At 57.9% G+C, this 54,438-nt stretch carries 64 protein-coding genes, 1 tRNA gene, 1 pseudogene and 1 riboswitch; of the genes and pseudogenes, 15 read left to right on the top strand and 51 right to left on the bottom strand.

Annotated elements, in window-relative coordinates; genetic code table 11:
* Window positions 1-10: 10 nt before the first annotated feature.
* The 3 genes from AC2A6O_RS24165 to AC2A6O_RS24155 form a co-directional block, all read right to left on the bottom strand.
* Complete coding sequence (locus tag AC2A6O_RS24165) at window positions 11-604, bottom strand: hypothetical protein (protein ID WP_498930927.1); 594 nt, start codon at window positions 602-604, stop codon at window positions 11-13.
* Between the two features lie 220 nt (window positions 605-824).
* Window positions 825-911, bottom strand: a tRNA-Leu gene (locus AC2A6O_RS24160).
* Window positions 912-1,043: 132 nt separating this feature from the next.
* Window positions 1,044-1,310, bottom strand: coding sequence for a FliM/FliN family flagellar motor switch protein (locus AC2A6O_RS24155; RefSeq protein ID WP_148586647.1), 267 nt, complete (start codon window positions 1,308-1,310; stop codon window positions 1,044-1,046).
* Between the two features lie 98 nt (window positions 1,311-1,408).
* On the opposite strand from AC2A6O_RS24155, the gene lipB reads away from it, so the two are divergent.
* Window positions 1,409-2,116 (top strand): lipoyl(octanoyl) transferase LipB, encoded by a 708-nt coding sequence (gene lipB, locus AC2A6O_RS24150; RefSeq protein ID WP_148586646.1) that lies wholly within the window; start codon window positions 1,409-1,411, stop codon window positions 2,114-2,116.
* A 55-nt stretch (window positions 2,117-2,171) separates the two neighbouring features.
* Here lipB and AC2A6O_RS24145 read toward each other — a convergent pair whose 3' ends face one another.
* The 8 genes from AC2A6O_RS24145 to AC2A6O_RS24110 all read right to left on the bottom strand — a co-directional run bounded on the left by AC2A6O_RS24145 (window position 2,172) and on the right by AC2A6O_RS24110 (window position 11,054).
* Complete coding sequence (locus AC2A6O_RS24145; RefSeq protein WP_498930925.1) at window positions 2,172-3,056, bottom strand: NAD-dependent epimerase/dehydratase family protein; 885 nt, start codon at window positions 3,054-3,056, stop codon at window positions 2,172-2,174.
* Window positions 3,056-3,922 carry a glycosyltransferase gene (locus AC2A6O_RS24140; RefSeq protein ID WP_498930923.1) on the bottom strand — a complete coding sequence of 289 codons (867 nt, stop codon included), beginning with the start codon at window positions 3,920-3,922 and terminating at the stop codon, window positions 3,056-3,058. Before AC2A6O_RS24140 ends, AC2A6O_RS24145 begins: the two co-directional genes overlap by 1 nt.
* 8 nt (window positions 3,923-3,930) lie before the next feature.
* Window positions 3,931-5,151, bottom strand: a complete 1,221-nt coding sequence (locus tag AC2A6O_RS24135) for an NAD-dependent epimerase/dehydratase family protein (protein ID WP_498930921.1) — start codon at window positions 5,149-5,151, stop codon at window positions 3,931-3,933.
* Window positions 5,152-5,295: 144 nt separating this feature from the next.
* Complete coding sequence (locus AC2A6O_RS24130; RefSeq protein WP_498930919.1) at window positions 5,296-5,583, bottom strand: acylphosphatase; 288 nt, start codon at window positions 5,581-5,583, stop codon at window positions 5,296-5,298.
* Window positions 5,584-5,653: 70 nt separating this feature from the next.
* Window positions 5,654-6,544, bottom strand: coding sequence for a DMT family transporter (locus AC2A6O_RS24125; protein WP_498930917.1), 891 nt, complete (start codon window positions 6,542-6,544; stop codon window positions 5,654-5,656).
* Window positions 6,545-6,630: 86 nt separating this feature from the next.
* A riboswitch (FMN riboswitch) is annotated at window positions 6,631-6,804 on the bottom strand.
* A gap of 76 nt (window positions 6,805-6,880) precedes the next feature.
* Window positions 6,881-8,173 (bottom strand): sensor domain-containing diguanylate cyclase, encoded by a 1,293-nt coding sequence (locus AC2A6O_RS24120; protein ID WP_498930915.1) that lies wholly within the window; start codon window positions 8,171-8,173, stop codon window positions 6,881-6,883.
* 113 nt (window positions 8,174-8,286) lie between these two features.
* Window positions 8,287-8,937, bottom strand: coding sequence for an HAD family hydrolase (locus AC2A6O_RS24115; protein ID WP_498930913.1), 651 nt, complete (start codon window positions 8,935-8,937; stop codon window positions 8,287-8,289).
* Window positions 8,938-9,041: 104 nt separating this feature from the next.
* On the bottom strand, window positions 9,042-11,054 hold the full coding sequence (locus AC2A6O_RS24110; RefSeq protein WP_498930911.1) for an acetyl-CoA carboxylase biotin carboxylase subunit: 2,013 nt from the start codon (window positions 11,052-11,054) through the stop codon (window positions 9,042-9,044).
* Window positions 11,055-11,279: 225 nt separating this feature from the next.
* On the opposite strand from AC2A6O_RS24110, the gene AC2A6O_RS24105 reads away from it, so the two are divergent.
* From AC2A6O_RS24105 to AC2A6O_RS24095, 3 genes are all read left to right on the top strand, one after another.
* A complete protein-coding gene (locus tag AC2A6O_RS24105; protein WP_498930909.1) occupies window positions 11,280-11,753 on the top strand; it encodes a YfjT/YkfB family phage-associated protein in 474 nt (157 codons plus the stop codon).
* Window positions 11,754-11,873: 120 nt separating this feature from the next.
* Complete coding sequence (locus AC2A6O_RS24100; protein WP_498930907.1) at window positions 11,874-12,344, top strand: YfjT/YkfB family phage-associated protein; 471 nt, start codon at window positions 11,874-11,876, stop codon at window positions 12,342-12,344.
* A gap of 163 nt (window positions 12,345-12,507) precedes the next feature.
* Complete coding sequence (locus AC2A6O_RS24095) at window positions 12,508-12,819, top strand: hypothetical protein (protein WP_209001290.1); 312 nt, start codon at window positions 12,508-12,510, stop codon at window positions 12,817-12,819.
* A 119-nt stretch (window positions 12,820-12,938) separates the two neighbouring features.
* Here AC2A6O_RS24095 and AC2A6O_RS24090 read toward each other — a convergent pair whose 3' ends face one another.
* The gene (locus AC2A6O_RS24090; RefSeq protein WP_148586635.1) at window positions 12,939-14,471 is read right to left on the bottom strand and encodes an acyl-CoA carboxylase subunit beta; all 1,533 of its coding nucleotides are present in this window, start codon (window positions 14,469-14,471) and stop codon (window positions 12,939-12,941) included.
* 321 nt (window positions 14,472-14,792) lie between these two features.
* Between AC2A6O_RS24090 and AC2A6O_RS24085 the strand changes: the two genes are divergently transcribed.
* The 7 genes from AC2A6O_RS24085 (at window position 14,793) to AC2A6O_RS24055 (ending at window position 22,261) form a co-directional block, all read left to right on the top strand.
* On the top strand, window positions 14,793-15,743 hold the full coding sequence (locus tag AC2A6O_RS24085; RefSeq protein WP_148586634.1) for an OmpA family protein: 951 nt from the start codon (window positions 14,793-14,795) through the stop codon (window positions 15,741-15,743).
* A 468-nt stretch (window positions 15,744-16,211) separates the two neighbouring features.
* Entirely contained in the window at window positions 16,212-17,636 is a 1,425-nt protein-coding gene (locus AC2A6O_RS24080; protein WP_148586633.1) for a circularly permuted type 2 ATP-grasp protein, read from the top strand.
* Window positions 17,637-17,645: 9 nt separating this feature from the next.
* Window positions 17,646-18,596, top strand: coding sequence for an alpha-E domain-containing protein (locus tag AC2A6O_RS24075; protein ID WP_148586632.1), 951 nt, complete (start codon window positions 17,646-17,648; stop codon window positions 18,594-18,596).
* Between the two features lie 28 nt (window positions 18,597-18,624).
* Window positions 18,625-19,449 carry a transglutaminase family protein gene (locus AC2A6O_RS24070; RefSeq protein WP_498930904.1) on the top strand — a complete coding sequence of 275 codons (825 nt, stop codon included), beginning with the start codon at window positions 18,625-18,627 and terminating at the stop codon, window positions 19,447-19,449.
* A 131-nt stretch (window positions 19,450-19,580) separates the two neighbouring features.
* Entirely contained in the window at window positions 19,581-20,312 is a 732-nt protein-coding gene (locus AC2A6O_RS24065; RefSeq protein WP_148586630.1) for a proteasome-type protease, read from the top strand.
* A 77-nt stretch (window positions 20,313-20,389) separates the two neighbouring features.
* Window positions 20,390-21,814: a magnesium transporter gene (gene mgtE / locus AC2A6O_RS24060; RefSeq protein ID WP_498930902.1), complete on the top strand. Its 1,425-nt coding sequence runs from the start codon at window positions 20,390-20,392 to the stop codon at window positions 21,812-21,814.
* A 144-nt stretch (window positions 21,815-21,958) separates the two neighbouring features.
* Entirely contained in the window at window positions 21,959-22,261 is a 303-nt protein-coding gene (locus AC2A6O_RS24055; RefSeq protein WP_498930900.1) for a GIY-YIG nuclease family protein, read from the top strand.
* A gap of 100 nt (window positions 22,262-22,361) precedes the next feature.
* Here AC2A6O_RS24055 and AC2A6O_RS24050 read toward each other — a convergent pair whose 3' ends face one another.
* Both AC2A6O_RS24050 and AC2A6O_RS24045 read right to left on the bottom strand, forming a co-directional pair.
* Window positions 22,362-23,135 carry an ATP12 family chaperone protein gene (locus AC2A6O_RS24050; RefSeq protein WP_498930898.1) on the bottom strand — a complete coding sequence of 258 codons (774 nt, stop codon included), beginning with the start codon at window positions 23,133-23,135 and terminating at the stop codon, window positions 22,362-22,364.
* On the bottom strand, window positions 23,135-23,815 hold the full coding sequence (locus AC2A6O_RS24045) for an HAD-IA family hydrolase (protein WP_498930896.1): 681 nt from the start codon (window positions 23,813-23,815) through the stop codon (window positions 23,135-23,137). Before AC2A6O_RS24045 ends, AC2A6O_RS24050 begins: the two co-directional genes overlap by 1 nt.
* Before the next feature lie 401 nt (window positions 23,816-24,216).
* Here AC2A6O_RS24045 and AC2A6O_RS24040 point away from each other — a divergent pair, with 401 nt between their 5' ends.
* From AC2A6O_RS24040 to AC2A6O_RS24030, 3 genes are all read left to right on the top strand, one after another.
* Complete coding sequence (locus tag AC2A6O_RS24040; RefSeq protein ID WP_498930894.1) at window positions 24,217-25,503, top strand: DUF2778 domain-containing protein; 1,287 nt, start codon at window positions 24,217-24,219, stop codon at window positions 25,501-25,503.
* A 164-nt stretch (window positions 25,504-25,667) separates the two neighbouring features.
* Window positions 25,668-25,838 carry a hypothetical protein gene (locus tag AC2A6O_RS24035; RefSeq protein WP_498930892.1) on the top strand — a complete coding sequence of 57 codons (171 nt, stop codon included), beginning with the start codon at window positions 25,668-25,670 and terminating at the stop codon, window positions 25,836-25,838.
* Window positions 25,839-25,885: 47 nt separating this feature from the next.
* A complete protein-coding gene (locus tag AC2A6O_RS24030) occupies window positions 25,886-26,389 on the top strand; it encodes a P-loop nucleotide/nucleoside kinase family protein (RefSeq protein WP_498930890.1) in 504 nt (167 codons plus the stop codon).
* A 24-nt stretch (window positions 26,390-26,413) separates the two neighbouring features.
* Here AC2A6O_RS24030 and AC2A6O_RS24025 read toward each other — a convergent pair whose 3' ends face one another.
* The 6 genes from AC2A6O_RS24025 to AC2A6O_RS24000 form a co-directional block, all read right to left on the bottom strand.
* Window positions 26,414-27,433, bottom strand: a complete 1,020-nt coding sequence (locus tag AC2A6O_RS24025) for an RluA family pseudouridine synthase (protein WP_148586624.1) — start codon at window positions 27,431-27,433, stop codon at window positions 26,414-26,416.
* A 123-nt stretch (window positions 27,434-27,556) separates the two neighbouring features.
* On the bottom strand, window positions 27,557-27,940 hold the full coding sequence (crcB, locus tag AC2A6O_RS24020; protein WP_148586623.1) for a fluoride efflux transporter CrcB: 384 nt from the start codon (window positions 27,938-27,940) through the stop codon (window positions 27,557-27,559).
* 157 nt (window positions 27,941-28,097) lie between these two features.
* Window positions 28,098-28,886, bottom strand: a complete 789-nt coding sequence (locus AC2A6O_RS24015) for a sterol desaturase family protein (RefSeq protein ID WP_148586622.1) — start codon at window positions 28,884-28,886, stop codon at window positions 28,098-28,100.
* 56 nt (window positions 28,887-28,942) lie between these two features.
* Complete coding sequence (locus AC2A6O_RS24010; RefSeq protein ID WP_498930887.1) at window positions 28,943-29,725, bottom strand: sterol desaturase family protein; 783 nt, start codon at window positions 29,723-29,725, stop codon at window positions 28,943-28,945.
* Window positions 29,722-30,507, bottom strand: a complete 786-nt coding sequence (locus tag AC2A6O_RS24005; protein ID WP_148586621.1) for a sterol desaturase family protein — start codon at window positions 30,505-30,507, stop codon at window positions 29,722-29,724. The genes AC2A6O_RS24010 and AC2A6O_RS24005 overlap by 4 nt, the downstream gene beginning before the upstream one ends.
* Before the next feature lie 102 nt (window positions 30,508-30,609).
* Entirely contained in the window at window positions 30,610-33,003 is a 2,394-nt protein-coding gene (locus AC2A6O_RS24000; protein WP_498930884.1) for a patatin-like protein, read from the bottom strand.
* 467 nt (window positions 33,004-33,470) lie between these two features.
* Here AC2A6O_RS24000 and AC2A6O_RS23995 point away from each other — a divergent pair.
* A pseudogene (locus AC2A6O_RS23995) lies at window positions 33,471-34,307 on the top strand (adenylate/guanylate cyclase domain-containing protein); the annotation flags it as partial.
* Window positions 34,308-34,327: 20 nt separating this feature from the next.
* On the opposite strand, the gene AC2A6O_RS23990 reads toward AC2A6O_RS23995, so the two are convergent.
* The 31 genes from AC2A6O_RS23990 to AC2A6O_RS23840 form a co-directional block, all read right to left on the bottom strand.
* Window positions 34,328-35,632 carry a replication-associated recombination protein A gene (locus tag AC2A6O_RS23990; protein WP_498930882.1) on the bottom strand — a complete coding sequence of 435 codons (1,305 nt, stop codon included), beginning with the start codon at window positions 35,630-35,632 and terminating at the stop codon, window positions 34,328-34,330.
* A gap of 8 nt (window positions 35,633-35,640) precedes the next feature.
* Window positions 35,641-37,092, bottom strand: coding sequence for a DegQ family serine endoprotease (locus tag AC2A6O_RS23985; RefSeq protein WP_498930880.1), 1,452 nt, complete (start codon window positions 37,090-37,092; stop codon window positions 35,641-35,643).
* Between the two features lie 127 nt (window positions 37,093-37,219).
* Window positions 37,220-39,322 (bottom strand): methyl-accepting chemotaxis protein, encoded by a 2,103-nt coding sequence (locus tag AC2A6O_RS23980; RefSeq protein WP_498930878.1) that lies wholly within the window; start codon window positions 39,320-39,322, stop codon window positions 37,220-37,222.
* A 261-nt stretch (window positions 39,323-39,583) separates the two neighbouring features.
* Window positions 39,584-40,009, bottom strand: a complete 426-nt coding sequence (gene rplQ / locus AC2A6O_RS23975) for a 50S ribosomal protein L17 (RefSeq protein WP_055654713.1) — start codon at window positions 40,007-40,009, stop codon at window positions 39,584-39,586.
* An 81-nt stretch (window positions 40,010-40,090) separates the two neighbouring features.
* The gene (locus tag AC2A6O_RS23970; protein WP_006936426.1) at window positions 40,091-41,113 is read right to left on the bottom strand and encodes a DNA-directed RNA polymerase subunit alpha; all 1,023 of its coding nucleotides are present in this window, start codon (window positions 41,111-41,113) and stop codon (window positions 40,091-40,093) included.
* Window positions 41,114-41,203: 90 nt separating this feature from the next.
* Entirely contained in the window at window positions 41,204-41,593 is a 390-nt protein-coding gene (rpsK, locus tag AC2A6O_RS23965) for a 30S ribosomal protein S11 (RefSeq protein ID WP_006936427.1), read from the bottom strand.
* 71 nt (window positions 41,594-41,664) lie between these two features.
* Window positions 41,665-42,033: a 30S ribosomal protein S13 gene (gene rpsM / locus AC2A6O_RS23960; RefSeq protein WP_148587328.1), complete on the bottom strand. Its 369-nt coding sequence runs from the start codon at window positions 42,031-42,033 to the stop codon at window positions 41,665-41,667.
* Window positions 42,034-42,211: 178 nt separating this feature from the next.
* Entirely contained in the window at window positions 42,212-42,808 is a 597-nt protein-coding gene (locus AC2A6O_RS23955; protein WP_148586616.1) for an adenylate kinase, read from the bottom strand.
* On the bottom strand, window positions 42,805-44,136 hold the full coding sequence (secY, locus tag AC2A6O_RS23950; RefSeq protein ID WP_148586615.1) for a preprotein translocase subunit SecY: 1,332 nt from the start codon (window positions 44,134-44,136) through the stop codon (window positions 42,805-42,807). Before secY ends, AC2A6O_RS23955 begins: the two co-directional genes overlap by 4 nt.
* A gap of 47 nt (window positions 44,137-44,183) precedes the next feature.
* A complete protein-coding gene (rplO, locus tag AC2A6O_RS23945) occupies window positions 44,184-44,651 on the bottom strand; it encodes a 50S ribosomal protein L15 (RefSeq protein ID WP_148586614.1) in 468 nt (155 codons plus the stop codon).
* Between the two features lie 22 nt (window positions 44,652-44,673).
* On the bottom strand, window positions 44,674-44,871 hold the full coding sequence (gene rpmD, locus AC2A6O_RS23940; RefSeq protein WP_148586613.1) for a 50S ribosomal protein L30: 198 nt from the start codon (window positions 44,869-44,871) through the stop codon (window positions 44,674-44,676).
* Window positions 44,872-44,912: 41 nt separating this feature from the next.
* Complete coding sequence (gene rpsE / locus AC2A6O_RS23935; RefSeq protein WP_148586612.1) at window positions 44,913-45,479, bottom strand: 30S ribosomal protein S5; 567 nt, start codon at window positions 45,477-45,479, stop codon at window positions 44,913-44,915.
* Window positions 45,480-45,520: 41 nt separating this feature from the next.
* Window positions 45,521-45,883: a 50S ribosomal protein L18 gene (gene rplR, locus AC2A6O_RS23930; RefSeq protein ID WP_148586611.1), complete on the bottom strand. Its 363-nt coding sequence runs from the start codon at window positions 45,881-45,883 to the stop codon at window positions 45,521-45,523.
* Window positions 45,884-45,895: 12 nt separating this feature from the next.
* A complete protein-coding gene (rplF, locus tag AC2A6O_RS23925) occupies window positions 45,896-46,429 on the bottom strand; it encodes a 50S ribosomal protein L6 (RefSeq protein ID WP_148586610.1) in 534 nt (177 codons plus the stop codon).
* A 41-nt stretch (window positions 46,430-46,470) separates the two neighbouring features.
* Window positions 46,471-46,869 (bottom strand): 30S ribosomal protein S8, encoded by a 399-nt coding sequence (rpsH, locus tag AC2A6O_RS23920; RefSeq protein WP_006936438.1) that lies wholly within the window; start codon window positions 46,867-46,869, stop codon window positions 46,471-46,473.
* A gap of 12 nt (window positions 46,870-46,881) precedes the next feature.
* Window positions 46,882-47,187 carry a 30S ribosomal protein S14 gene (gene rpsN, locus AC2A6O_RS23915; protein WP_006936439.1) on the bottom strand — a complete coding sequence of 102 codons (306 nt, stop codon included), beginning with the start codon at window positions 47,185-47,187 and terminating at the stop codon, window positions 46,882-46,884.
* A gap of 21 nt (window positions 47,188-47,208) precedes the next feature.
* Window positions 47,209-47,766 (bottom strand): 50S ribosomal protein L5, encoded by a 558-nt coding sequence (gene rplE / locus AC2A6O_RS23910; protein WP_148586609.1) that lies wholly within the window; start codon window positions 47,764-47,766, stop codon window positions 47,209-47,211.
* Window positions 47,759-48,076 (bottom strand): 50S ribosomal protein L24, encoded by a 318-nt coding sequence (rplX, locus tag AC2A6O_RS23905; protein WP_006936441.1) that lies wholly within the window; start codon window positions 48,074-48,076, stop codon window positions 47,759-47,761. Before rplX ends, rplE begins: the two co-directional genes overlap by 8 nt.
* The gene (gene rplN, locus AC2A6O_RS23900; protein ID WP_148586608.1) at window positions 48,076-48,444 is read right to left on the bottom strand and encodes a 50S ribosomal protein L14; all 369 of its coding nucleotides are present in this window, start codon (window positions 48,442-48,444) and stop codon (window positions 48,076-48,078) included. The genes rplX and rplN overlap by 1 nt, the downstream gene beginning before the upstream one ends.
* Before the next feature lie 68 nt (window positions 48,445-48,512).
* Window positions 48,513-48,743: a 30S ribosomal protein S17 gene (rpsQ, locus tag AC2A6O_RS23895; RefSeq protein ID WP_148586607.1), complete on the bottom strand. Its 231-nt coding sequence runs from the start codon at window positions 48,741-48,743 to the stop codon at window positions 48,513-48,515.
* Between the two features lie 10 nt (window positions 48,744-48,753).
* Window positions 48,754-48,954, bottom strand: coding sequence for a 50S ribosomal protein L29 (gene rpmC, locus AC2A6O_RS23890; protein WP_006936445.1), 201 nt, complete (start codon window positions 48,952-48,954; stop codon window positions 48,754-48,756).
* 21 nt (window positions 48,955-48,975) lie between these two features.
* The gene (gene rplP, locus AC2A6O_RS23885; RefSeq protein ID WP_148586606.1) at window positions 48,976-49,389 is read right to left on the bottom strand and encodes a 50S ribosomal protein L16; all 414 of its coding nucleotides are present in this window, start codon (window positions 49,387-49,389) and stop codon (window positions 48,976-48,978) included.
* Between the two features lie 47 nt (window positions 49,390-49,436).
* Window positions 49,437-50,165: a 30S ribosomal protein S3 gene (rpsC, locus tag AC2A6O_RS23880; RefSeq protein ID WP_148586605.1), complete on the bottom strand. Its 729-nt coding sequence runs from the start codon at window positions 50,163-50,165 to the stop codon at window positions 49,437-49,439.
* On the bottom strand, window positions 50,165-50,545 hold the full coding sequence (gene rplV, locus AC2A6O_RS23875) for a 50S ribosomal protein L22 (RefSeq protein WP_006936449.1): 381 nt from the start codon (window positions 50,543-50,545) through the stop codon (window positions 50,165-50,167). The genes rpsC and rplV overlap by 1 nt, the downstream gene beginning before the upstream one ends.
* Before the next feature lie 2 nt (window positions 50,546-50,547).
* Window positions 50,548-50,826, bottom strand: coding sequence for a 30S ribosomal protein S19 (rpsS, locus tag AC2A6O_RS23870; RefSeq protein WP_006936450.1), 279 nt, complete (start codon window positions 50,824-50,826; stop codon window positions 50,548-50,550).
* 12 nt (window positions 50,827-50,838) lie between these two features.
* Window positions 50,839-51,669, bottom strand: coding sequence for a 50S ribosomal protein L2 (rplB, locus tag AC2A6O_RS23865; protein ID WP_148586604.1), 831 nt, complete (start codon window positions 51,667-51,669; stop codon window positions 50,839-50,841).
* Between the two features lie 18 nt (window positions 51,670-51,687).
* Entirely contained in the window at window positions 51,688-51,981 is a 294-nt protein-coding gene (locus AC2A6O_RS23860) for a 50S ribosomal protein L23 (RefSeq protein ID WP_148586603.1), read from the bottom strand.
* The gene (gene rplD, locus AC2A6O_RS23855) at window positions 51,978-52,598 is read right to left on the bottom strand and encodes a 50S ribosomal protein L4 (protein ID WP_148586602.1); all 621 of its coding nucleotides are present in this window, start codon (window positions 52,596-52,598) and stop codon (window positions 51,978-51,980) included. The genes AC2A6O_RS23860 and rplD overlap by 4 nt, the downstream gene beginning before the upstream one ends.
* Window positions 52,598-53,308 carry a 50S ribosomal protein L3 gene (gene rplC, locus AC2A6O_RS23850; protein ID WP_148586601.1) on the bottom strand — a complete coding sequence of 237 codons (711 nt, stop codon included), beginning with the start codon at window positions 53,306-53,308 and terminating at the stop codon, window positions 52,598-52,600. The genes rplD and rplC overlap by 1 nt, the downstream gene beginning before the upstream one ends.
* 23 nt (window positions 53,309-53,331) lie before the next feature.
* A complete protein-coding gene (gene rpsJ, locus AC2A6O_RS23845; protein ID WP_006936455.1) occupies window positions 53,332-53,640 on the bottom strand; it encodes a 30S ribosomal protein S10 in 309 nt (102 codons plus the stop codon).
* Between the two features lie 73 nt (window positions 53,641-53,713).
* Window positions 53,714-54,438, bottom strand: a 725-nt coding sequence (locus tag AC2A6O_RS23840; RefSeq protein ID WP_498930866.1) for an EF-Tu C-terminal domain-related protein, incomplete at its 5' end; no start/stop codon positions are given.

The following is a 54,438-nucleotide window of genomic DNA, read 5'->3' as shown; positions in this document are numbered from 1 at the left end:
GACGTCCGGATCATTCCACCTCGCACTCCGGCGGTTTTGTTTCCATCGTCCAGTCCTGGACCGGCATGGCCTTCAGAGACGTCTTGAAGGTCTTGTCGTTCAGAACCCCCTTTCCCGTCAGAAGGTTGACGTCGCATTGCCCGTTGGCATCGGGGTCTATCGTATCGTAGTAGGAATAAGTGTAACCAGCGACCTGAAAGACACCTTTGCGATACGCGATGGTCAGGACCTGTTCCCACCGGTTGCGTCCGACAACCGAATTCTCCGAATAGATTTTCAGTGACCCGTGTTCTGTCGCCTCCATCCATGCTTCCTGACCATACATGGCACCGCGCCAAACCATGTCCTTTGCATGGGCAACCTGTTTCCAGCCCTCTCCGGCGTCGGCGAAGACGTAGAGATCCACGCCCTCCTCCGTCTCGACGAGGACTGCACGGAAGCGATTGATGTCACCGTCGACGGGAGACGTCACCACTCCGGCAATCGCGCCAGCCGGGACCATTGCCTCCCCCTGCTGATCCTGTGCCTGGACCGAAACGGACAGGGCAATCGAAGACAGCAAGGCGGCACTGGCAAGGCTGAAGATGGAACGGAACTTGGACACGGCGGCTTCCTTCGATTTCGCGTGGATGTGCCAGCCATTTTTTTGCCGGCGGACCCCTGAGGCCTGTTTCGTGCAGAAAAGCACATCGCACCAAGCCCCAAAAGTCGATATCTGAATTTTCCCAGAGCAATCAGGTATTTTGCAGGCAAGGGCTCAAAAGCAAAAAGGCCGCCCTAAGGGGCAGCCTTTTGAGGAAGCATCGGTAGGAATGCTTCGAATATGGTGCGGTCGAGAAGACTCGAACTTCCACGGGTTTTACCCCACAGCGACCTCAACGCTGCGCGTCTACCAATTCCGCCACGACCGCATATTCGATTGTTCCCGGCGCCTGTCAGCGTCGAGGCGCTCCATGTAGCAAAAGGAATTTAGGGGCGCAAGAGGCCTTTTTGCAATAATTCACAGGCACGCGATTTTTCTTATGCAGAAATGCTTTAGCCGCTCAAAGAGGGCCATCGGTGCGCATGGGACGGATGTCCGGCGGACGCATCAGAACTTCCGTGATCGAAATGCCGATCCGTTCCCCCAGAAGAACCACCTGCCCTTTGGCGACAAGGGTGTTGTTGGCATAGATCTTTACGTCGTCGTCTTCAGACACATCCAGGTCGATCACTGCGCCACGGCCCATGCGCAGCAACTGGTGGACAGGCATCTCGTTTTCGCCGAGAACGACGGAAATATCGACTTTGATTTCATCGAAGGTAGTCATCGGACGCCTTGATCCTTAAATAGGGCTACTGACCCGCCAGCGCTTAACCATATCACGTCATGGCAAGCCAGCTCAAAAAACAATGAAGTGTCATCCACATGTCACCCGCTGATAGAGACGCCCTCTCCCTAAGTTTTCTGCCAGTTTCCGGCTCCCGGCCGGTCGAATGGCGGATTTCCGACGAATTGGTCGATTACGAAACCGCCCTGCGGGAAATGGATGAAAGGGTGCAGAGAATCATTGCCGGCGAAGCGGACGAACAGGTCTGGCTGCTGGAACACCCCCCGCTTTACACTGCAGGTACCAGCGCGAAGGACAGCGATTTGGTCGCTCCCGACCGGTTTCCGGTCCATCGGACCGGGCGCGGCGGACAGCACACGTATCACGGCCCCGGCCAGAGGGTTGCCTATGTCATGCTTGATCTGAAGCGTCGTCAGCAGGATGTGCGTGCTTTTGTGTCTGCTCTTGAAGCCTGGCTCATCAGCACGCTCTGGCACTATCACATCCGCGGAGAACGCCGGGAAGACCGTGTCGGCGTCTGGGTGCGCCGGCCGGACCGCGGGGCAACGGTTGAGGACAAGATCGCCGCCATCGGCATTCGGCTGCGCAAATGGGTCACCTTCCACGGCATCAGCTTCAACGTGGAGCCGGAACTGGATCATTTTGACGGGATCGTTCCTTGCGGCATTACCGAACATGGCGTGACCAGCCTCGTCGATCTTGGCCTGCCTGTTACCATGGCCGAAAACGACAGCGTTCTCCGCGCAGAATTCGAGAAGATATTCGGCCCAACAGTGTCGGTCTGAGTCGCCCTGCCATAGCCATAGCCGCAGACGGCGCCTGACCAGCAGTCGCAGCGGGTCAGGTGCCCGCTCCGCCCCGTCTTGCGAGCAAATGTACAAAAGCCTTCAACCTGTCCCGACCACCAGGTGCCCAGCCGAGCGCGCGCAGCCTGTCTGTCGTCATTTCGCCGGGCGTTGTCGCTGACGCCGCCGGACCGTCAAAGCTCAAGCCTGCTTCCGCTGCATAAAGCGCAAGCAACTCCTGTCGGTCGAGCAGGAGATCGGAGACGTTATAGACCTGGAACGGCGTCCCCAAAACTCCCGTTTTCTCCAGAACAAGAGCGACGGCGGAAGCCAGGTCTTCGCCGTGAACTTCCGTCGCCTTGCGCGGTCCAATAGGGACACCCGCCGCAAAGTTCTGGAAGAGGCCAGACCATTTGTGGTCTGCAAGACCTGGACTAAGGCCGTAAACACCGGTTGCCCGCAAGACGGTGCCTGTGATGTCCGGACCACACAGAACCTCAAGCGCCTGTTCCCCGGCCAGCTTCACTTCGCCATATAGCGTATCGGGTGCCGGTACATCGGCTTCTGCCAACATCTCACCACGACGATGATCGCCATAAACGGCCCGGGTGGACAGGAACACGATGGCGCGGCATCCAGCTTTCCCGGCGGCCTCAAAAAGACGCCGGGTTCCATCTACATTCAATTTGGTGAACAGCTCCGGGTCATCCCCCTCACCGCCCCGGAACTTTCCCGGCACATGAACCAGCGCACAATGAACAAGCGCGTCGGCGGGCGGAAACCGAGGATCCCCATCAGCCAGATCGAAAGCGCAAAAGCCTGTCCGAAAGCCCTCAACCGGGCGCCTTCCCAGAACCGTGACCCTGCAGCCATCGTCAAGCAACCGCTTGAGCACGAACCTGCCGACCACTCCGCTCGCGCCTGTCAGAAGCACATGCATCAGGACGCCTGCTTTGCAGACCACTCCTGCGGACCGGGAAGGCCTGCGATATCAGCCGGTATACCGTCACCGGTCGCAAAAGCCTGCCAGAGATCGATCAGCGGGCGCAGCCTTGCGGCCTTTTCATGGCCCGTCTGCCAGGGCTTTTCATACTGGTAGTGCAGCACATGGATCTGCTTCCAGTTCCATAGGTCCGGCAGGTTGAACCAGACGTACTGGAGCGTGTTGAAAACCACCGGCAAGCCATGCCAATCGGGAAAATAATGTTCCAGAAATGTCTGGTCCGTGCGCCGCCAGAATGCGTCAGGCTCGTCAAGACGCGTCAGCATGGCCTCGAAGGTCCGGGTATCAGGGCGCGCGGTAAAGACACCGCTGTTCAACCGGTGAAAGTCCTGCATGCTCTCGTAAACATTGGGCGCTGCACAGAATTCCGGATACCCGAACAGCTTGTCGCAGTTCTGAAGCACAAGGGCATCGGCATCGATGAAGACGACCCGTTCATAGTCCGCGAGTTGCCACAGCCGCAGTTTGACGAAATTGTCCAGCGGTGTGTGAAAGACCGGCTTGCCGCCTTTCGTGAACGGAGCCGCCTTGTGCAGGCGGCCGCGCTCATGGCGCTCGTTGAAAGCATCGCTTGTCGGCAGTCGTTCACACCGGCCGAGCCGGGTACCGAAAACCGCAAGCGCGGCTAGATCCTCCTCACGAACCCCGGGCGTATAGAGAACCACGAGATCGGCGTCGGTTCCCGAATGCCGGAGCGAGCGCAGCAGCGCTGTCGCCCCAAGCACATAGTCCGGGTTGGTCACCAGCGTTACATAGGCGCACGTACTGCTGGGCGCACGGTCGAACTGAGGAGCATCTTGCATCACTGGCCTCAGGAGACCGACTTCAACCGAGGATGTTCGGGGTCCCGTTCAATCCCGTCAGCAATTTCCTTGGTCCAGGCAGATACAGCCGGTACACGGCTGCGGTCGACCCGGTAGGCATAATTCTTGGCGACATCCACGACTTCGCTCAACAGCCCCTCTTCCAGCGTGATCGGGTTGAGACCCAGTTCCAGGAATTGCGTGTTCTCGACAACCAGATCGTTTTCGGCTGCTTCCTTGCGCGGGTTCGGCAGATAGGCAACCTTGGCACCTGTCAGGCGGGAAATAAGCTCCGCCAGATCCCGCACCCTGTGGGTCTCGGTCATCTGGTTGAACACTTTGACCCGATCACCTTTTTGGGGCGGGTTCTTCAGCGCCAGTTCAATGCAGCGGACCGAATCCTGAATGTGAATGAAGGCCCGTGTCTGCCCGCCAGTGCCATGCACCGTCAGCGGATAGCCGATGGCTGCCTGGATCAGGAAGCGGTTCAGGACGGTGCCATAATCGCCGTCATAATCGAATCGGTTGATGAGCTGTTTGTGGCGCAGGGTCTGTTCCGTGTGCGTGCCCCACACGATCCCCTGGTGCAGATCGGTGACCCGAAGCCCGTCGTTCTTGGCATAGAACTGGAACAGCAGCTGATCCAGGCACTTGGTCATATGGTAGATCGAACCGGGATTGGCAGGATAAAGGATTTCCTGGGACGCCTTGGAGCCGCTGAGGGTTTCCACGTCAACCGAAAGATAGCCTTCCGGAATGGCTGCGCCGACGCTCGAATAGCCATAGACGCCCATGGTGCCGAGGTGGACCAGATGCGCGTCAAGATCGAGTTCCACCATCGCGTTGAGCAGATGGTGCGTCGCATTGACGTTGTTATTGACCGTGTAGTTCTTGTGCTGATCCGATTTCATCGAATACGGCGCGGCCCGCTGTTCGGCGAAATGGATGATCGCGTCCGGACGGTTTTCGGCCAGCCAGGCTTTGAACACCTCGTAGTCACGGGCAATATCGATCAGGTGGAAGCGAATGGTGTTACCGGTTTCCTGCTTCCAGATCCGCGTGCGCTCCTGGATCGAATCCATGGGCGTCAGCGATTGCACGCCAAGCTCGGCATCGATCCAGCGGCGGCTCAGATTGTCGATGATATGAACTTCATGGCCCTGATCCGAAAGATGCAAGGATGTGGGCCAGCCGACAAAACCATCACCACCAAGTATCGCAATCTTCACTGAAAATCTCCCCGTTTACACTTTTCGGACCATCTGCACGGCACCGATTGCTGCATCTGAAAAATCAGAACATTGCGATATTTCCGTGACAACTCAACTGCCAATGTGACGATTGATATATAAAAGACGATTGGCCACAGGTGTTTAAGCCGTGTCGCGCACTTCAAAGGTGCCTGAGCAGGGCTCTACCGGTTCCAAGTCTTTCACCAGGTTCACTCTTGCAAGCGACGGCCCCTGCCAAAGCGCATCAAGCATGTCGACCACAGTATCGGAAGGGCCGGAAAACACGGCCTCAACTCCGCCAGACCCGAGATTGCGCACCCAACCGGCCAGCGCCCTGTCTTCAGCTTCGCCCGCACACCATGCCCGATAGCCAACACCCTGGACTCGGCCCTCAATCAGCACATGAACGGTCAATGGATCTGCGGTCATTCAGGTCTCCGAGGGTCGCGTGGCTAGAAAGCCTAGAGCAAATACGCCTGTTCGCAAATGCTTAGGCGCTTCAGGCTGTGGACACCTGCGTACCACGCTTCTGCTCGTCCAGCATCACCAGCAGCGACGCACCGACAATCACCAGAGCACCCGGCCAGAAGGCTCCATTCGGGGCAAACCCGAAAGCGAAGAAACCGACGGCAATATTCAGCGGCAGCTTCAGATGATCAAATGGCTGGACAAAGGCGGCATCGGCTTTTTGATAGGCAAGCGTCAACAGATAATTCGCCAGCACCGTCAACACTCCCGCCCCAACAAGCAGCCAAAGCGCTGGCCCGGTCGGCACGATGCCGCCCTCGCCCAGTGCCAGCAAAGCATTTACGGGCGTCAGAAGAAGCAGCAGATAAACGGTGATGGAATCGGCGTTTTCAGTTGCGGTCAGTTTCTTGGTGACCAGAGAAGTTCCGGCCCAGAAAGCTGCAGCCCCAACCGGCAGAAGCGCAGCCAGGCTGAAAGCATCCGTCCAGGGTTCCAGGATCACCATGCCTCCGGAAAAACCCGCGAGTGTCGCAAGCCACCGAACCATCCCGACCCGTTCCCTGAAGAAGACCTTGGCACCGACGATCACGAAGAAAGGTGAGGTCATCACCAGAGCAATTGCCTGCCAGATCTCAACCCTTGCAAGGCCGGCAACCCACATCTGAATGCCGATGACAGCCAAACCGCCACGGATCAGATGCCAGCCGATCTGCCTCGTCTTCAACGCCGACAGACCGCGCCGCAGGACAAATGGCAGCGCCACCAGCAGGCCCAGCGCATATTGCCAGAAGGCAGCGGATGTCGAAGGCACTCCCAGCCGCATGGTGGAGGCCTGTAGAGCACCGTTCACAAGCGCAAAGCAGGCCCCTGCACCGACCATGGCAAGCGCGGCGAAAATGGGTTTCTTGAAGGTGGTTGGCATGGGCGTCCTATCCGCGATCCGTTCTGTCAACTTTCAGAACAGTCTCAAAAGACACACGCCCACCGGCCTTCATCTGAAGGCAGCGGTCAAGTTCTCTCTCATCCGGACTTTCAGGCGGCGTCGCCAGACACCACCTCAACCGTCGGCTCCGGCCTCTCACCGGATCTGCTGACCTTCGGACTGTCCGTCCGAAGCGCTCGCGGGCTCCGGGTTACCCCGATACCGCCGGTGGGGAATTTCACCCCGCCCCGAGAACTGCTCTCTAACAGTTTCAGTATCCCTGAAATGATCCGGATGCAACAAAGGAAGAAAGCCGCCCGCTACAGCGAAGGCTCATCAGGCCATGCAGACCCGGTTCCTGCCAGCCTGTTTGGCGCAGTAGAGCGCCCCATCGGCCCTTGCAATGGCCTGGTTGATTTTCTCACCATCAGCAACGCTTGCCCCCCCTATGCTGACACGCATCGGGATGAGCTGTTGTCCGTGCTTGTGGGGCGTCGTGTTGACGGCCTCGCGAATGCGCTCGGCAATGTTAAAGGCCTCATCGAGGCCGCACCCTTCCAGCAGGCAGTAAAACTCCTCGCCACCCGCTCTTGCAAAAATGTGAGGTGCTTGAAGAACGCTTTTCAGCAGCCCGACAATATGATTGAGCGCATCATCACCGCAGGCGTGCCCATACTGGTCATTGATCTGTTTGAAATGGTCGACGTCCAGGACGAGGATGGAGAGACTTGTCGACGTTTTCTTCGCCCTCTCCTCAGCCAATGCCGCCAGTTCAAAAAAACGCCGGCGATTATAGGCATCGGTCAGAGCATCGCGTTCAGCTGCCCGCTTAAGCTGATCTTCCAGACGCTTGCGCTCGGTAATATCGAGCATGGAACCGGCAAGTCCATTCACCTCGCCGGAAACCGGATCCAGCGTCACAGCCTTGTGGAAAGTCACCGTACGGTATTCGCCGTCCGCGTAACACACCTCAGCTTCGTAGATCTGAACGCCGCCCTGCTGCATCAACTCTTCGTCGGCGACTTCGTAGATTTTTGCCAATTCAGACGGTGCCACGTCGTGAACACTGGAACCGCGCACCTTGCTGGCCGGTAATCCGATAAATGCCTCGAAGGCCTTGTTGCAGCCCCTGTAGATGCCAGCCCGGTCTTTGAAAAAGATAGGCGACGGCAGGTTGTCGATCGCGGATTGAAGGTTATCCCTTTCAATTGCAAGGTCCCGGCACTTGCGGAACAAGGCCGTTTGCCGTGCAATCACGAGTTCGGCACGCCTGAGCGAAAGCAGCAAAAGGTCTGCATCGCTGGTGTCAACCACCTCATCAACGCCGCTATCCAGCAAGTGCAGTTGATCGGCTACTGGGAGTTTCCGGTCTGCACAGGCAATGATGAACGTCGACTCGCGAATTCGGCGCAGGTCGCAGTCTGGTAATTCGCCCGTAGCACCGACATCCAGAAGGCAAATCTGGAACGGACAAGCAGTCAGAGGCCGGACCGTCACCTGATGCAGGGCATAGCCGGCCGGGACTGGTGGCGGGGGCCTGTTTGCAGGTGAGTAATACCCGACATCAACCACCGTTTCAGGCGGCACCGCCGTATCTTTGGTATCCGTTGCATGAATCCGTTTTGCCAAGGCCCGCTCCTCTTGAACCTAACTTACGGAAAATCGTTAAAATCCGTATTAATAAAGTATTTTTCTCAGCAACACGCCACTCGCGCTGCAACGCCTTGAACGCAAAGGCTTTATCAGGCGCCAAAATGCGCGGCTATGTCCCCTGGAACCTCGGCAATCAGTACCGGATGCTCGGCGGCCAGTTCTTCCCGGCTGCCATAGCCCCACAGGACACCAATTCCTGCCACGTCATTGGCATTGGCCCCGACAAGGTCATGCTTGCGGTCACCCACCATGACCGTTTCCGAAGATGCAATGTTTTCCTCGCGTAGAATGTGGGCAATCAGCTCTGCCTTCGCGGATCGGGTGCCGTCCAATTCAGAGCCATAGACCTTGCCGAAAAATTCGATGAGGCCAAAGTGCTCAACAATGCGGCGCGCGTAGCTGTGAGGTTTGGACGTGCAAACATGCAAGGCCATCCCGTTCTTGCGCAGCGTTGTCAGCAGTTCGGGGATACCCTCGATCAACGAATTTTCGAAGAGGCCCGAAACCGTATAGCGTTCCCGGTAATACGCTACCGCGCGGTCCAGCTCTGCCTTGTCCTCTGTCTCAAGCAGAACCTTGAAGCTGTCCCAGAGTGGCGGCCCGATACACCAGCGCAGGTCTGTCGTGTCCTGTGCCTGCCCACCCATCTTTTCAACCGCATACTGGATCGAACGCGTAATACCTTCGAAGGGATCCGTCAGGGTTCCGTCGAGGTCGAAAAGAATGGTGGAAATTGTCATAATGCCTCGTAACCCATTGAAAAAGAAAGCGGCCCGGACCGGGAGGTCGCAGGCCGCTAAGTATCGGCAGCGTCAGATAACTGTCAATCAGACTTTGACAGAGATCAGGAAAACTCCATGATCACGGCATCTACGGCAAGACTATCGCCGGGGGTTGCCTTGATTGCAGTCACCATACAGTCGCGCTCCGCCCTCAGGACGTTTTCCATCTTCATGGCTTCGACGACGGCAAGCTGCTCGCCCGCCTTGACTTCCTGGCCTTCTGCCACCGCGATGGACACCACGAGACCCGGCATCGGACACAGCAGCATCTTGGACGTATCCGGCGGCAGCTTTTCCGGCATCAAGGCATCCAGTTCGGCAATCCGCGGCGTCATCACCTTGGCGATCACAGAATAGCCCTGCCAGTCCAGACGGTATCCGCCGCGCAGGGTCCGCACCTGCACGGTCACCTCCTGTTCGCCAACCTTGCCGGACCAAAGCGGATCGCCCGGAGCCCATTCGGATTCCACGTTGACCACCGGACCATCGCCTATTGCGACGTCAATTTCGACGGGCGTGCCGGGATATCCGGCCACAAGGCGGATCGGAACATAGGTCTTGTCGAGCTTGATCACCCAGTCTTCGCGGATAGCGCCGGAATGGGCCCGAAGTCGGTCGGGCAGATGATCCAGACGCTCACGCTGCAGTGCGCCCATCGACAGAGCAACGGCGGCGAGAATCGAATAGGCCCCGTCATCGGGAACCGCCGGTGCGAACCCATCGGGATACTCATCAGCGATAAAACTGGTCGACAAATCGCCGGAGCGCCAGCGCGGATGGTTCATGAGCGCGGTCAGGAACGGTACGTTGTGCTGAATCCCGTCGACGTAAAAAGCGTCCAGCGCCGAGCTCATCGCATCGATCGCTTCCGCACGGGTCGGCGCATGGGTGATCAGCTTCGCGATCATCGGATCGTAGAACATGGAGATTTCCGAGCCCTCGACGACACCGGTGTCGTTGCGAATGGTAATCCCGTTGCTGATCTCCTCCTGAGGCGGCCGGTAGCGTACAAGCCGCCCTATGGACGGCAGGAAATTGCGGTAGGGATCTTCCGCATAAATACGGCTTTCGACCGCCCATCCGTGCAGCTTTACGTCTTCCTGGGCGAGTTCCAGCTTCTCGCCGGCAGCAACGCGGATCATCTGCTCCACCAGATCGACACCGGTGATGAGTTCTGTCACCGGATGCTCCACCTGCAGACGGGTGTTCATCTCAAGGAAGAAGAAGCTCTTGTCCTGCCCGGCAACGAACTCAACCGTCCCGGCACTGTCGTAGTCGACGGCCTTGGCAAGCGCGACGGCCTGCTCACCCATCTTGCGGCGCGTTTCCTCGTCAAGCAAAGGCGATGGTGCCTCCTCGATGACCTTCTGGTTTCGCCGCTGGATCGAACATTCACGCTCGCCCAGATAAATCGCATTACCGTGTTTGTCGCCCAGCACCTGGATTTCGATATGGCGCGGATTTTCAATGAACTTCTCGATGAAAACCCGGTCATCCCCGAAGGAAGATGCGGCTTCGGATTTCGAGCGGGTGTAACCGTCTCGCACCTCGTCCGCACTCCATGCGATGCGCATGCCCTTGCCGCCACCGCCGGCTGACGCCTTGATCATGACCGGATAGCCAATATCCTCGGCAATCTGAACAGCCTGCTCCGGGCTTTCGATGACACCGAGATAGCCCGGAACCGTGCTGACCCTGGCGTCGTTGGCAAATTTCTTGGACTCGATCTTGTCGCCCATCGCCATGATGGCGCGCGGGTTCGGACCGATCCAGACAATGCCCTCTTTTGCCAGTGCCTCGGGAAAACTGGCCCGTTCGGACAGGAAGCCATAACCCGGATGCACGGCTTCGGCACCGGTCTGCTTGCAGGCCGCGATGATCTTGTCGGCAATCAGATAGGATTCCGATGCGGCTGCCGGACCGATGTGAACCGCCTCGTCTGCCATTTCCACATGCAACGCATCACGATCGGCGTCGGAGTAAACCGCCACCGTCTTGATGCCCATGCGGCGGGCCGTCTTGATAACACGACAGGCGATCTCACCACGGTTAGCGACTAGTATTTTGGAGAACATGAATTTCCACCCAGCTGGACGATTTTCCATTTTGTAGGCTGCACCACAGTGGCACGCAACTTATCCAAAGGACGAGGCGTGATTTTGCGGATAGGTCACACCAGCGGTCATCACCGGCACTTTTATTACTTCTAGGCAGGAAATGCGCCCATTGAAGAACAAAAGCTTATCCGAATTTTAAGAAAATTATTGCAGAAAATACCTAGGCAATGGGGAAATAAATATATGCAACGCATCCTTTCGGCAGCAGTGATTGCAAGTGTTTTACTGCCAACCTCAGTGTTGGCGGACACTGCAGGAAAATGGAAGAGCGGCGAGATCAACGGTTTTACGCGTTACTGGACCACCAATAGCGATGGTGCGAATTTCGTCGTCTGGTGTCACCCGAAACGCAGCATCAACGGCACCCTGCTTCATATAGACATCGACGGGAAAATGCCCCCTGCCCACACCAAGGTCAAAGTGATCCTGGATCGGGAAGTCATGGAACTGCCGATCAACGAGCAGGGATATGTCGAGACCAGCTGCGCCGCCTGTTCCGACAGTTTTGGCTATGTCTGGCACAGATTGCGATCTTCCCATTCCCTGGTGGTCAAATTCCAGGACGACCGCTACGCGGGTTTTTCCCTGCGCGGTGCCCAGAAGATCATCCCCGGCGATGTCTGCCCCACGGACTGGCAGAAACTGCACCCAAGGTGAAAACACAAGCTTCCGGGGTGACCCCGCCCCGGCCAGCGAGACATTGAACGTATTCCCGACCAAACGGTTTTTGACTGACACCTGTAATTTTCGTCGGTGACAAATTACGGAAACAGCTCGATGCGGATCGCCTTCCCGTTTTTCGTATTCCTGACCCTGGCCGCGCCTTTCCAGGCAGTCGCCGCCGATCACGGCAAATGGCACACAGACACCGCCCACGGTTACGAGCGCTACTGGATCGAAAGTTCGACAGGAGCACAGTTCACGATCTGGTGTCCTCCCAGCCATGCCATCAAGAACACCCTGATCGACATCCGCATCAAGGGCCGCCGACCGGACCCCGGCACCACGGTTCTGATCGAACTGGATCACAAACTTGTAAAGTTCAGAGCCGCAGACGACGGCTTCATCTACAACGACTGTCCCGCCTGTTCGGACAACATGACCTATTTCTGGCACCGGCTTCGTTCCGCGGTCAAATTTGCCGTCCAACTGGAAGACAGACGCTACTCCGGCTTCTCGCTGAACGGAGCCCGGGAAGCCTTGGCGGGGTCAGTCTGCTCCAGACAGATAGCCCAAAACCGCCGGTAAGCCCGGGCGAATGTGTCTCAGATGTGTTTTTTGTGCTCGCAATCACAATTGCGTCCCGCAGCATGATGCACACTGCTGCCATCACCCAACTTCCGGACGGTTCTGCTAAGCTGAGAACGCAAAGCGTCCCCTCCCGGAGGCGATGGCACGTCAGGAGACCCTCATGCGGAAACTGTTTCTTTGCGCTGCAGCGCTTGCCCTTCCCGGTCTGGTTATTTCGACCGCGGCCGAGGCTCGTCCGGATCTTCGCAAGATGACCTGTGCCCAGGCGCAGAACATGGTGCGTCAGCACGGTGCCGTGGTCTTCACCACGGGCCAGTACACCTATTCGATGTTTGTTTCGAACCTAAGTTACTGCGATCGCAATCAGGTCTTGTTCACGCAGTACGGCCCAACCCGAGACACGCCACGCTGCCCGGTGGCGTTCGAATGCAAGGAACCATTGTTTCCTCGCGGTCTGTCCCGCTGGGATTGACCCCGGAGACATGACACAGGCCGGAAAATCCGGCCTGTCGCGTTCTCGCATATCATAGCCTCGACCCAGCATTCACCCATCCGGAACCAAAGCGAATGAATGCCAAACGGCTCTATTTGTCAGAGCGGAATATTGTCATGCTTTTTCCATGGCATATCCGCCTGCTTGGATCTGAGCAGCGCCAACGCCTTGGACACACGCCTGCGTGTGGAATGCGGACGAATGACATCGTCGATATACCCGCGCTCAGCGGCAACGAAGGGATTGGCGAAGCGGTCTTCGTAGTCTTTGGTTCGCTTCGCGATCTTATCCTTGTCGGCCAGCTCGGACCTGTAAAGGATTTCGACGGCCCCCTTGGCGCCCATGACCGCAATTTCCGCGGACGGCCAGGCGTAGTTGATGTCGCCGCGAATATGTTTCGAGCTCATCACGTCATACGCACCGCCGTAGGCCTTGCGGGTGATCACGGTGATCTTGGGCACGGTTGCTTCCGCATAGGCAAACAGAAGCTTGGCCCCATGCTTGATCAGACCGCCGTATTCCTGCGACGTGCCAGGCAGAAACCCTGGAACATCGACAAAGGTCACGATCGGGATGCCGAAACAATCACAGAAGCGGACAAACCGTGCCGCCTTGCGGCTCGCATCGGAATCGAGCACGCCGGCCAGCACCATCGGCTGGTTGGCAACGATGCCGACAGTCCTGCCCTCGATCCGGCCAAAACCGGTAAGGATATTGCCGGCGAAGCTGCCCTGTATCTCGAAGAAGTCGCCCTCGTCCAGCGTCTTCAGGACAAGCTCCTTCATGTCGTAGGGCTTGTTCGGATTGTCTGGAATAAGCGTATCGAGACTGGTGTCGATCCGGTCCGGATCGTCGTAGTTCGTCAGCTCCGGCAAGTCTGCGCGATTGTTCATCGGCAGGTAATCGATCAGCCTTCGCATTTCCTGCAGGGCTTCGACATCATTGTCGAACGCTCCGTCCGCAATGGAGGACTTGGTGGTGTGGATCGACGCCCCGCCCAGTTCCTCGGCCGTGACCGTTTCATTGGTCACCGTCTTCACAACGTCCGGTCCGGTCACGAACATGTACGAGGTGTCACGCACCATGAAAATGAAGTCGGTCATGGCCGGCGAATAAACGTCACCGCCTGCGCAAGGCCCCATGATCAGCGATATCTGCGGAATGACGCCCGACGCCAGAACATTGCGCTGAAACACTTCGCCATATCCACCAAGCGCCGCGACCCCTTCCTGAATTCGGGCACCGCCCGCATCGAACAGACCGATGATCGGTGCGCGGTTCTGCAGGGCCATATCCTGAAGCTTGGTGATCTTTTCCGCATGCGTTTCCGAAAGAGACCCGCCGAAGACCGTGAAGTCCTTGGAGAACACGTAAACGGTCCGTCCATTGACCGTTCCCCAGCCGGTGATCACACCATCGCCGGGGATATGCTGTTCTTCCATGCCGAAGTCGGTGCAACGATGCTGCTTGAACATGTCGAACTCTTCGAAGGACCCTTCGTCCAGCAGAATTTCGATCCGTTCGCGTGCAGTGAGTTTGCCCTTGGCATGCTGTGCATCGATCCGGCGTTGTCCGCCGCCCAGCCTTGCCGTTTCGCGGCGTTGTTCCAATTCGGCCAGAACTTCTTTCATCCGGTCCTCCAAAAACTTGAGCTTGGATCACGCCGTAGCATGATCCCCCGACAGAGCCTAGTCAGCACATGGGCTTATGGGGAAACTACGCGCCGTAATCCTTCCCGGCAAATCGGGCTGGCAGACCAGAGGCTGTGTTTGGCAAGACGGGCGGTCAAGCCTTCCACAATCGGCTTTGCCCGCCGACCTCTTTCCCTAAAACTCACCTTACGGCAGTATAGACTTGTATCGCTACGGCGCATGCCTTATGCCGCCCCCCGGAATTCATCGACCCGATTTAACGTTTCAGTTTCAGAACACTTTTTATGATGGAGTTTATTGATGTCAGGAAATTTCGTTGTTGATCACCGTGATGGCGTCATCACGCTCGCCCGCCTGCAATATTTCGATGTCAGCCAGGCAAACCTCAAGGAAGAGCACAAGAACTGGCTGCGACGGAACGTTGTTCCGCTGCTGAAGGGCAACGGCAGCATCAGTATCGTCGGACTTTCCAGCCGAAGCGGCAAGGCGGCTTTCAACAAGGCCTTGTCGATGAAACGGGCCAACGCCGTAAGATCGTTCCTGGAAGAATGCCTCCTCTCCTGCTTCCCTTTCGACCTGGTCGACGGTCTTGGCGAATCCCTGGCGGAGGAAATGGGCCAGGAAGATGGTGTTGAGGACGGACAGTTCCGCGCTGTCATGATTTACGTGCACTCACTGCCGACACCGCCCAACCCGAAGGTCATCAAAACGCCCAAGAAGATGAAGCCCAAACCAAAGAAGGCGTCCACCTTGTGGGTTGGCATCGGCGAGAGCCATTCGGGTGATCTGGTCGCCGTCGGAAGATACAACTGGAATGGGCGCCTCTACCGTGCCAGTGCCGACGACAACGGCTATGTGGACTATGTCGACCTCATGGCCGATGGCTGGAAACTCGGCGGCGGACTGGGCGGCAGCGTCGGCGGCATCGTCATCGTGGCCCATGGCGTCAAAACGGCCAGCGAACTCAACAAGAAGGGCGAATGGTCCGATTGGGATCTCGACCTCGCGATTGCAGGCAAGCTGGGAGACGTTCTCAAAGGGATCAAGGGCATCGGCAAGATCATCAACACGATGGAGAAATACGAGGAATTGAGTCACGCCGCGATCGAACTCACCAAAAACAAGGGGTTCGTCAAGAAAGGTCTCTACACAATTCCCATGCTTGGTGTTGGCGCGGGCCTGCATGTCTGGACGGGACGAAAATACGGCGACGTTTCGGTGATGTCCGTTGGCAGAACCTTGATGCGGTAACGCTCGCTTCCCTGCCTCCCTATCGCTCCGTTGCCGCATAGCAAACCGGGCAGCCGGCGCGATGGACCAAACTGCACACTGTCTGTGCGGGCTGGGCCGGGAAACCCAACAAAGCGGGCCGGACTGAGCTAAATAGCTGCTCCGGCCGGCTTGATTGCAGGAGACAGAACGGCTGCGAACCAGTGTCAAAAGCCACCTGAATTTGCAGGCCTTCACGACCTCAAACCGTGCATTTCAGCCTGTAATTTCGTAGAAGTGTGCTGCTTTGAGCGCCTCGAAACACCTACGTTACTGTGCTTACAATTAGACGAAAAAAATATATTCTACTTGAGGGAACCCAAGGATATTTCGACGGATTTCAGCCTCTTGCCTAATTTGTAGGCAGTGACGCCGCGACATTGAACTTTGACACCTTTCAGAATTTTGCCATGATTGCCCAAGAACGAAGCACCGGTAAAAGGGGAGGCAATGTCGGACGAACGCACTTTCTTCAATGAAATGCTCGACGAGGCTAACACGCCGCGACAGCCATATGCCCGGCTCGCCAAATGGCTGGAAGACAAACCAGCCAACTTTCTGACAAAGAAGGGCCGCGACGCCGAAACCATTTTCCGCAGACTTGGCATCACATTCGCCGTCTATGGGACGGAAGAGGCAACCGAACGGCTGATACCGTTCGACCCTATCCCACGCATCATCTCCGCACCGGAATGGCGGCGTCTGTCCGCCGGCATCGACCAGCGCGTTCGCGCCCTGAATGCCTTCCTGCATGACATCTATCATCGTCAGGAAATCCTGCGCGCCGGCAGGATACCGGCTGATCTCGTGTTGCAGAACGAAGCGTTCCTGCCGGAGATGGCCGGGTTCACCCCTGCCCGCAAGGTCTATGCCCATATCATTGGGACCGATCTGGTAAGGGTGTCGGAAAACGAATTCTACGTGCTGGAAGACAACACTCGTACCCCTTCAGGCGTCTCCTACATGATGGAGAACCGGGAGACGATGATGCGGCTCTTCCCCGACCTCTTCCAGAGTCATCGGGTCGCCGCCGTCGAACAGTACCCAGAGAATCTGTTGCAAACGCTGGAAAGCGTCGCTCCGGATCCCTCCAAGTCTTCCCAGACAATCGTGGTCCTGACACCCGGCATCTACAATTCCGCCTATTTCGAACATGCCTTCCTGGCCGATTCCATGGGCGTTGAACTGGTGGAAGGCCGCGACCTGTTCGTCGATGCCGGCCATGTGTTCATGCGTACCACGCGGGAGCCGAAGCAGGTCGACGTCATTTACCGGCGGATCGATGATGCCTTCCTGGATCCGCTCACCTTCAATCCTGGCAGCATGCTTGGGGTACCGGGCCTGTTCGACGCCTATCGCGCCGGCAATGTCACGATCTGCAATGCGCCGGGCACGGGTATTGCCGACGATAAGGCGATCTACGCCTATGTTCCGGACATCATCGAGTTCTATACCGGCCAGAAGCCGATATTGAACAACGTTCCCACCTGGAACTGCTCACGGCCGGATGACCTTGCCTATGTGCTGGACAATCTTGAGGAAATCGTCGTCAAGGAAGTCCACGGATCGGGCGGCTACGGCATGCTGATCGGACCAACCGCGTCCAAACGCGAGATCGCCGAATTCCGGAAAGTGCTGGAAACCAATCCTTCCAACTATATTGCCCAGCCGACCCTCGCGCTGTCTGCCTGTCCGACGCATGTCGCTTCGGGTGTTGCCCCGCGTCATGTCGATCTTCGCCCCTATGTGCTGATCGGTGACCAGGTCCGCATCACTCCCGGTGGTCTTACACGGGTTGCCCTCAAGAAAGGCTCGCTCGTCGTCAATTCCAGTCAGGGTGGCGGCACAAAAGACACCTGGGTACTTGAGGACTGAGAGAACCAGATGCTCGGAAGAACTGCCTCTTCGCTGTTTTGGATGTCGCGCTACCACGAGCGTGCCCAGAATGTTTCCCGCCTCCTGGAGGTCGCCTGTCGCGGCGCCATCATTTCCCATTCCGGTCAGGAGGACGGCACTCACTGGACCTTTGCCCTCGCCTGTTCGGACTGTGAAACCGGGTTCAAGCAGAAATACGAGGAATTGAACGCCCGCAATGTAGCGGCGCATATGATCTTCTCAAAGGAAAACACCTCCAGTATCCGCAGCAGTCTTGAGCTTGCCAGGAACAATGCGCGTGCCGTTCGCACCGGCATCACGGCGGAACTCTGGGAAGCCATCAACACGACGTGGATCGAATTCACGGATGTGAGCCCGCAATCCGTGACCTTGGAAAAACTGCCTGATTTTCTTTCCTGGGTGAATCAGCGCGCGCATCTGTTCCGTGGCGCATTGCTCAACACAATTCTCCGCGACGATGGCTATTTCTTCAGCCAGATGGGCAATTTCGTGGAGAGGTCGGACAACACGGCCCGCATCCTCGATACCTATTACTGGACCTTGCTGCCGGATAGCGACATCATCGACGATGGATCTCTGGAACACTATCAGTGGTCCGCGATGCTTCGGGCACTGTCAGGACGGCGAAGCTATCGGTTTGCCTATCCGAATGCGCGGCTGAAGGCTTTCAACATCGCTGAATTCCTGATCTTGAGAACGGAAATGCCCCGGTCCCTTGCCCATTGTTATGACTGGATAGCCGATACCGCGGAAGACCTGGCCCAGTTCTACGGTTCGCGCGAACCGAGCCTGGACATGGCGGCTGAGATGGCAAGAGATCTGGCGGAAAAACAGATGCACGAGATCTATCAGCAGGGGCTACACGACTTCCTCTCTGACTTTATCAGCAAAAACAATCTTTTCGCTCATCAGCTTGGTGAAGACTATAATTTCGCCTGACCCTGGAACCCCGCAGAATCGGTGCAGCATGCGACTGACAGTCAGACACACGACCCGATACCGCTACGAGGCGCCGCTTGCCAATGCCATGCAGCAGCTGCGGCTGACGCCCGAGAATGGCCCGAGCCAGAGAGTTGTCGAATGGTCCATTGACGCGCCCGGCATCGAACGGGCGACAACCTACAAGGACGCTTTCGGCAATCAGGTTCACATGGTCTCGCGCAGCGAGCCGATCGAGGATGTCGAGATCACGGCCAGCGGCATTGTCGAGACGACCGACACCAACGGGATCCTCGGTCACGAACCCGATGCCGGCATCCCTCCGCGCATTTACACCCGGATTACTCCGCTCACCCAATCGAACCAGGCAATCCGCAGACTGGCAGCCCATGCCGAAGCGGATGACAAGATCGCCGGCTTTCACGCCCTCATGCATGCCATCCGGGACAAGGTCGACTACAAGGTCGGCGTCACCGAAACCCACGCGACGGCCACCTCGGTTCTGGCTGCGGGGGAAGGCGTCTGTCAGGATCACGCGCATATTTTCATCGCTGCCGCGCGCGAGATTGGCGTGCCTGCGCGATACGTTTCCGGCTATCTGCTGCTGGAAGACGAGCAGGAATCCGAAGCCCATCATGCCTGGGCGGAAGTGATGATTAACGGTCTCGGCTGGACCGGATTCGACATATCCAACGCAATGTGTCCGACTGATCGCTATATCCGCTTGACGGTGGGCCTGGATTCCCGTTCTGCTGCCCCTATCAGGGGGATCCGGTTTGGCGGCCTTGAGGAAAATCTGCATGTTGAGGTCGACGTGGCGCAGGCCGCGCTTCAGCAACAACAGCAGCAGTAACCGTCCTCTCCAGACGCCCGGACCGGCTCACCCAGGACGACGACGTTTAAGGGCACACTGCGGCCCGCCGATGGGTGTCTTCACCACGAAGGCATCTGTGACAGGTCGAAGTGCAGTCTGAGGACTTGGGAATGACTTATTGCGTTGGGTTGAAACTGGATCGCGGACTGGTCTTTGCCGCGGACACACGCACCAATGCTGGTGTCGACAACATTTCCACCTTTAAAAAACTCCACGTGTGGGAAGAACCTGGCGAGCGGGTGATTACCTTGCTGTCTGCCGGCAACCTTGCCGTCACCCAGGCTGTGGTCTCCCTGCTGAGCGAACACATCACATCGGCAGAAAACGACCGGGCAACGCTGATGACAGCAAAGACCATGTTCCAGGTCGCCCGGCTGGTCGGCAGCGCGGTTCGCGAAGTCAAGGCAATCGATGGCGAGGCACTCGCAACCAGCGCGGAAAATTTCTTCGTCACCTTCATTCTGGGCGGCCAGATCAAGGGCGAAGCACCGCGCATGTTCCAGGTCTATGCAGCCGGCAACTTCATCGAGGTCGGCGAAGACACGCCCTATCTGCAAATCGGTGAGCACAAATACGGCAAACCGATCCTTGACCGGGTGACACGGGCAGACATGCGCCTCGGCGAAGCAGCCAAGCTGGTGCTTCTGTCTTTCGACAGCACCGTCAGATCGAACCTGTCCGTCGGCATGCCGATCGATATGCTGCTCTACAACACCGATACCTTTTCGACCGATCGCCAGGTGCGCATTGAGCAGGACGACGAGTACTTCCAGAAGCTGTCGCGGGGTTGGTCCGACAAGCTACGGCAGGCCTTTGCCGATATTGAGGAATTTGAGGTCTGAACCGGCAGTCAACTGTCAGGCTGACGTCACAAAACATCCGTAAAAGCGGTCCGGCCCTTTCCGGAAAGTGAGTATCCATGAGCAATTCCAGCGATGTCGCAGAGCTTGCCCCAACCGCATGGACCAGGGAGCCGGCCAACGAACCGCTGGAAGTCAACGACGATGCGCAGAAGGCCGTCCGCGAGATGATCAAGGCGGGGCAGCGCACGCAACTGGTTGAGCTGCTCAAACGCTGGGACCCGGTCGACGTCATGCAACTGCTGACGCGGATGCGACTGAAACATGCCCGCAAACTGTTTCAATGGCTTCCGGCCAACCCATCCATCAAGGTGATTGCCGAGCTGCGCCCGGAATTCCGGTCCATCCTGATGGAAGAATCCACGCTGGATCAGTTCCGCGACATTCTCGCCGGCCTTGACCCGGAAGACGCGACCGAAATTCTCAACGAATTTCCAGACGATGTCGCGGACGAACTGATCGCACGCCTGCCCGACGTGGAAGACATTGCCACGCGCGGTTCCTACGCAGACGACACGGCCGGCCGCGTCATGGCACGCAAGTTCGTTGCCCTGCCAGAAACCTGCACCGCGGGCGAGGCTGTCACGCAGATGCGTGCGGAAGCCAGCCGCATCCGCAAGGTCTTTACCGTTTATGTGACCGATGCCGAAGGCAAGCTGACCGGCACTGTGGAAGTAGGGAAACTTCTGCTTGCCCCGGCAGATGCCCCGTTGTCGAGCTTCATGAACCGGGACGTGCTCGCAGTTTCCACCGACACCGATCAGGAAGAAGTGCTGCGGATCGCCCGAAAACGCGATATGCGCACGGTGCCGGTGGTCAGTGGCGAAGGCCACCTGATCGGCCGGATCACGCCGAAGCAACTGACCCGCATTGCCTCGGACGAGGCGAATGAGGACATGCTGCTGATGAGCGGCGTTTCGGCAGAATCCCGGTCGGATGACACGGTACTGCGCATCGTCCGCCGCCGCCTGCCGTGGCTGCTGGCCGGTCTTGGAGGCGCCAGCGTCGCAGCAACAGTGGTCGGTTCTTACGAGGATCAGCTCGCCGAAGCCGCCATTCTGGCCGCATTCATTCCCGTCACCATGTCCATGGCGGGAAATGCCGGCCTGCAGGCCTCTGCCGTGGCTGTTCAAGGCATAGCGACCGGCGCCCTCTGGTCGGGCGACATCTTCTATCGCCTGCTGAAGGAACTCATGGCGGCTCTCTTTAACGGCGCAATCGCCGGCACCATCCTCGGCTGTCTTGTGCTGGCGGCATCTCTGGTCGTACCGCTGGAAGCCCCCCTTCATCTCGCGCTTGCCACATCGCTGTCACTGCTCTGCGTCACCACCCTCGCCGCCATGGTCGGCGCTACCGTGCCCATCGTTCTCGACAAGATCGGCATCGACCCCGCCATGGCCATCGGCGTCTTCATCACCTCATCCAACGACGTCCTAGGCGTTCTCATCTTCTTCCTGATGGCAACAACGTTCTATCTGGGGTGAAGTCTCTTCCTTGGAAAAGCACGCCGAATTGCATAGCTCAAGCGGCCTCCCAAGTCTCTGACCATGATGGTTACTGGGCCCCTGCCTCCGCAGGGGCGGCCACTTCGGGAAAATGTGGTTCTGAAAACAAGCTTAGGAAGCCCGATGAGGCAGAGGAACCCGTTTGCCGTATACATTCTCGCCAGCAAGACCGGTGGAACTCTGTACGTCGGCATGACCAACGATCTGCTCAGGAGGACTTGGGAACACCGAAACGGCCTCGGCAGCAGTTTCACCAAGGCATACACCGTCAACCGCTTGGTTTATTTCGAACTCTTCGAACGTCCAGAAGAAGCTTATCAGCGGGAGCGCAATATCAAACGCTGGAAGCGGGCCTGGAAAATCAGGATGATCGAAGAAGCAAATCCTGACTGGATCGATCTCTTCCCCGGCCTAACTGCAACCTGACCCGTGCCGCCCCTGCGAAGGCAGGGGCCTAGTAGCCACCGCGTTCAGTCGTACTTTCCGCACAAAGTATACGTTGCTTCCTTTTGCGAAAAGTCAGAACTCACCCTTCCCTAACGATCAGCACCGCCGCGTCGAATTCCTTGCGTTTGTACGCTCTGACGAGGGCAGCTTCCGCGTCTTCGCCCCAGCGTTCGATGTTGAAGTCTTCTTCCACATGCGCGGCTGTCCAGGCCGCATCAGCGTCGAGGTAGTCTTCCAGGAGGCCGAGTGCCAGAAGGGCAGATCCGGTCAGACTGGTGATCGTGTGGAGCGCGGCGAGGCGCATCGGGGTCAGGTTTGAAAGCCTGGCCCGGTAAGCGGCCAGCAACGGGTCAGGCTGGGCGGCGTGAATGACGCCTTCGATCAGAACGAAACGACCGCCAAGCAGCCCTCCTGCCCAATCCACCACAGGGTCCCACAAACGCCTTTGGCTTTCGACCAGGCTCTGAGGATGGTCGGCCCGGTAACACAGCGCATCGTTACCGGCAAACCGGGTAATGTCGTCGGCCACTTCATCGAACCGGACACTCACTGCATCGAGCGCCGAATTGGAAATCCGCGTCAGCGGCATGCTGGCCGGGTTGATTTCCTTCTCCTGCGCCTGCCACTCGGCTGCGACAGCTTTCGCCAGAACTTCGCTCGGCAGCAGCAAGGCCGCCTTGCCCGGGGTCTTGACCGGTCTGCCGTCCAGGTGAATTGCAAATCCGCCGTCTGTGGCAACATGTGTTGCTTCCGTGTAGAAACGCTTCGGCAATTCACGGCGCGAAAGCTCGCGTGCCCGCAGTTCCGGATCCTTGGATTCATCTTCCTGCGAAGTTTCAAGAAAATCGCGCATCACATTGTTTCCTTGTCGAAATCCAGAAGTTCGCCAAGCGCATTATCCAGCTCGGCATAGGACTGAACGATCCTGTCCGCACCATCGGCCGTCAGCCGGTCGTGGTCATGATAGCCCCAGGAGACACCCAGAGCATGTGTCCCGGCAACCTTGGCCATCGCCATGTCAAACCCCGTATCACCAATCATGAGTGTGCGGGATTTGTCCGCCCCCGTCTCCGCCATCGCCCGCAGCACCATATCCGGATGCGGTTTGGAAGGTGAGGTGTCCGCAGTTTGAATTGTCACGAAGCGACCATGCAGATCCTGGGTATCCATCATATGCTTGACGCCGCGCATCGCCTTGCCGGTGGCAATTCCAAGCAGGACGTCATCTCGCAGAGACAGTCTGTCGATAGCTTCGCGTGCGCCCGGATAAAGCGGATCAAGGTCCAGCCCTTCCCGCCTGCGAGACCACTTCGCCTGCCTGTATGCCTCTGACATGACCGGGATCTTGTCGCTGTGTTCAGGTCCGACGAGATCCAGAAAGGCTTCGTCCAGCGATCGCCCGACAATCGACAAGGCCGTTTCGCGGTCCGGCATGGGCAGACCCACGGCTTCGAAGCCGACTTGCAGCCCCTGCAAAATGGTTTGCTGACTGTCGACCAGCGTGCCGTCGACGTCGAAGATGATCAGATACATGGGCATCCTGTGCCAAGGGAACGGAAGTCAGCCCGCATGTGCCGGGTTTTCACTCGTGGGTCAAGAGCACATTTGGCACCGCCCCATCTTGCAAGATCTGGCGACATTTACGTTATTGATTGGTAATTTCAACAATAGGCAAAGACTTCCACACTCTGCGGCAAATTGACGTTCAATCTTTGGATATCGCTCATTTTGGAAAACTGCCCGAAAATTGCCTCTTTAAAGTGGTTAGCGATCTCATTGTCGTTTGCATATTCGTCGTAAAGGTCTTGGTTACCATGTTCGATGATACTGCTGCAGGCGGGTGGGCATGAACGTTTGGGGCAAATTTGTCACCAAAGGATACAGATTTGGAGCGCGGTTGAACACGACCGGCGCAAAAGAGTGGTTTTGTCTGAATGCTTCAGAAGAAACAAAAGTCCGGCCTGAAGGGTCACACAGCGCCCCGGAAGACCAACCGGACTTTTTACACGATCCTCGCAGGGGCAACTTTGGTGATATCCGGCCTGGTCGGAACCGCCACCTATCTGGGAACCTCAATCGCCCCGTCTCATCTCGTCGCGAACGGCACCGAGCCAGAGAATAAGCTGACGCTTACGCAGGTCCCCCCTGCTGCAGCTTCTCTGGGGCTGGCACCGACTGCGCTGATGCCGAAAAAGCAACAAGCTTCCGAAGCGCTGGCAATGGAAAAGGCCGCCCTTGAGGCCGAGGAAATTGCCGCTAAAGCAGAGGCCGCTCTGGAGGCGGAAGCCGCAGGCCTTGAAGCCGAAGCCAAAAAGGCAGCGAAAGTCGCGCTTGCCGCCAAGCTCGCCCGGCTGAAACTCACCCAAACGCTTATGGCCCGCCAGGCAGCCGCCAAAACGACAAGCGTCGCGGCGCTTGGTGACGCAGCAACAGAGAGCGCTGCTCCCGATGTTGCAATGGCTGGTTTACAGGGCGCTGGCGCTGGCACTGGCGCCGAGGCAGAGACGAGTGTCGCAGCAACACCCGACCAGACAGCCGTGACCGTTGCCCTTGCAGCGGACGAGACAGCGAACCCCGGCGCTGTTCCGCCACCGACTCCGGGCATGAAACCCGAACCGCCCCGTCGCAGCGCACCGGTGGTCGCGCAAAACCGTCCTGAAGGCAGGGAAAAGCCCGAACAAGCCTCGCCTGTTCTGGCCTACGCAACACCTGGAAATCCCGAAGACGATGAAAACGGCGTTTTCGGCGGCCTGGGCAAGCTTTTCGGCAGCACCAAGCCCGGCCTTCCCGGCAAAGGCAGCAAGGTCGCCGTATATGACATCAGCTCGGCAACCGTTCACATGCCGGACGGCACCAAGCTGGAGGCACACTCCGGCATCGGTCACCGGATGGACAATCCGAAGTTCTCTCACGTGAAGATGCTCGGCCCGACACCGCCCAACGTCTATACCTTGAGAATGCGCGAGCGGCGTTTCCATGGTGTGGAGGCCATTCGCATGCTGCCGCAAGACCGTGCGGCCATGAAAGGCCGCGATGGCATGCTGACACACACGCGCCTGCTGCGGCGATCAATCGGATCCCATGGCTGTGTGGCTTTCAAGAACTACGACAAGTTCCTGACTGCGTTCAAACGCGGTCACGTCAAGACGCTGATCGTCGTTCCGTCGATGGAAAAGCTGCCGACCTACATGGCAAAACTTCAGCGAAGCACCGGCGCCTGACCTTGCAGGCTTCCGCCGGATTGGCTATGCCCTTGAGACATTCCGTTTTCAGTCGAAAGCGGGATGTTTCAACGTTTTGGAGCCGCTGTCACAATCGTGTCTGACGGAGCCTCTCAGGCACCTGCCGACCCTGCATAGCGCGCCCTGCCCGCCCGGAGCTTTTCTTGACCAAGATCATCCTGTTGCTGCTGTTTCTGGTTGCCGCGATCCAGGTGATCAAACCGCTTGGCTGGCCCGGCCTCAAGAAGCGTAAGGACGCCTGGAAGCTGGTGGCCGGCGTCATATGCGTCACATTTGCCTCGGTGATACTGAGCGCCCTGTTTCAGGGCGTTTGAAGGACGTCCTCAAGACAGCAAACATCTGACAGCGAGCTGATCTTCGAATGTTACCGCCTGACGCCGCCCCTACTCTGCATCTGTTTTGCGGCAAACCTGCCTCGGGCAAGTCGACGTTGGCAGACGGCTTTGCTGAACGTCCGGGCAGCATTCTCCTTCGCGAAGACGCCTGGCTGTCCGGCCTCTTCGGCGATCAGATGTCCACCCTCGCCGATTTTGTGCGCTGCTCTTCACTCTTGAGAAAAACGATAGCGCCGCATGCCGTCACTCTGCTTCGAAGCGGCCTGTCAGTCGTGCTGGACTTTCACGCCAACACAAAAGAAAGCCGACAATGGATGCTGACCATTGCCGAGACGGCGCAATGTGCGCACCAACTGCATTTTTTTGACGTGTCGGATGAGGTCTGCAAGGCAAGGCTGCGACAGCGCAATCTGTCCGGCAAGCACGAATTCTCGGTATTGGAGGCCGAGTTCGATCGCATCGCAAGCCATTTTCAGCCGCCCGCGGAAGATGAACTCCTCAATCTGAAGATCCATTCCGCAGGCCATTAGGCTTTAGCTAAAAAAAGACCGCTTTTAGCGCTTGTTGAGCGCGTCGTCCGGATCATCCACTTCCGGATCATAGTCCGTTGCGTCAAATCCAAGCAGGTTCCAGGTCTGCTGCATATGCGGCGGCAGCGGGGCCGACACATCAATCGTGCCATGGCCCGAGGGGTGCGGGATCACGATCCGGCGTGCCAGCAGATGCAGGCGGTTCTGGATGCCGCCCGGCAATTCCCAGTTCTCGATGTTGAAATACTTGTCATCACCGATAATCGGATGGCCGATATGGGCCGCATGGGCACGCAGCTGATGCGTCCGGCCCGTAACCGGCTTCATCGTGACCCAGGAAAGCTTCTGGCCGGATTTTTCAAAAACCGAATAGAGCGAGACCGCGTGCTGGGCTTCGTCTTCACCCTGACGGACGACCTGCATCCGCTCTTCGCCTTCGTTCCGGGCAAGGAAGGTGGAAATACGGCCCTGGAACGGCTTCGGAACCCCCGCCAGGATCGCCCAGTAGATCTTGCGGGTATTGCGATGGCGGAACGCCTTGGTCAGCTCCTGCGCGGCCTGGCGCGTCCGTGCCACCAGAATGATACCGGAGGTCTCGCGGTCGAGACGATGCACCAGACGCGGCTTGTTGCCTTTCCTGTCGGTGTAAGCGTCCAGCATGCCGTCCAGATGACGTTTCAGCCCCGAACCGCCCTGCACGGCAAGACCGGCCGGCTTGTTCAGCACCATCACCTGGCTGTCTTCAAACAGCAGCATGTCTTCGATGGCCTTGCGGTCGTCGGCAATCAGCTTGCTGGACTTCGGCTTAGCATTTTTCTTGTCGTCCGCCGGCAGCTCCACCCCGAGTGGCGGGATACGGATCATCTGCCCCTTGGCGATGCGGGTGTTGGTCTCGGCACGTTTGCCATCGACACGGACCTGCCCGGTGCGCAGGAGTTTCTGCAGATGACCAAAGCCAAGCCCCGGGAAATGGGACTTGAACCAACGGTCGAGGCGCATGCCCGCCTCATCGGCGGTCACTTGTTTCTGTTCAATCGCGGACATGTTTTTCTCAAATTGGGCGTCAGGCCAGCCGCCGTGACGCGCATCCACCGCCCCTACATCGAGGCGTCGGGAAAATTCGTTCCGCTGCGTATAGGCGGAATCGGCAGCAAAGGGAAGGAATTCTTAGGTTGCAACCTGACGCATCAGCATCAGTCCGGCAAAAACCGCAAGAATGGACAAGGTGACAGAAACAAGCACGTATATCAGCGCCAGATGCGTATCGCCACGCTCCCACAGAACCGAGGTGTCCAGTGAAAACGCGGAGAACGTTGTAAAGCCGCCAAGAAACCCGGTAGCCACGAAATAGCGCAACGTCTGCAAGTTGCTGGTTTCATGATGCACCAGCCAGCCAACGAAAAGCCCCATGATCAGCGATCCAACGACGTTGACCGTCAGGGTGCCGATCGGAAAACCGAAACCAAACAGGCGGAGTGACAAGAGAGACACGAGATGCCGCCCCCCCGCGCCCAACCCGCCGCCGAGCATCACCAGAAATAGATGTTTCAATCCAAAGCCCCGTTACTCATTCCACCTTGGCATTTCAGCAGACACGGGACACCGGTTTAAACGGACAATCCTTGTTTTTGCTGAAACACCGCAAGCAATTGGTCCCGCGGTCAGATTGCAGTGCATCCGGCAGGACCTGAAAACCACCTTCTTCGCCTTACTCGCCAGGAGCTGCCGGCTTTGCAGCCGCTTTGTCATCCATCTGTTCGAACACCTTGACCTGGTCGTCATATTTCGGATCGATGGTGCCGCACACCCGATCCCAAAACGAAAAGAAATTGGCAAAGTTGTAGCGGAAGCGCGAGTGGTGCTGATCGTGGAAGGTCACGCAGACCATTGGCGAGGGCATGCGAGACATGGGCGACGCCCAGAACTCGAACCCGGAGTGGCCGATGGTGCCGTTGAAATGGTCCCACAGCCTGTGAACGATGAGCACAGGGATCGGGATCGGCAGAATGATGACCGCCCAAAGGTAATAGCTCTGCATGACAAAGGCATCGACCAGATCATCGGAATAGGTGCTCCAGACGGTCGGCGCGACGGAGCGATGATGCTCCGCGTGAAAGCGGTACATCGCCTTCGTATGCATGAACCGGTGGCCCCAGTAGAACCAGGTATCGAAGGCCAGAATGGATACGACGAACATCAGGATCGCCGACCACCAGGTCAGTTCCAGCGGAGCGACCAGCGTCCAGCCCTTCATTGACAGGAAGATGCCACCGGCAAGACAGCCTGCGGTGACGGTCAGCGAATAGACGCTGGCGCGGATTTCCTTCCACATGCGCTTTTCGCCGCGACGGTTCTGCTGGATACGCCGTTCGGGATGACGGTCCTGTATTTTCACGAGCACCCAGCCGGTGGCGAAATACAGAAACACGTTCACAGCGTAGCACGCTGCATAAATTGGCAGAAATTCAAGCAATGTCGTCAGCGCCTGATCAAGCATATCTCTTCACACATCCATTTGGTCGGTTGGCTGACACACGTGAGAACGGTGCGGGCTTACCCGGTTGCCTTGACTTTGGTTTCTTCTGAATCCGGAATTTCCCCGGTCTCTTCCATGGAACGCACCAGAACATCGTACTTCGGATGCACGGTCCCGCAGATCCGGTCCCAGAACGAGAAGAAGTTACCGTAATTATAGTGAAACTGCGAATGATGCAGATCATGGAACGTCGTACAAATCAGCGGCGACGGGAATCGCGACGACTTCGAGGCGAAATATTCAAAGCCCGAGTGACCGACCATGCCTGAAATCTGGTCGAACAGCCGCAGCGCAAAAACGCTCAACGCAGGCACCGGCAGTACGAACCAGACCAGAAAATAGAAGAAATGCTCGATCAAGGTGTCAACGGTGGTCGAGCTGTCATTGCTCCAGACGGTCGGTGCAATCGAGCGGTGATGCGGCACATGGAACTTGTAGAGCGAAGGCCAGTGCAGAATCCGGTGTCCCCAGTAGAACCAGGCATCGAACAGAACGAAGCAGACGGCGAACATCAGCGGAAACGACCACCAGCTCAACTCCAGCGGCGCGACCAGGGTCCAGCCCTGGGTCTGTGCGAAATAGCCGGAGGACAGCAGCAGGGAGGATGTCGCCAGCGCCTTCATGGAAGCGCGGATTTCCTCCGCCTGGCGCTTCATGCCATCGCGGTGTTTCTGGATCCGCCGATCAGGATGGCGGGCATTGATCGCGATGACTGTGAAGCCGGTCGCGAAATAGACCACCACCATGGCCGCATATGTCAGCGCCAGAACGATGAGGTAATCGACGAGAAGCCCCATCATGACTTTTCCTGCTTGCCGGTGCCCGCATAAATCGCCTCAAAGCCTTCCACCCGTTCGTCATAAGTCGGGTGAATGGTGCCGCAGAACCGGTCCCAGAACGAAAAGTAGTTGGCATAATTGTAGACGAAGTACTGGTGATGCTGGTCGTGGTAGAGCGTACACAGCAAAGGCCAGGGCTTGCGGGCACTCGGGCTCGCGAAATGCTCATAGCCGCAATGACCAATCGCAGCCGACACCTGATCGAACAGCCGGTGACCCAGGAATACCAACGGCGGAATGGGCACGAAAAACAGCACCAGTGCATAATAGGAATGGGCGAACAGCGTATCGACACTGGAGCCTGCATCGTTGGACCAGACTGTCGGCGTCACCGTCATGTGGTGCGGTTTGTGGAACCGGTAAAACATTTTGGTGTGCAGGATCCGGTGTCCCCAATAAAACCAGGTGTCGTGCAACGCGAGCGAGATCACGAAGAACAGCGGTACGGACCACCAGGACAAGGCGACAGGTTCGAACAGCGTCCAGCCACGCAACTGGCAGTAAAGGCCGATGGAAAGACAGCAGCTCGTTATCGCAAGCTGGCGCATGGAGGATTTGATATCGCGCAGGGCGTCATGCGTCGGCTGGCGTTTCTGGATCTTGCGGTCGGGATGGCGACTGTTCATCGCCGTCATGATCAGACCGGTCGTGAACAGCACGATCAAGCTGGCAGCATAAAGCACCAGAATGAAACCCAGAAAAACCTCTGGTCCGGTTCCAAATCGTTCGGCAACGAAAGTCATCAACTCAAAATTCCACGCGCATTTCCTCGGCCACTTTTGTGCGTAGCGAAAGAGCAGTCCTCACGTCAAGGAATCACTTGCCAAATAATGACCGTCAGCCGCTCAAACGCTCGCCACTACATGGGCGAAGTCGGGATAGATCGAACGGATCAGCTTGTCGATACGCTCAATTTCCTCAGGTATTTCAGAAAGTTTGCCGCGCTCTTCTTCCAAAACCGCCAGAAAGATCCGCGCACGCGCCTGATTGATCTGAATCTGCGGCAAAGTGCCCTCACCTGCTGCAGACAACACGATACTGACCAGCCTGTCTGCCGCGTTGAGGCGGCCCCACAAATAGTCATGTTCCCGCCACCCCCGATTGAAGAAGGCGCCGAAGGTATTCAGGGCTTTGCCCTTGAGGTCGAAACCCTCCGTGTAAAGGCTGGCTGCGTCCGTAGGGCTGATCCGGTCAACCAGAATTTCGGTGACCTCTGAAAAGTCGTTCCGCTGCAACACCGGAAAGGTGATCAGATCGAAAAACCCGAACCCGATATAGGTGCCCATCAGGGAGGTGTGCCGCTTTTTGTCGAGCAGATTGCGGGCCGTATCGGCGAAAAGCTCGTCCTGCAAGCGGTCCAGGTCGGCAAGCCCCATCATCTGCGTCAGCGATGCAAGCATGGGCCCCACATGCTCGGCAACGTTCGAGCTGCCCGCCTCAACCGCACGCACGAAGGCTTCCGCCAACTCCCGGCTGCGACCGCCGAAGAACCCGTCGGTCCAGCGCCACCCAAGGTGGTCGATCTGCTCGTAGAGCAGCCCCTTCATCTGATCGAGCGCCTCGAAATCGGGAGGCGGCAGATCGGAGCCGGAGCGATAGCTGTAAAATCCGTTGAGCTTGCGAACTGCAAAGCGCAGCCGGCGTATCCGGTAATCGACATCAAGTCCACGCAGGAAGGCAACCACATGCGGATCGGTACGGCCCAGCACATCCTTGCTCTCGGTGGTCAAACGGCTGATGTGACGAGAATAGAGCCCCAAGATTGCCTCTTCCTGGTCCCGCACCTTTGGCAATCCGCTGAGCCGCGCCGTTAGACCGGCCAGTCGCTCTGCCAGGGAATACAGCTTCAGGGACTGATAATTGAGAAAGGCGAATCCTGCCTGCTCGAACGCGGCCACGGTTGCCCGCTTGCGGCAGTTTGACAGAATGTCCGGCGTTACGCGCCGTCGCTTGGGCAAAATGCCGGAGACGGCCTTTTCGACCATCGGGCCGGCGTCATCGATCAACTGCGACAGCCAGCGGCTGCGCCGGTTATTCTGTTCCAGCTCTTTCAGATCGTCGCCGATGGGCTCGTTGCGCGGAATATGGGCGAGTGACGCCAGGATCACGCGAAAGAAGCCAGGTAACTCGGAAATGGTGCTGTCCGTTTCCACCGGAACAACGGGCGACGGATCCACATAGATGAGCCGCCGGGCCACTTCCCGCGCAGCCGGACGATCCTGAATAACGTCGATCACGGGAGCAAACGGCTTGTTCATCACCACACTGCCGTCGACAAAACAGTGGTGTCCGGCCGTCTCGGCTGTCAGATTCAGCCGTCTTGCGAGAAACAAATCACGGTTGCGCCACGTCAGATCATGATCGGCCAGCACCCGTTCCATTTCCGCAACCGTCGCAGGTGGAAACGCCCCCGGAAAAGACGACGTCGCGCGGGCGGCGAACACAATTTCGGGAATGCTGTCCGTGTCGAACTGGCTTTCGACATACCCCGGCATCCTGTGGGCGGCGTGGAACTTCAGGATGCGCCGATGATCCCACTCCTCGACATAGTCCGGATCATCAAGATGAATGCGCCGCTTGATGCCGTTGTAATCGGTGATGGTGACAAACAGATCCAATGTCTGCCCGCGTGGGATAAGGCTGCGGCCCGGCACCGCGCCAGCTTCCATCTTCTTGCAGGCATCCAGCATCCAGCTGATGAACCGTTCGCCGGAAAAGGGCGGCGTGAACCACCTCGCCTGCATGAACAGCCGCAGCTTTTCGCGCGTTTCCGCACTTTCGATCTGTTTCGTCAAACGGGTCGAAATGAGCTGATCCAGAACGGGCGAAATGGAGATCTTCAAATATCGGGACAGACCGGGCTGCGGCCGCGCCAGACGCGTGACGTCGGCATTTTTCAGCCACAGCTCGCTGTGGCTGTCGAGTGGCAGGTCATGAGTGATCGCCCGTGCCAGCATGATGCCGTTGACACCGCCCGCGGACGCCCCGGCAATTGCGTCGACCACCACACGGATATCGGCAACAGACGACAACAGATCGAGAAGATCCTTGTAGGCGCTTTGAACGGGTGGCAGATCCTGATCCGGCGCTTTCTGGGCAGCCCCGTTCGATTTGCGGTCAAGACGGCAGCTCGACGCCCGCACGAGATTGAGGATCTCCCGGCTGACGCCATGCATGTAGATGGCAAGCGAAACACCGCCATAAAACACCAGCGCCAATCTGAGTTCGATTTCCTTCATGAGGCCACCGCGGAGATCATGTTGAAAGTCCTAGCACAAAAGAGTGGCTACATTCTTTATCTGGCCGTGCTTTCCATACGCCAATCAAGACATGGCGGAACTATGCTCCCGCCCGTTCACTTCCGTGCAAACATAATTTGACAACAGAGCCTTCAGGGAAACCTGAGCCGGGCAACCGGGAGCACTTTTCCCCCGCCTACCCTGTGTATTCCGCTAAGATGGTCCACAGTTCCAAGTGTGATTCTCAAAATTTCAGCGCTATAACCCTCTGACTGTGACCCGACCTTTCGACGCGGAATAAAATGGCCAAAAGTGTAGATGAAGCTGCCCAGAGTTCAGATGAAACCGGGCAAGCTGACAAGACAAACTCCGTGCAATCCTTGCAGGAAGAAAACGACTATCTGCGCTCCGAGCTTGAAGATCTGAAACTGCTCTATGAGGCCACAATCGAGCATGGCGAAGCGGTCGAGGACCAGCTTGCGGACCAGTCCAACAAGCTTGAGGCTCTGTCCCGTCAGCTCGCCAAATACCTGTCTCCACAGGTTTACAAGTCCATTTTCGAGGGTCGTCAGGAAGTCAAGATCGAGTCTTCCCGCAAAAAGCTGACGGTGTTCTTTTCCGATATTGCCGATTTCACTGAAACGGCGGACCGGCTTGAATCGGAAGAACTCACAGCGATCCTGAACCAGTATCTGACGGAAATGTCGAACATCGCCCTGCGCTACGGCGCAACCATCGACAAATACGTCGGCGACGCCATTCTGATCTTCTTTGGAGATCCGGAAACACGCGGCGTCACCGAAGATGCGCTCGCCTGTGTGCGTATGGCCATCGATATGCAGGAGCGCATGAAAGCGCTGCAGGGCGCCTGGCGGGAAGCGGGTATCTCGAAGCCGATGAAATGCCGGATGGGCATTCACACGGACTATTGCACCGTGGGCAATTTCGGCAGCGAGGACCGGCTTGACTACACCATCATTGGCCGTGGTGTGAACACCGCGTCCCGGCTGGAAAGCCTTGCCACTCCGGGCTCGGTCCTAATCTCCTTCGAAACCTATTCCCAGGTTAAGGAGCACATCAAATGCGCGGAAAATGGTGAGGTAAACGTCAAGGGTATCGCCTATCCGGTTACCACCTATGAAGTGATCGGGCTGAAAGACCCCGCACCGGTCAAGGATGAACTGGACCTGGTGTCACACCAGCTGGAAAAAATCTCCGCGTCACTGCTTCCGGAGGACCGGGAGAAGCTGATCGCCACTCTCAAGAGTGCGCTCGACCGTCTGACGTCTGCTGAAACCACCTGAGGCCCCCACAGCGGAAAGGTTCAGCTGCGCTCCTTGCGCCGCTTGTCCCAGAATTCCAGGCGCTTTCTCAATTCCCGTTCGAAGCCTCTTTGCGGCGGATCGTAGTAGGTCTTGCGCCCCATCTGCTCCGGAAAATAATCCTGACCGGAAAAGCCATCGGGCGCGTCGTGATCATACTGGTAGCCGTCGCCGTAGCCTTCCTGCTTCATCAGTTTGGTGGGTGCATTGAGGATATGCTTGGGCGGCAGCAGTGAGCCGCTGGATTTTGCATCCCGCATCGCGGCCTTGTAGGCCACATAGGCGCCGTTCGATTTTGGCGCAGTTGCCAGATAGATCACCGACTGCGCAAGCGCCAGCTCCCCTTCCGGCGACCCTAGCATCTGATAGGCGTCGCGTGCGGCATTGGCCTGCACAAGCGCATTGGGGTCGGCAAGCCCGATGTCCTCAACGGCCATGCGGATCAGGCGCCGCGCCAGATAGAGCGGATCTTCTCCGCCGTCCAGCATGCGGCAGAACCAGTAAAGCGCGGCATCGGGATCCGAACCGCGCACGGACTTGTGCAGCGCGGATATCAGATTGTAGTGCCCATCGGCACTCTTGTCGTAGATCGGCGCCCGTCTCTGGACAATTTCCTGAAGGCGTTCAGCATCGAAGACCTCTTCCTCACCGGCGGCGCGCCAGACGTCCTCGGCCAGGGTCAAGGAAGACCGGCCGTCACCATCGGCCATGCGGATCAGCACCCTGCGCGCTTCTTCATCAAGCGGCAGTTTGCGCTCTTCCAGCTCCTCGGCTCGGGCCAGAAGCTTCTCGATCGCCATCGCCGACAGGGAGTGAAATGTCATCACGTGCGATCGAGACAACAATGCCGCATTGAGCTCAAACGACGGATTTTCCGTGGTCGCGCCGACCAGCGTGATTGTGCCGTCCTCCATCACGGGCAGAAAGCTGTCCTGCTGTGCCCGGTTGAATCGATGGATCTCGTCGACGAACAGCAGTGTGGCCCGGCCGCTCATACGCCGCGCCCGCGCCGCTTCAAACACCTTCTTCAGATCAGAAACGCCGGAAAAGATCGCGGAGATCTGCTCGAACGCGAGGTCCGTTTCGTTGGCAAGCAACCGGGCAATGGTTGTTTTACCGGTGCCGGGAGGCCCCCAGAAGATCAACGAGCCGAGCGTCCGGGTCTTGAGCATCCGCGACAGCGTGCCTTCCGGCCCGAGCAGATGATCCTGCCCGACAACATCGGTCAGCCTGGTCGGGCGCATCCGGTCCGCAAGCGGCCGAGGACCGGACTGGCTCAATCCGGAAGCTTCAAACAGATCGCTCACACCAGCCCCTAACCGCGCAGGATGATCTGGGAGACCTTGCCGTCCCGCTCGATATCGATCTGCCACAGACGTGGCGGCTTCTTCGTGACGTCTTCCAGCATCCGGGTGGTCTCAATCGCCTTCTGATTGATGCCCCGGATGATGTCACCAGGGCGAAGCCCCACCCGGTCCGCCGTGCTGCCACGCTTCACCTCGGCGATAGCGACACCGTCGAACAGCCCTTCAAGCCCGAGTTCTTCCGAAACAGCCGGCGAAAGGTTCATCACCGTCGCCCCTTCGAAGGGCGAATATTCGACAAGTTCCCGCGTGTCCCGCGGAACGGTTTCCGGCGCGGGTTTCAGGGCGACCGTCAGATGCTGCTCCTTGCCGCTCCGAAGGACCACGAAGTCGGTTTCTTCACCGATCATCTTTGTCGCAAATCGATACCCGAAGGAATTGGGATCGGTCACTTCCTTGCCGTCGACGGCAATCACCAGATCGCTGACTCGAAGCCCTGCTTCAAGGGCCGGCGAACCTTCGAAAACCGCTGTCACCAGCACACCTTGCGGCCTGTCAAGAGAAAGCGCTTCGGCAATTTCCGCATTCACCAATTGCACCGTCGCACCCAGCCAGGGCCGCTGAACCTTGCCGCCATGATCGGCGGCCTTTGCGACAAACCGGGCCATATGCGCCGGAATGGCAAAGCCGATGCCGTTGGACCCGCCGGAGCGTGAATAGATCGCCGAGTTGATGCCCACCAGCTTGCCGGTCATGTCGACAAGCGCGCCACCGGAATTACCCGGGTTGATCGCTGCGTCTGTCTGGATGAAGAACTGAAAGTCCGTGACACCGACCTGGGTTCGGGCCGTAGCGGAGACGATGCCCTGTGTCACCGTCTGGCCGACACCGAACGGGTTGCCAATGGCAAGAACGATGTCGCCAACTTCCAGACTATCGGAATCCGCAAAATCGATGCTTTCGAACGGGCCCTCGCCGCGGATCTTCAGGACTGCAAGGTCTGTGCGCTCATCCATGAGGACGATGTCCGCATCGAATTCCCGCCGGTCGTTCAAGGCAACACGCACTTCGTCCGCGTCCTTGATCACATGGTGGTTGGTGATCACCGTACCGTCAGAGGAAATGATGACACCGGACCCGAGGGAGGATTCCACCCGCTGGCGCGGCCTGTCGTTTCCGCCGGGCTGACCGAAGAACCTGCGGAAGAACGGATCGTCCATGAAAGGAGACACCTGCCGACGCTGAACCACCTTGCGGCTGGCGTAAACGTTGACCACTGCCGGCGCGACCTTCTTCACAATCGGCGCAAAAGACAGTTTAATCTGCGCGTCGCTCTGCGGAACCAGGCGCAGATCGGCCGGAGACGGCTGCACGGACTGGGCAAACGCGGCAGACACCCCAATCACGCCTGCCAGGGCGGCAACGACTAGGGGACGCATAATGCTGGTCAGAACCAGGCGCATGGCGGGAGCCTCTTTCTCGAATCTTCTCATACCCATCGCGATACATGGCAGATAGGGAGGAAAAGAGGCAAATACAAAAGGGCCGCCGGTTTTCCGGCGGCCCTTTTTTCAGTCAGTGAATGCGTCTTTAAGCCGAACGAACCTGCGCAAGGAAGCTGCGGACCTCGTGATCGAGTTCTTCCGCCTTCGTCGCCATGTCCGCGGCTTCTTCGGAGAAGTTCTGCGCGGCCATGTTGGTGTCGTTGGACAGTGAGGAAACGTTGCGGATGTCCTCGGTCACCTTGGAGGTGCCACCGGCCGCCCGCTGGGTGTTTTCCGCAATGCCCTGTGTCGCATAGCTCTGCTCGGTGACAGCAGCGGCGACTTCGCTCACCGAATTGGTGATTTCATCGATCGTCTTCTGAATGTCACCGATCGCATCGACTGCATCGTCGGTGGCGCCACGGATGGCATCAATCTGCTGCTGGATTTCACCGGTTGCCTTGCCTGTCTGGGCCGCAAGGTCCTTGACCTCGGAGGCAACCACCGCAAAGCCCTTGCCCGCCTCACCCGCACGTGCGGCTTCGATGGTGGCATTGAGCGCCAGAAGGTTGGTCTGATCGGCAATATCGGAAATCAACGTTATGACTTCACCAATCCGGTTGGCGGCTTCCGCAAGCGAGCGAACAGTTTCGTTGGTCGTCTCTGCGCGCTTGGTGGCTTCCGCAGCAACGCTGGAGGACCGTTCGATCAGGGTCGAGATTTCCTGGATCGAACTGGAGAGCTGATCGGAGGCAGCTGCGATCGATTCCACTTCCGCCAGGGTTTCTTCGGACATGGTTGCCGCATTGGCGGAGGTTTCTCCGGCAATGTCAGTCATGCTCCGCATCTTGTTGGCCGACTCGCGAAGGCTTGCAGCAGTATGCGCAACCTTGTCCACAACAGTGCCCACGGTCGCCTCGAAGTCACCGGCGAGACTTGCCAGCATCTGCTGACGCTGTTCGGCCTGACGCCTGGCATCGTCTGCTTCCTCTGCCGCCCGGCGCTCGTTGTCCTCAGCCGCATTCTGACGGATCTGAAGGACAGCCCTGCCAATGTCGCCAATTTCGTCTTTCCGCTTTGCAGCCTTGATCTCCGCATCGAGATTACCCGAAGCAATCTCGGAGAGGGCTCCAACCAGCGTGGTCAGCGGACGGGTGATCGACTGGGAGAAGAACAGCGCGATGACGGCAGCTACGGCAATGGTTGCCAGTGACCAAAGGAACATCTGGTCACGCATGCGGGTGACGGCAGACAGGGTTTCTTCAACACTCTTTTCGGCAACAATCGCCCAGTTCTGACCCTGGAAGGAAAGCGGACGGGCAACAACCAGGTCGTCAACTCCATCAGCCCCCTGAACGATACCGGCAGATTCGGTGCCGGCGGCAGCTTCAAGCGCCGGTTCGGCAGCAACAGTGGCATTCAGCGCTGTCGGCGCACCGGCCAAGGGCATATCGCTCAGCACGACGCCATCCTGGTTGATCACATAGACCTGCCCGGTTTCACCCAGATCGTCGCGGTTCGCCACGACGTCGCTCAGAAAATCGGAATCGATCCGCATGACAGCCACACCGCTGAGGCTGATTGTTCCGAAGGAATTGGAAAACACGGGCGATGCCATAAACAGGGACCCATCACCGCCTGCCGGTGCGTAGGGGGAAAACTTGCTGGCAACGATCTCGCCCTCGCCCAATTCCTTGGCGGCATTGAAAACCGTCTCCAGGCCAGTGCCTTCGGCAACACTGCCTTCGCCGAACTTGGACAGGAACTCATCCCCCTTGGTCACGGAATAAAGCACTAGACCTTCGGTATCGATCAGATAGAGATCGGCAAAGCCACCGTTCTTCCAGACGTTGTAGAAAGCCGGGTGCGCCTCGGTGTGGCGCCAGGCGTACATGGTCTTCTGTTCCTTGCCAGTCACCTCGGCGCGTTCTTCTGGTGTCTGCGGCGCCTGGAACAGCGCAAGAATTTCATCCTTTTCCTTGGCAAGGTTCATGGTCGCATTGCCAAGATTGCTCAAGGGATCGGACACGCTGGACGCCAGATTGACGATCTGGGATTCAGCGGAATGCAAGCGGGATTGCAGCAGCGCGTTGCGCGCTGTGATGACCATGCCGAGCTCGGCTTCCGCCGCTTGCTGCAAGCCGTCACGACCGCTCATATAGCCGATGACGCCCACAGCCGCACAAGCTGCAACCGTAATCACGATCATCAAAGCGGGAATAACAAAAGAAAGCCTAAGAGAAGGCGACCTTTTCCTAGAAACGGAATTCGTTTTCGCTGTCACGGTAATTCTCCCCCAACCACCTCCAATGGTCAGGAGGCACGGGCGCAACCTAAGCAGTTTTCCTTAAATCATTGATAATCGGGGTCTCAATATTCGAAACGGAATCGTCAATTCTGACAGTCGCTTGAACAACAAAAAAGGCGGGCAATTCTGCCCGCCTCTTTGATTTGCCAAGAAGGCAAATTGTTACGCTGCGTTTTCAGCTGCTTCTTCAGCTTCTACGCGGGCGCGATCTTCAGCACCGCGTGCTTCCGGGTCACGGTCGACCAGCTCGATGACAGCCATCGGAGCATTGTCGCCATAGCGGAAACCGGCTTTCAGCACGCGGGAATAACCGCCGCTGCGGTCCTTGTAACGCTCACCGAGCGTTTCGAACAGCTTGGCAACCATAGCCGCATCGCGAATCTGCGAAATGGCCTGACGGCGTGCATGCAGGTCACCGCGTTTGCCCAGGGTGATGAGCTTGTCGATGATCGGCTTCATTTCTTTAGCCTTCGGCAGTGTCGTTACGATCTGTTCGTGCTTGATCAGCGACGCTGCCATGTTCGCGAACATAGCCTTACGGTGGCTAGAGGTCCGGTTGAGCTTGCGGCCGGATTTACCGTGGCGCATGGCCCTCTCCTTTTTCTTTCAGGCAGTCAGTTCTTCTGGTTGAACTCTTGCCCGGTTGATCCTCACAGGACGCGTGCGCCCTTAGTACTGATGGTCTTCGTAGCGCTTGGCGAGATCATCGATGTTCTCAGGCGGCCAGTTGGCGACTTCCATGCCGAGATGGAGACCCATCTGAGCGAGAACTTCCTTGATTTCGTTCAGCGACTTGCGGCCGAAATTCGGGGTCCGCAGCATTTCCGCTTCGGTCTTCTGAATGAGATCGCCAATATACACGATATTGTCGTTCTTCAGGCAGTTTGCAGACCGCACAGACAGTTCCAGCTCGTCGACCTTCTTCAGAAGCGCAGGGTTGAAAGCCAGTTCCGGGACGCTGTCCTCGGCGACTTCACGCTGCGGCTCTTCGAAGTTGACGAAGATGGAGAGCTGATCCTGCAGAATGCGTGCCGCGAATGCCACGGCGTCTTCCGGCTTGACGGAACCATCGGTTTCGACAGTCAGGGTCAGCTTATCATAGTCAAGAACCTGGCCTTCACGGGTGTTTTCCACCTTGTAGGAGACCTTCTTGACCGGAGAGTAGAGGCTGTCGACCGGGATCAGGCCAATCGGCGCATCTTCCGGACGGTTCCGGTCCGAAGAATGATAGCCCTTGCCAGTGTTGACGGTGAATTCCATGCGGATTTCAGCGCCTTCATCCAGCGTGCAGAGCACCAGTTCCGGATTTAGAACCTCAACATCGCCAACAGTCTGGATATCGCCGGCGGTGACAACACCAGGTCCCTGTTTGCGCACGACCATGCGCTTGGGGCCCTCGCCTTCCATACGGATAGCGATTTCCTTGATATTCAGTACGATGTCGGTGACATCTTCCCGGACACCCGGGATCGACGAGAACTCATGCAGAACGCCATCGATCTGAACGGCAGTCACGGCGGCACCCTGCAGAGAAGACAGCAGAATACGGCGCAGCGCGTTGCCAAGGGTCAGACCGTAGCCACGCTCAAGAGGCTCGGCAACGACAGTTGCCAAGAAGCGCGGATCTTCACCCGGCTTGATCTCGAGTTTGGTCGGCTTGATCAGTTCTTGCCAGTTTTTTTGAATGGTCACGTTTTCGTCCCTTCGGCTATCCCGCCCGGCGGTTCAACGCCAGGCCATTCTTTGCCATTTGGAGAAACAAGTACCTAAAGCTGGGAAGCCTTAGACGCGGCGACGCTTACGCGGACGGCAGCCGTTGTGCGGAATCGGCGTCACGTCACGGATGGACGTGATCAGGAAACCGGCAGCCTGCAGGGCGCGCAAAGCAGATTCACGACCCGAACCCGGACCGCGTACTTCCACTTCAAGGGTGCGCATGCCGTGCTCGGCAGCTTTTTTCGCAGCATCTTCCGCAGCAACCTGGGCAGCGTACGGAGTGGACTTACGGGAACCTTTGAAACCGAGTGCACCGGCGGACGACCAGGAAATCGCATTGCCCTGTGCGTCGGTGATCGTGATCATGGTGTTGTTGAACGTGGAATTCACATGCGCAACGCCAGAAGAAATGTTCTTGCGCTCGCGGCGACGCACGCGCGTCGTGTCTTTAGCCATTCTCTTATCCTTGTTTTGATCTCTTCACTGCCGTAATGCCGGCAGCTCCACCACCAATCCAGGCAGGGTAATTATTTCTTCTTACCTGCGATCGGTTTAGCCGGACCCTTGCGGGTACGTGCGTTCGTATGCGTCCGCTGACCGCGAACCGGCAGGCCGCGGCGGTGACGCAGGCCGCGGTAGCAGCCAAGGTCCATCAGACGCTTGATGTTCATTGCGGTCTCACGACGCAGGTCACCTTCAACGAGGTAATCGCGGTCGATGGTTTCGCGGATGGACAGGACTTCTGCGTCAGAAAGCTCGTTCACGCGGCGGGCAGCATCGATGTTGTTCTTCTCGATGATTTCCTGGGCGAATTTCGCGCCAATGCCGTGAATATACTGAAGCGCAATGATTACGCGTTTGTTCGTCGGGATGTTAACGCCAGCAATACGTGCCACGTTCGTCTCCATGATTACGCGGCCAGACATGGTCTTGCCGCAGGTTATAATGCCCGCGTCCGGTGGAGTCCGGCCCTTGCGGGTACGAAAATGCCGGGGTACCCCCGGCACAGAGAATGCCGGCCCCACATACATGGAACCGGCTTAACTGTAAGGTAGAGCGGGTCCTTTACCGGCTCTAAACCTTTTCGTCAAGTCCTTGAAGAACGGAATCTATTGAGGCCGTCACTTCATCGATGGACTGCATGCCGTCGATGACGGAAAGATGACCTGTCTTCTCGTAATACGGCACAACAACTGCGGTATCGCGGTTATAGGCTTCAAGACGCTGCTTGAAGACTTCCGGGTCATCGTCCTTGCGCACCGGCTGACCCGCAGCCTGTGCATCAGCAGCACGTTTGATGATCCGGTCGACCAGCTTGGACTGGTCTACGCGCAGTTCCAGGACGGCGTTCAGTTTCAGGCTGTTTGCTTCCAGCATCTCGTCAAGCGCTTCGGCCTGTGCAAGCGTGCGCGGGAAGCCGTCGAGAATGAAACCGTTCTTGGCATCTTCTTCGGCGATCCGGTCGCGGATAATACCGACGACAATCTCATCCGAAACAAGTCCGCCTGCGTCCATCACTTCCTTGGCTTTGAGGCCTACCGGGGTCCGGGACGCAACAGCAGCTCGCAACATGTCTCCGGTGGAGAGTTGCGGAATTCCGTATTTCGCAACGAGATGCGCTGCCTGTGTTCCCTTCCCCGCTCCTGGCGGTCCAACCAGAATAAGCCTCATCGACGCCTCCCACTCAATTTCGCTTTTTTCACCAGACCCTCATATTGATGCGCAAGCAAGTGGCCCTGGATCTGTGACACGGTATCCATTGTCACGCTTACGACAATCAACAAAGAGGTGCCACCGAAATAGAACGGAACGCCCGTCGCCGAAATAAGGAATTCGGGTAATAGACAAACGACGGTGATGTATATGGCACCGACCACCGTAATGCGCGTCAGAACGTAGTCGATATATTGGGCGGTTCGCTCACCGGGGCGAATGCCCGGAATGAACCCACCGTGTTTCTTCAGGTTGTCAGCCGTATCGCTCGGATTGAAAACGATGGCCGTGTAGAAGAAACAGAAAAACACGATCATTGCGGCATAGGCCACCATGAACAGCGGCTGACCATGCCCAAGCGCAGCGGTGATATACGTCAGCCACTCGTTGCCGGAGCCCTGGCTGAAACCGCCGATGGTTGCCGGAACAAGCAGAAGCGACGACGCAAAGATCGGCGGAATGACACCTGCGGTGTTCAACTTCAGCGGCAGGAACGAGGTGTTGCCCTCGAACATGCGGTTGCCCATCTGGCGCTTGGGATACTGGATCAGAAGCCGGCGCTGAGCCCGCTCCATGAACACGATCAGCGCGATCACAACCACGGCCAGAATCAGCACACCGAGAATCAGCAGGGTCGACAGAGACCCCTGACGGCCAAGTTCAAGCACATTGACCAGTGCCACCGGCAGACCGGCAACGATGCCGGCAAAGATGATCAGGGAAATACCGTTACCAATGCCACGCGACGTGATCTGTTCGCCAAGCCACATCAGGAACATGGTTCCGCCAACAAGCGTCAGCACCGTGGATCCGCGGAAGAACCAGCCCGGATCGGTCACAACGCTGGCAGCGCCTTCCAGACCCACCGCAATACCGTACGCCTGGAACGCTGCCAGGATAACAGTACCGTAGCGCGTATACTGGTTGATGACCTTGCGGCCCTGCTCGCCGTCCTTTTTCAGCTGCTCAAGGGACGGCACAACGGTCGTCATGAGCTGCATGATGATGGAAGCGGAAATATACGGCATGATGCCGAGAGCGAAGATCGCCATGCGCTGAACGGCACCGCCGGAGAACATGTTGAACATGCCGATGATGCCGGACTGGGCCTGATTGAAGGCCTGCGCGAAGGCGTCCGGATTGATGCCGGGCAAGGGAATGTAAGTGCCCAGTCGATAAACCAAAAGCGCCCCCAGTGTGAACCAGATGCGCTTTTTGAGTTCTTCAGCCTTGGCGAAAGCTGAGAAATTGAGATTTGACGCCAGTTGCTCGGCGGCCGATGCCATGCCCTACTCCGGAATGCTTGCCCAGGAAATGGGTGAAGCCCAGGCTGTTAAGCCTGAGCTCCCTGTACGGCAACCTTGCCGCCTGCTTTTTCAATCGCTGCGACAGCGCCCTTGGAGGCACCGGCAACTTCAAAGGTCACTGCAACGGTGAGTTCACCGTTGGCAACGATGCGCACACCGTCACGGACCCGCTTGACAACACCAGCTGCCTTCAGCGCTTCGACGGTAACCGTCTCGGACGCATTCAGCTTGCCTGCATCGATCGCCTTCTGAACACGGCCAATGGACACGGTATTGTAGTCCTTGGCAAAAATGTTCGTGAAGCCGCGCTTCGGCAGACGGCGGTGAAGCGGCATCTGACCGCCTTCAAAGCCTTTGATGGCAACGCCGGAACGGGATTTCTGACCTTTGACACCACGGCCACCGGTCTTGCCCTTGCCGGACCCGATGCCACGACCGACGCGCATGCGGTCCGGTGTGGCACCTTCGTTGTCACGAAGTTCGTTGAGCTTCATGTTCTATCTCCTCACCCCGTTCTTACGCGTTGTCTTCGACGACGCGAACGAGATGCTGGACCTTATTGATCATGCCGCGCACCTCAGGAGTGTCCTTCAGTGTGGAACGGCGGTGCATCTTGTTCAGGCCGAGACCGACGAGCGTCGCGCGCTGGTCCTTAGGACGGCGCAGCGGGCTGCCGATCTGTTCGACCGTAACAGTGTTTTCGGTGTTCGCCATGGAACGTACCCTCTCTCAGCTGGGGACCGGAGCCGCTAAGGTCAAGCCTCAGCGGCAGCCGAAGCCGCCTCATCGTTGTTGTCACGACGGCGGGACTGCAGCACGGAGACCTTGAGGCCACGGCGGGCAGCGACGGAACGCGGGCTGTCTTCCTTGGTCAGCGCAGCGAAAGTTGCACGAACCATGTTGTAGGGGTTGGAAGTCCCCAGAGACTTGGCCACAACGTCCTGGACGCCGAGCGTTTCGAAAACGGCACGCATCGGGCCGCCTGCGATGATACCGGTACCGGCCGGAGCTGCACGCAGCAGAACCTTGCCAGCGCCATGACGGCCTTCCACATCGTGGTGGAGCGTCCGGCCTTCGCGAAGCGGTACACGGATCATCGTGCGCTTTGCTGCTTCAGTTGCCTTACGGATGGCTTCCGGCACTTCACGTGCCTTGCCATGACCGAAGCCGACACGGCCCTTCTGGTCACCAACCACAACAAGTGCTGCGAAGCCGAAACGACGGCCACCCTTGACCACTTTCGCAACGCGGTTGATGTGAACGAGCTTGTCGACGAATTCGCTGTCTCGCTCGTCGCGATCGCGATTTTCATGTCTCGCCATATTATACGTCTTCCGTTCTTAAGAGCGCCAACGGGCGCTGGTCAGAATTCAAGTCCACCGTCGCGGGCTGCATCAGCAAGCGCTTTTACGCGCCCATGAAACTGATATCCGCCACGGTCGAACACGACCTGCTTTACGCCAGCGGCCGCAGCACGCTCGGCGACAAGCTTGCCAACGGCTGCGGCTGCAGCGACGTCGGCGCCCGTTTTCAGGCTGCCCTTGAGATCTGTTTCGATCGTTGAAGCAGAGACAATCGTATGTCCCTTCGCATCGTCGATGATCTGGGCGTAGATCTGCTTCGACGAGCGGAAGACAGAAAGGCGCGGACGACCGTTCGCGGCTTTCTGAATCGAACGGCGCACGCGATCGCGGCGGCGCTCGAAAGCTTGTTTGCTGTTCGCCATGATCTGGGTCCGTTACTTCTTCTTGCCTTCTTTGCGGACGATGAACTCGCCTGCATAACGAACGCCTTTGCCCTTGTAGGGCTCCGGCGGGCGGAAATCGCGGATCTCAGCAGCTACCTGACCGACGCGTTGTTTGTCGGTACCGGTGATGCTGATTTCCGTTGGTTTCGGGCACACAATATCGATGCCATCCGGAATCGGATAGACGACGTCATGAGAGAAACCGAGCGCCAGCTGAAGGTTTTTACCCTGGACCTGAGCGCGATAACCAACACCGGTAATAGCGAGGTCTTTCTTGAAGCCCTCGGTTACACCGGTGATCAGGTTCGCGACCATGGTGCGGCTCATACCCCACATGGAGCGAGCCGGCTTGGTGCCGTTGCACGGATCGATTTTGATCCCATCATCCGTCATTTCGGCCAGAACCAGATCGTTGAGCATGAAAGACTTTTCGCCTTTCGGGCCCTTGATCGTAACCGTCTGACCGTCGATCGATGCCGTTACCCCGCTTGGCACGGGGACTGGCTTTTTGCCAATACGAGACATATGACCAACCTTGTCGTTGTTTTAAAAGTGAGGATGCCGCATCAGAAGACGCGGCACAGTACCTCACCACCTACGTTTTCGTCCCGCGCCTGATGGTCGCTCATGACGCCACGCGGGGTCGAAATGATCGACACGCCCAGGCCATTGGAGACATGCGGGATGTTTTTCACCGACGAGTACACGCGGCGGCCCGGCTTGGACACACGTTCAATCGTGCGAATAACCGGTTCACCGTCGAAATACTTCAATTCGATTTCCAACTCGGACTTACCGCCCTCGTATTCAACCGTGGTGTAGCCACGGATGTACCCCTCTTTTGCAAGCACATCAAGTACATGTGCACGCAATTTGGAATTTGGTGAGCTGACCTTGTTCTTGCGACGCATTTGCGCGTTGCGAATGCGGGTCAGCATATCCCCCAACGGATCAGAAATTGCCATCGGAGTTTCTCCTTACCAGCTCGACTTGACCAGGCCCGGGATCTTGCCCAGGGAACCCAGTTCACGAAGCGCAATACGCGACATCTTCAGCTTGCGATAAAAACCGCGCGGACGGCCGGACACTTCGCAACGATTGCGAACGCGGTTCGGCGCGGAATTCCGCGGCAGTTTCGCCAGCTTCAGGCGTGCGTTGTACCGCTCTTCCAGGGACAGGCTCTCATCTTTAGCCAGTGCCTTCAGGGCAGCGCGCTTCTCAGCGTATTTCTTGACAAGCTTCTCGCGGCGCTTGTTTTTTTCGATTGCGCTTTTCTTCGCCATCGTCGATCCCTTCCTTGCCCGTTACTTCGTGAACGGGAAGTTGAACGCGCGCAGAAGCTCGCGTGCTTCGTCGTCATTCGGCGCCGTGGTGCAGATGATCACGTCCATGCCCCAGATCTGGTCGACCTTGTCGTACTCGATTTCCGGGAACACGATGTGTTCTTTGATGCCCATGGCGTAGTTGCCGCGACCGTCGAAGCTCTTCGGATTCAGGCCGCGGAAGTCACGTACGCGCGGCAGCGCGATGGTGATCAGGCGATCCATGAATTCGAACATCTGCTGGCGGCGCAGGGTCACCTTTGCGCCAAGCGGCATGCCTTCGCGGACCTTGAAGGTCGCGATGGATTTTTTCGCTTTGGTAATAACCGGCTTCTGACCGGCAATCAGTGCCAGATCGTCTGCAGCAATGCGAGCCTTCTTGGAATCGCTGACCGCTTCGCCGACACCGACGTTGAGCACGATTTTTTCCAGCTGCGGAACCTGCATGACGTTCTTGTACTGGAACTTTTCCATAAGCTGCTTGCGCACAACTTCGTCATAGTGCGTCTTCAGACGCGGCACGTTAGTGGTCTCAGCCATCGATCAGGTCTCCCGAACGCTTGGCCACACGGACCTTGGTGCCATCGTCCTGCACTTTGAAGCCGACTCGCGTTGCCTTGCCGTCCTTCGGATCGGCCAGCGCGACGTTGGAAAGATGAATCGGAGCTTCCTTAGCCACGATGCCAGCTTCCTGCGTCTGGGTCTGCTTCTGGTGGCGGCGAACCATGTTGATGCCGCGGACCAGGGCTTTGTTGTCAGCCGGCAGCATCTGAATGACTTCGCCGGACTTACCCTTGTCACGGCCGGTCAGCACGACCACCGTGTCGCCTTTTTTAATTTTCGCAGCCATCAGAGCACCTCCGGCGCGAGCGAAATGATTTTCATATGGTTCTTTGCACGGAGTTCACGCGGTACCGGTCCGAAGATACGGGTGCCGATCGGCTCCTTGTTATTGTTGACCAGCACGGCCGCATTGCGGTCGAACCGGATCACGCTGCCATCGGGACGGCGGATATCCTTAGCCGTGCGCACGACGACAGCCTTCATCACGTCGCCCTTTTTGACGCGGCCCCGCGGAATTGCCTCTTTCACGGAGACGACGATGATGTCGCCTACATGGGCATATTTACGCTTGGAGCCGCCGAGCACTTTGATGCACATGACACGACGAGCGCCGGAATTATCGGCGACGTCGAGGTTTGTTTGCATCTGAATCATGACTGGCTGCCTTGTTCTTCTGATGGCGCTCGGGTTACGGGCGCCTGATGCTCACTAATGGAGAGCGGTCACTGAGCGACCACGGTCCAACGTTTGTTTTTCGAAATCGGCGCGCATTCTTCGATCTGAACAATGTCGCCAACCTTGTATTGGTTGCTCTCGTCGTGTGCGCGGTACTTCTTGGTCCGGCGCACAGTCTTCTTAAGCAGCGGGTGCGTGAAGCGGCGCTCCACATTCACCGTCACCGTCTTGTCATTGGCGTCGCTGACAACGGTGCCCTGCAGGATACGCTTCGGCATGGCCGTCTCCTTACGCGTTCGCCGACACGCGCTTTTCGCGCATGATCGTCTGGATACGTGCGATGTCGCGGCGGATCTGCCGGACACGCGCGGTGTTTTCAAGCTGACCCGTAGCCCGCTGGAAGCGCAGGTTGAACTGCTCTTTCTTCAGGCCTTCAAGCTCACTACGGAGCTCGTCGAGGGTCTTAGCCCGTACATCGGTAGCCTTCATGGCTCTAACTCCTCGCCTGCCCTACTCGCCGATACGCTGAACGAAACGGCATTTGATCGGCAGTTTGGCTGCAGCAAGACGCATAGCTTCACGCGCAATGTCTTCCGGCACACCATCGATTTCGAACATGATCCGGCCCGGCTTGACACGGCAAGCCCAGTAATCCGGAGAACCCTTACCTTTACCCATGCGGACTTCAGCAGGTTTCGAGGAAACCGGGAGGTCCGGGAAGATGCGGATCCAAACACGACCCGCACGCTTCATGTGGCGGGTCATAGCACGGCGGGCCGCTTCGATCTGACGTGCCGTAACACGCTCGGGCTCCATAGCCTTCAGACCGAATGCGCCGAAGTTGAGGTCAGTGCCCCCCTTCGACAAGCCGTGGATGCGGCCCTTGTGCTGCTTGCGGAACTTTGTGCGCTTCGGTTGCAGCATCGTTCTTCTCTCGTCTTTCTTAAGTTACGAGCGGCAGGCAGCTTGAATTAAGCTGCGCGCTCGCGGCCCCGATCCCGGCGTCCGCCGCGATCACCCTGGTTGCCTTCAGAAGCAGCGGTCGCACGGCGTTCAGACGCCATCGGATCGTGTTCCAGAATTTCACCCTTGAAGATCCAGACCTTCACACCGCACACGCCGTAAGCCGTGTGAGCGCTAGCAACACCGTAGTCGATGTCGGCACGCAGAGTGTGAAGCGGGACGCGGCCTTCGCGGTACCATTCGATACGCGCAATTTCCGCACCGCCGAGACGGCCACCGCAGTTGATACGGATGCCCTGGGCACCGAGACGCATGGCGGACTGAACGGCCCGTTTCATGGCGCGACGGAAAGCAACACGGCGTTCCAGCTGCTGGGCAATCGACTGTGCGACCAGGGTCGCGTCGATTTCCGGCTTGCGCACTTCAACGATGTTGAGGTGCACTTCGGAATTGGTGATGTCGGCGATCTTCTTGCGAAGACGCTCGATATCGGCGCCCTTTTTACCGATGACCACACCCGGACGACCCGAGTGAATGGACACGCGGCACTTCTTGTGCGGGCGTTCGATAACAACCTTGGAAACTGCAGCCTGCTTCAGTTCTTTCAGCAGGAACTCACGGATGCGGAAATCTTCATGCAGAAGATCGCCATATTCGTTCTTGTTCGCGAACCAGCGGCTATCCCAGGTGCGGTTGATCCCGAGGCGCATGCCGATCGGGTTTGTCTTATGTCCCATCAGGCAGTCTCCTCAACTTCGCGCACGACGATGGTCAGGTTCGAGAACGGCTTCTCGATCCGGCCAACACGGCCACGTGCACGGGCCTGGAACCGCTTGATCACAAATGCCTTTCCGACATGTGCTTCAGCAACCACCAGGTTGTCGATGTCCAGGTCATGGTTGTTTTCCGCGTTGGCAATCGCGGACATCAAGGTCTTCTTGACGTCTTGCGCAATGCGCTTGCGGGAGAATGTCAGATCCGCAATCGCGGACCCGACTTTTTTACCACGGATCGAAGCCGCAACGAGGTTCAGCTTGCGCGGAGAAACGCGCAGCATGCGGGTCATTGCCCGGGCCTCATTGTCAGCGAGCGTCCGCTCACGCTTCGGCTTGCCCATCGTTACTTCCTCTTCGCCTTCTTGTCGGCGCCGTGTCCATAATAGGTCCGGCTCGGCGAGAACTCGCCAAACTTGTGACCGATCATTTCTTCAGACACCAGCACCGGAACGTGCTTTTGACCGTTGTAGACGCCGAAGGTCAAACCGACGAACTGCGGCAGGATGGTAGAGCGGCGGCTCCAGGTCTTGATGACCTCGCTCCGGCCGGACTCACGGACCTTGTCCGCTTTCTTCAGCAGATACCCGTCGACAAACGGACCTTTCCAGATCGAACGTGCCACGATCCTTGCCCTTTACTTCTTCGCGTGACGGCTGCGGACGATAAACTTATCAGTCTGCTTATTGCGCCGCGTACGCTTACCTTTGGTCGGTTTACCCCAAGGAGTAACCGGATGACGACCGCCGGAGGTCCTGCCTTCACCACCACCATGAGGGTGATCGATCGGGTTCATGGCAACACCGCGAGTGTGCGGACGAATGCCAAGCCAGCGGGAACGGCCTGCTTTACCCAGGTTAACGTTGGCGTGGTCCGGGTTGGACACGGCGCCAATGGAAGCCATGCAGGTTCCGAGCACACGGCGCTGCTCGCCAGACATCAGGCGCAGCGTGGTGTAGCCCTGGTCGCGGCCGACGATCTGTACGAACGCGCCTGCCGAACGAGCGATCTGGGCGCCTTTGCCCGGCTTCAGCTCGACATTGTGCACGATCGTGCCAACCGGAATGCGAGCCAGAGGCGCGGCATTGCCCGGTTTCACGTCGACGTTTTCACCGGCAACAACGGTGTCGCCAGCAGCCAGGCGCTGAGGCGCCAGGATGTAGCTCAGTTCACCGTCTTCGTAACGGATGAGAGCAATGAATGCGGTCCGGTTCGGATCGTATTCAAGGCGCTCGACCGTAGCCGGAACGTCCCATTTACGCCGCTTGAAGTCGACAAGACGGTAAGACCGCTTGTGACCGCCACCGCGGTTCGGAGACGTCAGGCGGCCGGTATTGTTGCGGCCACCGGACTTGGACAGGCCTTCGGTCAGGGTCTTGACCGGCTTGCCTTTCCACAGACCAGAGCGATCAACTTGAACCAGCTGACGGCGGCCTGGGGACGTCGGGTTGAATGTCTTAAGTGCCATTTTTCTTAAGTCCCCGTCTTAGAGCCCGGTGGTCACGTCGATACCGTGACCTTCCTGCAGCGTTACGACGGCCTTCTTGTAGTCGGACTGCCGGCCGATGCGACCCCGGAAGCGCTTCACCTTGCCCTTGCGGACCAGGGTGTTCACTGCCGTGACCTTCACACCGAACAGTGCTTCCACTGCGGCCTTGATTTCCGGCTTCGTTGCATCATTGGCAACTTTGAAGACAACCTTGTTCTCTTCGGAAGCCATCGTCGACTTTTCGGTGATCACCGGGCCAACGATTTTGTCGTAGTGAGGAAGTTTGCTCATTTAAAGCGCTCCTCAAGTGCGGACACCGCAGCCTTTGTCAACACCAGGGTGTTGGCACGCAGGATGTCGTAAACGTTGATGCCCTGAACCGGCAGCACATCCAGATGCGGAATGTTGCGGGACGCCAGAGCGAAGTTTGCATCGACTTCAGCACCATCAATGATCAGAGCGCTGGTCAGGCCGAGCTTGGAGAGCTGTGCCTTGAGCGCCTTGGTCTTTGCTTCGGCAGCCTTTGCGTCTTCAACAACAACGATGCTGTCTGTCTTGGCTTTCGCCGACAGGGCATGCTTCAGGCCGAGGGCGCGAACCTTCTTCGGAAGCTCATGGCTGTGGTCGCGAACGACCGGGCCAAATGCTCTGCCGCCACCGCGAAACTGCGGGGCCTTCTTGTTGCCGTGACGTGCGCCGCCGGAGCCTTTCTGACGGACGAATTTCTTCGTCGTGCCGGAAACTTCCGAACGGCCCAGAGTCTTGTGGGTGCCTGCCTGGCGCTTGGCCAGCTGCCAACGCACCACACGGTGGATCAAATCGGTGCGCGGCTCGAGACCGAAGATCTCGTCAGACACCGTGATCGAACCGGCCGCCCCACCTTCGAGGGTCTTGACCTGGAGTTCCATCACTCACTCTCCTTCCCGGCGGCCGCAGTCGCTTCGGTTGCTTTGAAAGCACCCGGAACCGGAACGTTTTCCGGCAGCGCCTTTTTGATCGCGTCGCGGACCAGGATCCAGCCGCCCTTGGCGCCCGGAACAGAGCCCTCGACCATGATCAGGCCACGCTCAACATCAGTGCGCACAACCTTCAGGTTCTGCGTGGTCACGCGGGCATCACCCATGTGACCGGCCATTTTCTTGCCCTTGAACACGCGGCCCGGGTCCTGACACTGACCGGTAGAACCGTGCGAACGGTGCGAGATCGAGTTACCGTGCGTTGCACGGCCACCACCGAAGTTGTGACGCTTCATGGCACCGGCAAAACCCTTACCGATAGAAGTGCCGGTCACGTCGACAAACTGGCCTTCGACGTAGTGGTCAGCGGTCAATTCCGCACCAACGTCGATGAGGTTTTCCGCGGAAACGCGGAATTCGGCCACGGTCCGCTTCGGCTCGACCTTTGCAACAGCAAAGTGGCCGCGCAGTGCCTTCGGCGTATTCTTTACTTTACGGCTACCTGCACCGAGCTGCAGCGCAGTGTAACCATTTTTTTCGTCAGTCCGGTGGGCTACCACCTGGCAATTTTCCAGCCGCAGAACGGTGACCGGAACATGCTCGCCTGCATCGTTATAGATGCGGGTCATGCCCACTTTCTGAGCGATCACTCCAGAACGCATGGATGTGTCCCCTTCGACCCGGCTTAGAGCTTGATCTCGACGTCGACACCAGCGGCGAGGTCGAGCTTCATCAGCGCGTCCACGGTCTGCGGTGTCGGATCAACGATATCGAGAAGACGCTTATGCGTACGCATCTCGAACTGATCGCGGCTTTTCTTATCAATATGCGGTCCGCGAAGCACGGTGTACTTCTCAATCCGCGTCGGCAGCGGCACGGGACCCCGTACCTGAGCACCGGTCCGCTTGGCCGTATTGACGATCTCCTTGGTGGAGGCGTCGAGAATACGGTGGTCAAACGCCTTGAGGCGGATCCGGATATTCTGACCGTTCATTGTTGTTGTTCCCAATAAGACTGCGGGCCTGCCCGCGTTTCACTTCAAAATCACCGGCAGGCCCGGCTGTCGATTATTCGATGATGGATGCGACGACGCCGGCACCGACGGTACGGCCACCTTCGCGGATAGCGAAGCGCAGGCCTTCTTCCATCGCGATCGGCACGATCAGCTCAACGTCAACGGAGACGTTGTCGCCCGGCATCACCATTTCCGTGCCTTCCGGCAGGGACACCACACCAGTCACGTCCGTCGTACGGAAGTAGAACTGCGGGCGGTAGTTGGTGAAGAACGGGGTGTGACGGCCACCTTCTTCTTTCGTGAGGATGTAAGCCTCAGCCTTGAACTTCGTGTGCGGGGTAACAGTACCCGGCTTGCAAAGAACCTGACCACGCTCAACGTCTTCACGACCGATACCACGGATCAGGGCGCCGATGTTGTCGCCTGCTTCACCGCTGTCCAGCAGCTTGCGGAACATTTCAACGCCGGTAACCGTCGTCTTCTTGGTATCCTTGATGCCGACGATTTCAACTTCTTCGCCGACCTTGATGATGCCGCGCTCAACACGACCGGTCACAACCGTACCACGGCCGGAGATCGAGAAGACGTCTTCGATCGGCATCAGGAACGGAAGGTCCTTCGGACGTTCCGGGGTCGGGATGTATTCGTCGACCTGAGCCATCAGCTCACGGATCGCATCGCGGCCGATGGCCGGATCGCGGTTCTCAACGGCTGCCAGCGCAGAACCCTTGACGATCGGAATGTCGTCGCCCGGGAATTCGTAGGAAGACAGCAGTT

The organism is Labrenzia sp. ATLA3 (assembly GCF_057180185.1).
This window is presented reverse-complemented; position numbering and strand designations above follow the sequence as displayed.

What these genes read in the sequence shown, in the direction of transcription:
- AC2A6O_RS24155 (WP_148586647.1), bottom strand. Translation starts at nt 1,310, where the DNA reads ATGACTACCTTCGATGAAATCAAAGTCGATATTTCCGTCGTTCTCGGC.
- lipB (WP_148586646.1), top strand. Translation starts at nt 1,409, where the DNA reads ATGTCACCCGCTGATAGAGACGCCCTCTCCCTAAGTTTTCTGCCAGTT.
- AC2A6O_RS24145 (WP_498930925.1), bottom strand. Translation starts at nt 3,056, where the DNA reads ATGCATGTGCTTCTGACAGGCGCGAGCGGAGTGGTCGGCAGGTTCGTG.
- AC2A6O_RS24140 (WP_498930923.1), bottom strand. Translation starts at nt 3,922, where the DNA reads ATGCAAGATGCTCCTCAGTTCGACCGTGCGCCCAGCAGTACGTGCGCC.
- AC2A6O_RS24130 (WP_498930919.1), bottom strand. Translation starts at nt 5,583, where the DNA reads ATGACCGCAGATCCATTGACCGTTCATGTGCTGATTGAGGGCCGAGTC.
- AC2A6O_RS24125 (WP_498930917.1), bottom strand. Translation starts at nt 6,544, where the DNA reads ATGCCAACCACCTTCAAGAAACCCATTTTCGCCGCGCTTGCCATGGTC.
- AC2A6O_RS24115 (WP_498930913.1), bottom strand. Translation starts at nt 8,937, where the DNA reads ATGACAATTTCCACCATTCTTTTCGACCTCGACGGAACCCTGACGGAT.
- AC2A6O_RS24110 (WP_498930911.1), bottom strand. Translation starts at nt 11,054, where the DNA reads ATGTTCTCCAAAATACTAGTCGCTAACCGTGGTGAGATCGCCTGTCGT.
- AC2A6O_RS24105 (WP_498930909.1), top strand. Translation starts at nt 11,280, where the DNA reads ATGCAACGCATCCTTTCGGCAGCAGTGATTGCAAGTGTTTTACTGCCA.
- AC2A6O_RS24100 (WP_498930907.1), top strand. Translation starts at nt 11,874, where the DNA reads ATGCGGATCGCCTTCCCGTTTTTCGTATTCCTGACCCTGGCCGCGCCT.
- AC2A6O_RS24095 (WP_209001290.1), top strand. Translation starts at nt 12,508, where the DNA reads ATGCGGAAACTGTTTCTTTGCGCTGCAGCGCTTGCCCTTCCCGGTCTG.
- AC2A6O_RS24090 (WP_148586635.1), bottom strand. Translation starts at nt 14,471, where the DNA reads ATGAAAGAAGTTCTGGCCGAATTGGAACAACGCCGCGAAACGGCAAGG.
- AC2A6O_RS24085 (WP_148586634.1), top strand. Translation starts at nt 14,793, where the DNA reads ATGTCAGGAAATTTCGTTGTTGATCACCGTGATGGCGTCATCACGCTC.
- AC2A6O_RS24080 (WP_148586633.1), top strand. Translation starts at nt 16,212, where the DNA reads ATGTCGGACGAACGCACTTTCTTCAATGAAATGCTCGACGAGGCTAAC.
- AC2A6O_RS24075 (WP_148586632.1), top strand. Translation starts at nt 17,646, where the DNA reads ATGCTCGGAAGAACTGCCTCTTCGCTGTTTTGGATGTCGCGCTACCAC.
- AC2A6O_RS24070 (WP_498930904.1), top strand. Translation starts at nt 18,625, where the DNA reads ATGCGACTGACAGTCAGACACACGACCCGATACCGCTACGAGGCGCCG.
- AC2A6O_RS24065 (WP_148586630.1), top strand. Translation starts at nt 19,581, where the DNA reads ATGACTTATTGCGTTGGGTTGAAACTGGATCGCGGACTGGTCTTTGCC.
- mgtE (WP_498930902.1), top strand. Translation starts at nt 20,390, where the DNA reads ATGAGCAATTCCAGCGATGTCGCAGAGCTTGCCCCAACCGCATGGACC.
- AC2A6O_RS24055 (WP_498930900.1), top strand. Translation starts at nt 21,959, where the DNA reads ATGAGGCAGAGGAACCCGTTTGCCGTATACATTCTCGCCAGCAAGACC.
- AC2A6O_RS24050 (WP_498930898.1), bottom strand. Translation starts at nt 23,135, where the DNA reads ATGCGCGATTTTCTTGAAACTTCGCAGGAAGATGAATCCAAGGATCCG.
- AC2A6O_RS24045 (WP_498930896.1), bottom strand. Translation starts at nt 23,815, where the DNA reads ATGTATCTGATCATCTTCGACGTCGACGGCACGCTGGTCGACAGTCAG.
- AC2A6O_RS24040 (WP_498930894.1), top strand. Translation starts at nt 24,217, where the DNA reads ATGCTTCAGAAGAAACAAAAGTCCGGCCTGAAGGGTCACACAGCGCCC.
- AC2A6O_RS24030 (WP_498930890.1), top strand. Translation starts at nt 25,886, where the DNA reads ATGTTACCGCCTGACGCCGCCCCTACTCTGCATCTGTTTTGCGGCAAA.
- AC2A6O_RS24025 (WP_148586624.1), bottom strand. Translation starts at nt 27,433, where the DNA reads ATGTCCGCGATTGAACAGAAACAAGTGACCGCCGATGAGGCGGGCATG.
- AC2A6O_RS24015 (WP_148586622.1), bottom strand. Translation starts at nt 28,886, where the DNA reads ATGCTTGATCAGGCGCTGACGACATTGCTTGAATTTCTGCCAATTTAT.
- AC2A6O_RS24010 (WP_498930887.1), bottom strand. Translation starts at nt 29,725, where the DNA reads ATGATGGGGCTTCTCGTCGATTACCTCATCGTTCTGGCGCTGACATAT.
- AC2A6O_RS24005 (WP_148586621.1), bottom strand. Translation starts at nt 30,507, where the DNA reads ATGACTTTCGTTGCCGAACGATTTGGAACCGGACCAGAGGTTTTTCTG.
- AC2A6O_RS24000 (WP_498930884.1), bottom strand. Translation starts at nt 33,003, where the DNA reads ATGAAGGAAATCGAACTCAGATTGGCGCTGGTGTTTTATGGCGGTGTT.
- AC2A6O_RS23985 (WP_498930880.1), bottom strand. Translation starts at nt 37,092, where the DNA reads ATGCGCCTGGTTCTGACCAGCATTATGCGTCCCCTAGTCGTTGCCGCC.
- AC2A6O_RS23980 (WP_498930878.1), bottom strand. Translation starts at nt 39,322, where the DNA reads ATGATCGTGATTACGGTTGCAGCTTGTGCGGCTGTGGGCGTCATCGGC.
- rplQ (WP_055654713.1), bottom strand. Translation starts at nt 40,009, where the DNA reads ATGCGCCACGGTAAATCCGGCCGCAAGCTCAACCGGACCTCTAGCCAC.
- rpsK (WP_006936427.1), bottom strand. Translation starts at nt 41,593, where the DNA reads ATGGCTAAAGACACGACGCGCGTGCGTCGCCGCGAGCGCAAGAACATT.
- AC2A6O_RS23955 (WP_148586616.1), bottom strand. Translation starts at nt 42,808, where the DNA reads ATGAGGCTTATTCTGGTTGGACCGCCAGGAGCGGGGAAGGGAACACAG.
- secY (WP_148586615.1), bottom strand. Translation starts at nt 44,136, where the DNA reads ATGGCATCGGCCGCCGAGCAACTGGCGTCAAATCTCAATTTCTCAGCT.
- rplO (WP_148586614.1), bottom strand. Translation starts at nt 44,651, where the DNA reads ATGAAGCTCAACGAACTTCGTGACAACGAAGGTGCCACACCGGACCGC.
- rpmD (WP_148586613.1), bottom strand. Translation starts at nt 44,871, where the DNA reads ATGGCGAACACCGAAAACACTGTTACGGTCGAACAGATCGGCAGCCCG.
- rpsE (WP_148586612.1), bottom strand. Translation starts at nt 45,479, where the DNA reads ATGGCGAGACATGAAAATCGCGATCGCGACGAGCGAGACAGCGAATTC.
- rplR (WP_148586611.1), bottom strand. Translation starts at nt 45,883, where the DNA reads ATGGCGAACAGCAAACAAGCTTTCGAGCGCCGCCGCGATCGCGTGCGC.
- rplF (WP_148586610.1), bottom strand. Translation starts at nt 46,429, where the DNA reads ATGTCTCGTATTGGCAAAAAGCCAGTCCCCGTGCCAAGCGGGGTAACG.
- rpsH (WP_006936438.1), bottom strand. Translation starts at nt 46,869, where the DNA reads ATGGCAATTTCTGATCCGTTGGGGGATATGCTGACCCGCATTCGCAAC.
- rpsN (WP_006936439.1), bottom strand. Translation starts at nt 47,187, where the DNA reads ATGGCGAAGAAAAGCGCAATCGAAAAAAACAAGCGCCGCGAGAAGCTT.
- rplE (WP_148586609.1), bottom strand. Translation starts at nt 47,766, where the DNA reads ATGGCTGAGACCACTAACGTGCCGCGTCTGAAGACGCACTATGACGAA.
- rplX (WP_006936441.1), bottom strand. Translation starts at nt 48,076, where the DNA reads ATGGCTGCGAAAATTAAAAAAGGCGACACGGTGGTCGTGCTGACCGGC.
- rplN (WP_148586608.1), bottom strand. Translation starts at nt 48,444, where the DNA reads ATGATTCAGATGCAAACAAACCTCGACGTCGCCGATAATTCCGGCGCT.
- rpsQ (WP_148586607.1), bottom strand. Translation starts at nt 48,743, where the DNA reads ATGCCGAAGCGTATCCTGCAGGGCACCGTTGTCAGCGACGCCAATGAC.
- rpmC (WP_006936445.1), bottom strand. Translation starts at nt 48,954, where the DNA reads ATGAAGGCTACCGATGTACGGGCTAAGACCCTCGACGAGCTCCGTAGT.
- rplP (WP_148586606.1), bottom strand. Translation starts at nt 49,389, where the DNA reads ATGCTGCAACCGAAGCGCACAAAGTTCCGCAAGCAGCACAAGGGCCGC.
- rpsC (WP_148586605.1), bottom strand. Translation starts at nt 50,165, where the DNA reads ATGGGACATAAGACAAACCCGATCGGCATGCGCCTCGGGATCAACCGC.
- rplV (WP_006936449.1), bottom strand. Translation starts at nt 50,545, where the DNA reads ATGGGCAAGCCGAAGCGTGAGCGGACGCTCGCTGACAATGAGGCCCGG.
- rplB (WP_148586604.1), bottom strand. Translation starts at nt 51,669, where the DNA reads ATGGCACTTAAGACATTCAACCCGACGTCCCCAGGCCGCCGTCAGCTG.
- AC2A6O_RS23860 (WP_148586603.1), bottom strand. Translation starts at nt 51,981, where the DNA reads ATGAGCAAACTTCCTCACTACGACAAAATCGTTGGCCCGGTGATCACC.
- rplD (WP_148586602.1), bottom strand. Translation starts at nt 52,598, where the DNA reads ATGGAACTCCAGGTCAAGACCCTCGAAGGTGGGGCGGCCGGTTCGATC.
- rplC (WP_148586601.1), bottom strand. Translation starts at nt 53,308, where the DNA reads ATGCGTTCTGGAGTGATCGCTCAGAAAGTGGGCATGACCCGCATCTAT.
- rpsJ (WP_006936455.1), bottom strand. Translation starts at nt 53,640, where the DNA reads ATGAACGGTCAGAATATCCGGATCCGCCTCAAGGCGTTTGACCACCGT.